This is a genomic window from Kordia aestuariivivens, from assembly GCF_014397005.1.
GTDB lineage: Bacteria > Bacteroidota > Bacteroidia > Flavobacteriales > Flavobacteriaceae > Kordia > Kordia aestuariivivens.
In genome coordinates this window covers 1-57,671 of sequence record NZ_JACGWS010000021.1, presented here as the reverse complement: position 1 = coordinate 57,671, position 57,671 = coordinate 1, and the positions used below count along the sequence as shown (strand labels likewise).

The 57,671-nt window shown below is 34.1% G+C and carries 53 protein-coding genes (1 of these 53 running past the window's edge); 35 read left to right on the top strand and 18 right to left on the bottom strand.

Features of this window, described 5'->3' with window-relative positions; translation table 11 throughout:
• Positions 1-53 carry the 5' end (the start) of an alpha-ketoglutarate-dependent dioxygenase AlkB family protein gene (locus H2O64_RS22815; RefSeq protein ID WP_187564562.1) on the bottom strand. It extends 553 nt beyond the left edge of the window, so the window shows 53 of its 606 coding nt (coding positions 1-53); it begins with the start codon at positions 51-53; its stop codon lies beyond the left edge, outside the window.
• Complete coding sequence (locus H2O64_RS22810; protein WP_187564561.1) at positions 40-1,227, bottom strand: tetratricopeptide repeat protein; 1,188 nt, start codon at positions 1,225-1,227, stop codon at positions 40-42. The genes H2O64_RS22815 and H2O64_RS22810 overlap by 14 nt, the downstream gene beginning before the upstream one ends.
• Before the next feature lie 43 nt (positions 1,228-1,270).
• On the opposite strand from H2O64_RS22810, the gene H2O64_RS22805 reads away from it, so the two are divergent.
• From H2O64_RS22805 to H2O64_RS22780, 6 genes are all read left to right on the top strand, one after another.
• Positions 1,271-1,945 carry a M15 family metallopeptidase gene (locus H2O64_RS22805; protein WP_187564560.1) on the top strand — a complete coding sequence of 225 codons (675 nt, stop codon included), beginning with the start codon at positions 1,271-1,273 and terminating at the stop codon, positions 1,943-1,945.
• A gap of 101 nt (positions 1,946-2,046) precedes the next feature.
• Entirely contained in the window at positions 2,047-2,244 is a 198-nt protein-coding gene (locus tag H2O64_RS22800) for a hypothetical protein (protein ID WP_187564559.1), read from the top strand.
• A gap of 246 nt (positions 2,245-2,490) precedes the next feature.
• Positions 2,491-2,643 (top strand): hypothetical protein, encoded by a 153-nt coding sequence (locus tag H2O64_RS22795; RefSeq protein WP_187564558.1) that lies wholly within the window; start codon positions 2,491-2,493, stop codon positions 2,641-2,643.
• A 129-nt stretch (positions 2,644-2,772) separates the two neighbouring features.
• A complete protein-coding gene (locus H2O64_RS22790) occupies positions 2,773-2,970 on the top strand; it encodes a hypothetical protein (RefSeq protein ID WP_187564557.1) in 198 nt (65 codons plus the stop codon).
• A gap of 159 nt (positions 2,971-3,129) precedes the next feature.
• Positions 3,130-3,273 carry a hypothetical protein gene (locus H2O64_RS22785; protein WP_187564556.1) on the top strand — a complete coding sequence of 48 codons (144 nt, stop codon included), beginning with the start codon at positions 3,130-3,132 and terminating at the stop codon, positions 3,271-3,273.
• Between the two features lie 76 nt (positions 3,274-3,349).
• The gene (locus H2O64_RS22780) at positions 3,350-3,493 is read left to right on the top strand and encodes a hypothetical protein (RefSeq protein ID WP_187564555.1); all 144 of its coding nucleotides are present in this window, start codon (positions 3,350-3,352) and stop codon (positions 3,491-3,493) included.
• A gap of 110 nt (positions 3,494-3,603) precedes the next feature.
• Here H2O64_RS22780 and H2O64_RS22775 read toward each other — a convergent pair whose 3' ends face one another.
• The 4 genes from H2O64_RS22775 to H2O64_RS22760 all read right to left on the bottom strand — a co-directional run bounded on the left by H2O64_RS22775 (position 3,604) and on the right by H2O64_RS22760 (position 10,901).
• Positions 3,604-4,494, bottom strand: coding sequence for an RluA family pseudouridine synthase (locus H2O64_RS22775; RefSeq protein WP_187564554.1), 891 nt, complete (start codon positions 4,492-4,494; stop codon positions 3,604-3,606).
• Positions 4,495-4,715: 221 nt separating this feature from the next.
• Complete coding sequence (locus tag H2O64_RS22770) at positions 4,716-6,368, bottom strand: serine hydrolase (protein ID WP_187564553.1); 1,653 nt, start codon at positions 6,366-6,368, stop codon at positions 4,716-4,718.
• Positions 6,369-6,479: 111 nt separating this feature from the next.
• A complete protein-coding gene (htpG, locus tag H2O64_RS22765) occupies positions 6,480-8,363 on the bottom strand; it encodes a molecular chaperone HtpG (protein WP_187564552.1) in 1,884 nt (627 codons plus the stop codon).
• A gap of 123 nt (positions 8,364-8,486) precedes the next feature.
• Positions 8,487-10,901: an alpha/beta hydrolase family protein gene (locus H2O64_RS22760; RefSeq protein WP_187564551.1), complete on the bottom strand. Its 2,415-nt coding sequence runs from the start codon at positions 10,899-10,901 to the stop codon at positions 8,487-8,489.
• A 353-nt stretch (positions 10,902-11,254) separates the two neighbouring features.
• On the opposite strand from H2O64_RS22760, the gene H2O64_RS22755 reads away from it, so the two are divergent.
• Complete coding sequence (locus tag H2O64_RS22755; RefSeq protein WP_187564550.1) at positions 11,255-12,271, top strand: 3-oxoacyl-ACP synthase III family protein; 1,017 nt, start codon at positions 11,255-11,257, stop codon at positions 12,269-12,271.
• Between the two features lie 573 nt (positions 12,272-12,844).
• Here H2O64_RS22755 and H2O64_RS22750 read toward each other — a convergent pair.
• Positions 12,845-15,313 carry an outer membrane beta-barrel protein gene (locus H2O64_RS22750; protein ID WP_187564549.1) on the bottom strand — a complete coding sequence of 823 codons (2,469 nt, stop codon included), beginning with the start codon at positions 15,311-15,313 and terminating at the stop codon, positions 12,845-12,847.
• A gap of 204 nt (positions 15,314-15,517) precedes the next feature.
• Between H2O64_RS22750 and H2O64_RS22745 the strand changes: the two genes are divergently transcribed.
• Positions 15,518-15,874, top strand: coding sequence for a CoA-binding protein (locus tag H2O64_RS22745; RefSeq protein WP_187564548.1), 357 nt, complete (start codon positions 15,518-15,520; stop codon positions 15,872-15,874).
• Here the strand turns inward: H2O64_RS22745 and H2O64_RS22740 are convergent.
• Positions 15,851-17,482, bottom strand: coding sequence for a sodium:solute symporter (locus tag H2O64_RS22740; RefSeq protein ID WP_235983009.1), 1,632 nt, complete (start codon positions 17,480-17,482; stop codon positions 15,851-15,853). The genes H2O64_RS22745 and H2O64_RS22740 overlap by 24 nt on opposite strands.
• 425 nt (positions 17,483-17,907) lie before the next feature.
• On the opposite strand from H2O64_RS22740, the gene H2O64_RS22735 reads away from it, so the two are divergent.
• The 4 genes from H2O64_RS22735 (at position 17,908) to H2O64_RS22720 (ending at position 22,227) form a co-directional block, all read left to right on the top strand.
• Positions 17,908-18,933 carry an SGNH/GDSL hydrolase family protein gene (locus tag H2O64_RS22735; protein ID WP_187564547.1) on the top strand — a complete coding sequence of 342 codons (1,026 nt, stop codon included), beginning with the start codon at positions 17,908-17,910 and terminating at the stop codon, positions 18,931-18,933.
• A 19-nt stretch (positions 18,934-18,952) separates the two neighbouring features.
• Positions 18,953-19,573, top strand: a complete 621-nt coding sequence (gene recR / locus H2O64_RS22730) for a recombination mediator RecR (protein ID WP_187564546.1) — start codon at positions 18,953-18,955, stop codon at positions 19,571-19,573.
• A 103-nt stretch (positions 19,574-19,676) separates the two neighbouring features.
• Positions 19,677-20,810 (top strand): glycosyltransferase family 2 protein, encoded by a 1,134-nt coding sequence (locus H2O64_RS22725; RefSeq protein ID WP_187564545.1) that lies wholly within the window; start codon positions 19,677-19,679, stop codon positions 20,808-20,810.
• A gap of 94 nt (positions 20,811-20,904) precedes the next feature.
• Positions 20,905-22,227 carry a dihydrolipoamide acetyltransferase family protein gene (locus H2O64_RS22720; protein WP_187564544.1) on the top strand — a complete coding sequence of 441 codons (1,323 nt, stop codon included), beginning with the start codon at positions 20,905-20,907 and terminating at the stop codon, positions 22,225-22,227.
• A gap of 309 nt (positions 22,228-22,536) precedes the next feature.
• On the opposite strand, the gene H2O64_RS22715 is transcribed toward H2O64_RS22720, so the two are convergent.
• A complete protein-coding gene (locus tag H2O64_RS22715) occupies positions 22,537-23,163 on the bottom strand; it encodes a hypothetical protein (RefSeq protein WP_187564543.1) in 627 nt (208 codons plus the stop codon).
• A gap of 107 nt (positions 23,164-23,270) precedes the next feature.
• Between H2O64_RS22715 and H2O64_RS22710 the strand changes: the two genes are divergently transcribed.
• From H2O64_RS22710 to ftsY, 9 genes are all read left to right on the top strand, one after another.
• The gene (locus H2O64_RS22710; RefSeq protein WP_187564542.1) at positions 23,271-24,044 is read left to right on the top strand and encodes a 3'-5' exonuclease; all 774 of its coding nucleotides are present in this window, start codon (positions 23,271-23,273) and stop codon (positions 24,042-24,044) included.
• A 15-nt stretch (positions 24,045-24,059) separates the two neighbouring features.
• Complete coding sequence (locus tag H2O64_RS22705; RefSeq protein ID WP_187564541.1) at positions 24,060-24,995, top strand: carboxypeptidase-like regulatory domain-containing protein; 936 nt, start codon at positions 24,060-24,062, stop codon at positions 24,993-24,995.
• A gap of 14 nt (positions 24,996-25,009) precedes the next feature.
• A complete protein-coding gene (locus tag H2O64_RS22700; RefSeq protein ID WP_187564540.1) occupies positions 25,010-25,621 on the top strand; it encodes a fumarylacetoacetate hydrolase family protein in 612 nt (203 codons plus the stop codon).
• A gap of 3 nt (positions 25,622-25,624) precedes the next feature.
• Complete coding sequence (locus H2O64_RS22695) at positions 25,625-25,963, top strand: Hpt domain-containing protein (protein WP_187564539.1); 339 nt, start codon at positions 25,625-25,627, stop codon at positions 25,961-25,963.
• 6 nt (positions 25,964-25,969) lie between these two features.
• Positions 25,970-27,226 (top strand): competence/damage-inducible protein A, encoded by a 1,257-nt coding sequence (locus tag H2O64_RS22690; RefSeq protein ID WP_187564538.1) that lies wholly within the window; start codon positions 25,970-25,972, stop codon positions 27,224-27,226.
• A gap of 70 nt (positions 27,227-27,296) precedes the next feature.
• A complete protein-coding gene (gene rpmB, locus H2O64_RS22685) occupies positions 27,297-27,533 on the top strand; it encodes a 50S ribosomal protein L28 (RefSeq protein ID WP_187564537.1) in 237 nt (78 codons plus the stop codon).
• A 31-nt stretch (positions 27,534-27,564) separates the two neighbouring features.
• Positions 27,565-27,747 carry a 50S ribosomal protein L33 gene (gene rpmG / locus H2O64_RS22680; RefSeq protein ID WP_187564536.1) on the top strand — a complete coding sequence of 61 codons (183 nt, stop codon included), beginning with the start codon at positions 27,565-27,567 and terminating at the stop codon, positions 27,745-27,747.
• Positions 27,748-27,753: 6 nt separating this feature from the next.
• Positions 27,754-27,903 carry a DUF4295 domain-containing protein gene (locus H2O64_RS22675; protein ID WP_187564535.1) on the top strand — a complete coding sequence of 50 codons (150 nt, stop codon included), beginning with the start codon at positions 27,754-27,756 and terminating at the stop codon, positions 27,901-27,903.
• Between the two features lie 231 nt (positions 27,904-28,134).
• On the top strand, positions 28,135-29,091 hold the full coding sequence (gene ftsY / locus H2O64_RS22670; RefSeq protein ID WP_187564534.1) for a signal recognition particle-docking protein FtsY: 957 nt from the start codon (positions 28,135-28,137) through the stop codon (positions 29,089-29,091).
• An 87-nt stretch (positions 29,092-29,178) separates the two neighbouring features.
• On the opposite strand, the gene H2O64_RS22665 is transcribed toward ftsY, so the two are convergent.
• Positions 29,179-30,516, bottom strand: coding sequence for a fibronectin type III domain-containing protein (locus tag H2O64_RS22665; protein WP_187564533.1), 1,338 nt, complete (start codon positions 30,514-30,516; stop codon positions 29,179-29,181).
• Positions 30,517-30,647: 131 nt separating this feature from the next.
• Between H2O64_RS22665 and H2O64_RS22660 the strand changes: the two genes are divergently transcribed.
• Positions 30,648-32,279 carry an amidase family protein gene (locus H2O64_RS22660; RefSeq protein WP_187564532.1) on the top strand — a complete coding sequence of 544 codons (1,632 nt, stop codon included), beginning with the start codon at positions 30,648-30,650 and terminating at the stop codon, positions 32,277-32,279.
• 244 nt (positions 32,280-32,523) lie between these two features.
• On the opposite strand, the gene H2O64_RS22655 is transcribed toward H2O64_RS22660, so the two are convergent.
• The 4 genes from H2O64_RS22655 to H2O64_RS22640 form a co-directional block, all read right to left on the bottom strand.
• Positions 32,524-33,162, bottom strand: coding sequence for a hypothetical protein (locus H2O64_RS22655; protein ID WP_187564531.1), 639 nt, complete (start codon positions 33,160-33,162; stop codon positions 32,524-32,526).
• A gap of 6 nt (positions 33,163-33,168) precedes the next feature.
• Positions 33,169-35,865, bottom strand: a complete 2,697-nt coding sequence (locus H2O64_RS22650) for a hypothetical protein (protein ID WP_187564530.1) — start codon at positions 35,863-35,865, stop codon at positions 33,169-33,171.
• 5 nt (positions 35,866-35,870) lie between these two features.
• Positions 35,871-37,604: a hypothetical protein gene (locus tag H2O64_RS22645; protein ID WP_187564529.1), complete on the bottom strand. Its 1,734-nt coding sequence runs from the start codon at positions 37,602-37,604 to the stop codon at positions 35,871-35,873.
• 206 nt (positions 37,605-37,810) lie between these two features.
• Positions 37,811-38,854: a serine hydrolase domain-containing protein gene (locus H2O64_RS22640; RefSeq protein WP_394368170.1), complete on the bottom strand. Its 1,044-nt coding sequence runs from the start codon at positions 38,852-38,854 to the stop codon at positions 37,811-37,813.
• Positions 38,855-38,983: 129 nt separating this feature from the next.
• Here H2O64_RS22640 and rimO point away from each other — a divergent pair, with 129 nt between their 5' ends.
• Complete coding sequence (gene rimO / locus H2O64_RS22635) at positions 38,984-40,285, top strand: 30S ribosomal protein S12 methylthiotransferase RimO (protein WP_187564527.1); 1,302 nt, start codon at positions 38,984-38,986, stop codon at positions 40,283-40,285.
• Between the two features lie 280 nt (positions 40,286-40,565).
• Here rimO and H2O64_RS22630 read toward each other — a convergent pair whose 3' ends face one another.
• The gene (locus H2O64_RS22630) at positions 40,566-43,043 is read right to left on the bottom strand and encodes a M14 metallopeptidase family protein (RefSeq protein WP_187564526.1); all 2,478 of its coding nucleotides are present in this window, start codon (positions 43,041-43,043) and stop codon (positions 40,566-40,568) included.
• Between the two features lie 130 nt (positions 43,044-43,173).
• Here H2O64_RS22630 and bshC point away from each other — a divergent pair, with 130 nt between their 5' ends.
• Positions 43,174-44,781 carry a bacillithiol biosynthesis cysteine-adding enzyme BshC gene (bshC, locus tag H2O64_RS22625; RefSeq protein WP_187564525.1) on the top strand — a complete coding sequence of 536 codons (1,608 nt, stop codon included), beginning with the start codon at positions 43,174-43,176 and terminating at the stop codon, positions 44,779-44,781.
• A 58-nt stretch (positions 44,782-44,839) separates the two neighbouring features.
• Here bshC and H2O64_RS22620 read toward each other — a convergent pair whose 3' ends face one another.
• From H2O64_RS22620 to H2O64_RS22610, 3 genes are all read right to left on the bottom strand, one after another.
• Positions 44,840-45,007: a hypothetical protein gene (locus H2O64_RS22620; RefSeq protein WP_187564524.1), complete on the bottom strand. Its 168-nt coding sequence runs from the start codon at positions 45,005-45,007 to the stop codon at positions 44,840-44,842.
• 120 nt (positions 45,008-45,127) lie between these two features.
• Positions 45,128-45,520, bottom strand: coding sequence for a hypothetical protein (locus H2O64_RS22615; protein ID WP_187564523.1), 393 nt, complete (start codon positions 45,518-45,520; stop codon positions 45,128-45,130).
• Between the two features lie 13 nt (positions 45,521-45,533).
• The gene (locus tag H2O64_RS22610; RefSeq protein WP_187564522.1) at positions 45,534-46,490 is read right to left on the bottom strand and encodes a hypothetical protein; all 957 of its coding nucleotides are present in this window, start codon (positions 46,488-46,490) and stop codon (positions 45,534-45,536) included.
• Between the two features lie 194 nt (positions 46,491-46,684).
• Between H2O64_RS22610 and guaA the strand changes: the two genes are divergently transcribed.
• The 11 genes from guaA to yidC all read left to right on the top strand — a co-directional run bounded on the left by guaA (position 46,685) and on the right by yidC (position 57,512).
• Positions 46,685-48,220 carry a glutamine-hydrolyzing GMP synthase gene (guaA, locus tag H2O64_RS22605; RefSeq protein WP_187564521.1) on the top strand — a complete coding sequence of 512 codons (1,536 nt, stop codon included), beginning with the start codon at positions 46,685-46,687 and terminating at the stop codon, positions 48,218-48,220.
• Positions 48,221-48,240: 20 nt separating this feature from the next.
• Positions 48,241-50,160 carry a LysM peptidoglycan-binding domain-containing protein gene (locus H2O64_RS22600; protein WP_187564520.1) on the top strand — a complete coding sequence of 640 codons (1,920 nt, stop codon included), beginning with the start codon at positions 48,241-48,243 and terminating at the stop codon, positions 50,158-50,160.
• A 20-nt stretch (positions 50,161-50,180) separates the two neighbouring features.
• Positions 50,181-50,582: an OsmC family protein gene (locus H2O64_RS22595; protein WP_187564519.1), complete on the top strand. Its 402-nt coding sequence runs from the start codon at positions 50,181-50,183 to the stop codon at positions 50,580-50,582.
• On the top strand, positions 50,583-51,134 hold the full coding sequence (locus H2O64_RS22590; RefSeq protein ID WP_187564518.1) for a DUF922 domain-containing protein: 552 nt from the start codon (positions 50,583-50,585) through the stop codon (positions 51,132-51,134).
• Positions 51,127-51,375, top strand: a complete 249-nt coding sequence (locus H2O64_RS22585; protein WP_187564517.1) for a DUF3820 family protein — start codon at positions 51,127-51,129, stop codon at positions 51,373-51,375. The genes H2O64_RS22590 and H2O64_RS22585 overlap by 8 nt, the downstream gene beginning before the upstream one ends.
• Before the next feature lie 126 nt (positions 51,376-51,501).
• Positions 51,502-51,696: a class I lanthipeptide gene (locus H2O64_RS22580; protein WP_187564516.1), complete on the top strand. Its 195-nt coding sequence runs from the start codon at positions 51,502-51,504 to the stop codon at positions 51,694-51,696.
• A 392-nt stretch (positions 51,697-52,088) separates the two neighbouring features.
• Entirely contained in the window at positions 52,089-52,685 is a 597-nt protein-coding gene (locus tag H2O64_RS22575; protein ID WP_187564515.1) for an N-acetylmuramoyl-L-alanine amidase, read from the top strand.
• 17 nt (positions 52,686-52,702) lie between these two features.
• Positions 52,703-53,167 carry a hypothetical protein gene (locus H2O64_RS22570; RefSeq protein ID WP_187564514.1) on the top strand — a complete coding sequence of 155 codons (465 nt, stop codon included), beginning with the start codon at positions 52,703-52,705 and terminating at the stop codon, positions 53,165-53,167.
• 19 nt (positions 53,168-53,186) lie between these two features.
• Positions 53,187-53,537 (top strand): hypothetical protein, encoded by a 351-nt coding sequence (locus H2O64_RS22565; protein ID WP_187564513.1) that lies wholly within the window; start codon positions 53,187-53,189, stop codon positions 53,535-53,537.
• A 287-nt stretch (positions 53,538-53,824) separates the two neighbouring features.
• Positions 53,825-55,459 carry a CTP synthase gene (locus tag H2O64_RS22560; protein ID WP_187564512.1) on the top strand — a complete coding sequence of 545 codons (1,635 nt, stop codon included), beginning with the start codon at positions 53,825-53,827 and terminating at the stop codon, positions 55,457-55,459.
• Between the two features lie 130 nt (positions 55,460-55,589).
• The gene (gene yidC / locus H2O64_RS22555; protein WP_187564511.1) at positions 55,590-57,512 is read left to right on the top strand and encodes a membrane protein insertase YidC; all 1,923 of its coding nucleotides are present in this window, start codon (positions 55,590-55,592) and stop codon (positions 57,510-57,512) included.
• Positions 57,513-57,671: the final 159 nt, after the last annotated feature.

Below are 57,671 nucleotides of genomic sequence, written 5' to 3'. Positions count from 1 at the left end.
GCATCAGGTAGATGTAATGGGAAACCTTGAGGTTTCTTATTATTCCGAATCATTGAAAATGGTTTTATATGCTTTAGAACTTGTAAAATCTTCAAAATCTGCTAGATTTAATTCTAATTCTTCTTCATCCAAAAATAAATTATCATTCATCGTAGCCACTAAATTCAAAGCATCATTTGTCTTTTCTTGGAGCAATAGCGTATATAATTTATAATAATAACCATCATAAAAGCTAGGCATTGTTGTCATAACACGGTCGAAAAAAGGAATTGCTTTGTCATATTCAAGGTTATAGTAATACATAATTCCTCGATATAAGTCAAAAATTGGATCTTCGCCAACATGCTGTTGAAGTATTTTAATGGTTTTGTTAAGTTGATTTAAGTCTCCTTCAAGAATACTTTTTTGAAAGTTTAAGTACGAATGAAATTTTTCATCATTGGGGTTTAATTTTTTAGCTTCAGCAATTGTACTCTTAAATTTTTCATCATCTAAATTTAATGTAGTAATTAACAAAAACTGATGATAGATGGCATCTCTATTTTTTTCGGGAATAGTTAAAAGCAATTCATATGCTTCTTGATATTGAAATGATTGTAACTGATAATTTATATTTTCATAACTATTAAGATTAGAAATTGCTTGCTTATTTTGGTTAATGGCTTTATTGTATATATCCGATATTATTTTTGACATGATAATTCCTGAAAAGAAATTATAAGAATCTTCCAAGACAAATTTACTATTTTGAATGCCAACTTTAAAGTCCATAAAATTAACAAAATCAACACGATAAATTCTAAATATGATATGTGGAATACCATTTTCTTTATAGAAGCGCGTAAACTTAAAATCTCCATCATTATCTATTTGATCGACTAAGATACTTCCTATTTTTATATAAGAACCTATGATTTTGGTTGCTTGGCGTTTATGATAGCTTTGTGTTAATTCACGATTAGAAAAATTCAAAAATGAAGCAATATTAACGCTGTTGTCAAATAATGTTGGATTATGTGTGTTTATAGATGTTTCTAACTGCTTCGCAAAATCGATGTATTCTTCATCAGTAAATTGATTGTAAAATGCAGTAACCTTTTTTGTTTTTTGTGATACTTTATATTTTTTTCCAAAATGAATTGCTAAATAAAATACAATACCAATTCCTAAAAGTGTAATGATATATTTGAAGAAGCTTTTATTGCTCAATTGATTCGGAGAATCCATACTTGATTAATGCTTATGTTTGTAGTAAATTGTAATTTTGGTTATGTCAAAGATCATAAATATACTATTAATTCTTGTATGCTTCGTAACGATTCATTCGTCATCACAACTTCCAGAAGGTTTTGTGTATGTGAAAGATCAGATTCCAAGCATTGAACTTGAAATGCGCTATTTTGGAACGAATAATTTTGTAGGTGCAAAAGTTGATGGTTACGAAGCCGAAACCTGCATTTTATCATTATCTGCAACTTTAGCTTTACAAAAAGTGCAAGCAGATTTGAAAAAAGAAAACTTAGGAATTAAAATTTTTGATGCGTACCGACCGCAACGCGCTGTTGATCATTTTCAAAGATGGGCGCGGAATTTAAAAGACACGTTGACCAAACAACAATTCTATCCAAATGTTGCTAAAAAAGATTTATTCAAGCTAGAATATATTGCAACGAAATCACGACATAGTAGCGGAAGTACTGTTGATGTTACTATTATTGATCTCAGCACAAAAAAAGAACTCGATATGGGAAGTTCGTATGATTTCTTTGGAAAAATATCGTGGGTTTCCTATCAAGATTTGACAAAAATACAATTACAAAATCGTGCACTATTACAAAGATTGATGCTAAAACACGGTTTTAGAAACTATCCACAAGAATGGTGGCATTTCACATTACGCGGTGAACCCTATAAAAATCAATACTTTGATTTTCCTGTAAAATAATGTTAGAAACTTCTAAAACTTTGTTAAGTAAGGTATTACCGTAAACAAGCAAGTCAATTATTTAGTAGTTTACTTGATTATTAACTCAAAACTCAATTAGTATGTTACAGAAAATCTTAAAGTTTGATGGTGTAAAAGTTTTAGAAAAGTCAGAACAACACGCTTTAAAAGGAGGGAAAAAGCAATGTGGTATCAATGGATATTGTGGCCCAGGAAATTGTTGTAATACAGCAGGTTGGTGTCAACGTACTGGCTCTCATGGTTCTACAGGTTATTTGTGCGATGGAGGTTTTGTGTAAAACTTCTTAAGTAATTATTCAATTAAAACCGAAATATGATGTTAGAAAAATTTCAAGAATTTGAGATTGCAAATCCAGAAATTATAACTGGAGGCGCAGGAGCTACAGAATACATTATTCTTCTTTAATTTACATTTATTACTTGTTAGATTCTGAATTGTATTTATAAAAATTTTACGGTGTTCCCGTACTATTTTCAACTTTTGAAGTGTTAATTTAATTGCTTATTAATTAAAACTTTACACGATGAAAAAAAAGAATCTTAAAAGTCTGAAACTAGTTAAAGAAAGCATTTCAAGACTAGAAGTAAAAGAAATTGATAAGTTAAAAGGCGGCTCAGGCGGTCAAGGACAAGGTGGAACTGGTTGTAACACTTGGTTTGACTGCTGGTTAGACTAAAAAAAATAGAGCGAACTTCGGTTCGCTTTTTTTATGCTTCATGCTGAAATTTCAAGTTTTTTTATTTTTTTTGGGTAATGAATCTTCACAATAAACCCTACTAGATATAACTACAAAATATATTTAGATATGAAAAAACAAAATTTAAAAAATTTAGCATTAAACAAGAAATCTATTGCAATCATTAGTGACAATGTAAAAGGTGGAGTTGGATCATTTTCAGACTTATTACGCTGTCATTTGGATCCTATTGAAACACCATTGGAGCCAATTCCATTACCGAATTCTGATTATTCAGTGTGTCTCTGCGATTCATTTCTTTGTTAATGAATCAACATTATAATCACGATACTAAAAACGAACAGTTATATCAATTCCACAGAAAGCGTTTTTTAGGAATCTTAATTGTTGACAAAAGAGCAGACGTAAGTTTGCTCTTTTTTTTTTGTATCTTTTTGGTTATTAACTTAATAAACAAATAAAATTATGATTAATAAGTTCAAAACATTCGAAATTAAAAATGTACAACAAGTTTTAGGCGGACATTCCATTACTGCTCAAGTAACTGTCAATAAAGCTAAAATGGCTGATAAAGCTATGCAGAAAATGACACAGTATATTTCTTCGTAAAAGTTAATTATGGTATTCCCGTAAATGATTGGTGTAGCGTTTTTTTACATTAGGTTATAACCTAAAAACTATACTCATGAAAAAAAGAAATTTTCAATCGTTGACAATTAACAAAAAAGTCATTTCAAACATGACATTTAATGAAATCAAAGGCGGTACACAGCAAAAAAGAAATAGCGGAGTTTCGCGATGTAATTTTTCAAATTGTGCCTGCGATTAATCTATAAGCGAACTTCGGTTCGCTTTTTTCACTTCGACTCCGCTCAGTGTACGCAAAGCTAGAAATCTAACAGTCCAACACGTCTAAGAATCTAATCAAGTCTAATAAATCTAAGTAAGTCTATATTTCAGAAACCGTCGTTTTTCACGGGCTAAAAAGCTTTGATATTTGTTTGGTGGTTCAATGGTAAATAAATATTTTTCTTTTGTTGTTGGATGCAGAAACTGAATGGAAGTTGCACACAGAAATAATCCTTTTTTATAATTTTCAGTTACTTTTCCGTGAAGTTGATCGCCAATTATTGGATGATTAATGCTTGCCAAATGAATTCGCAATTGGTGCGTTCTTCCTGTTTTTGGGAAGAGTTTTACATGTGAAAGAAATTCGTTTTGCAACGAAGGAACTGTTTGTATTGTTTCATAGTTTGTAAACGCGTCTTTTTCGGCTACAGCCGAATGAATCTCGCCTTTCTCCGAAGTTTTACCAATGACAATAGCTTGATAAATTTTAGAAATTTCCTGTCGCTCAAATTGTTGATGTAAGTGTATTTGTGCACTTTTTGTTTTGGCAACTATTAAAATTCCCGAAGTCGGATTGTCCAAACGATGCACAGGTTTTGGAAATGCTAAAGCATCCATTACTATGGAAGGTTTCAGGTTATGTGGTAAGGCGTTTTCAATGGTTTTAAAATAGTTTCCATTTGTTGGAAATCCAGCTGGTTTGTTGATAATTGCTAGCTCATCATCTTCAAAAATGACAGGAATTGCAAGCTTGAAAATTTTCTTAGGAATGATTTCTTCGGCATAAATTTCAATCACATCATTTTCTATAATATGTGTCGCAGTAGTGGCAGTTTTTCCATTAATTAAAATGAGCTTTTTTTTAATGGCTTTTTTGAGCGAACTTTTACTTTGAATACTTTTAAGCAAAGACACATCATATTCTTGAATTCGCACAGTGGAATTGAGTTTCGGGACAATATGTGTTTCGAGTAGTTTCAAGAATGATTGTTTTGGTAAAAATATAAAAACCACCTCAAAAGAAATGGTTTTCGTGTATATATCTAAAAAGTTGAAATATAAACAGTTGTCACATTGAGCGCAGTCGAAATGCTTTGATATTCAAAACTTACTTTTTCTCGACTGCGCTCGAAATGATAACAATTAGGACTTTTTAGACATTTACTTTCGTGCATATCTAAAAATCCAAGTTGTTTAAGCGTTTACTTAATTTTTAGGGCTTTAGTTTTTTGCCCACCTTGTTCTAATGTCAAACTAGAAGGTATTTTTGTAGTTGCGTCTATTTCAAAAGTGATCGTTGCGGCAATTGCTTTTAAGAAAAAGTTATCTTCCGATTCGGCAAATAGTTCAATTTTAGATTGATTCGTAGCTTGTCCAAAAATTTGATTTCCTTCTACTGTAATTTCAATATTAAAATTAGGCGCTAACTCATAAGTTCCAATATATTTTTTTAAGACTTTTTCGGAAAGTTGAATTTCTTTTTTGGCTTCGGGCATTTTTTTGTCCGTTTCAACACCTTTTGAAACGTCAATGTTATTTTTGAAAACTACTTTTTTAGGTGTTCCATCTGTGAAAACATATTGTGCAAAACTGTCTTCAAAAAAGAAGTGATTTTCCGTAATTGGGAAAATTTTAAAAGCAGTATTTCCATCCGCACGTTGGCTAGATAATTGATTGCCTTTAAGCGTTATAAATCGGACAGCACCATCTTCAAATTCATACGCGCCAACCCATTTTTGCAATTGTTTTTTGGTCAATTTTACCGTTTTTGAAATCTCTGGATATGGTTTTCCTATGGCAATTGCTGCAATTTTAAAAGCAATTTCACTTGGTGAACTACAATTACAATTTGTCAAAATAATTATGTATGCATTTTCGCTTGGCACATAAATTCCTTGTGTAGTGTAGCCAAAAATTCCGCCACCGTGTTCAATAACAGGAACATCATTGATGATATTGTGCGACCAACCATAACCGTAGTTTATTTTTTTACCATTGTTTAATGTGTAATTGGTAAACGCTTTGGCTAAACTTTCTTTAGAAATTAATGTATTACTTCTAATTGCTTTTTGCCACGTAAATAAATCATCTACGGTTGACATAATAGAACCCGCTGCATACGGAATGGTCATACTAATGTAGTTTGCATTCAAGTATTCTTCTTGTCTTTGGTATCCAGAAGCTCTATTTTTTATGATGGTATATTTACTTCCATAAGACGAATTGTCCATTTTTAACACATCAAAAATTCGTTTCTGAATGAAATCATCATACGGCATGCCACTTATTTTTTCAATGATATAGCCTAGTAATACAAATCCAGAGTTGTTGTACAAATATTGTTCGCCAGGTTTAAAATCCATTGGCTCATCTTTGAAAGCATCAATAAGTTCTTTTGGCGAAATGTCTTTTCGGGCATAATCTCTTAATGATTCTAATGAAGTGTAACTTTTAATTCCAGAAGTATGCGTGAGTAAGTGATGAATGGTAATTGTAGTTTCTTGTGTTGGATAATCAGGAATGAATTTGGTGATTTCATCATCTAGCGAAAGCTTTCCTTCTTCTAATAACATTAAAATACCAACCGCTGTAAATTGCTTTGTGATGGATCCGATTTCAAAAACATTTTCAGGAATCATGTCTGTGTTCAATTCCAAGTTTGATTTCCCGTACGCTTTTCGATATACGACGCTTCCTTCTTTAGCAATTAAAATGGTAGCTCCAGAGTCATCTGCTTTGTATTGATCGTTCATTAATTGATCGATTTTTTCTTCCATGTTTTGCGCAAATTGCACAGACGGAATTGATACAAAAAGCAGTAAAAAGAGCAGTTTTAAATTTAATAGTTTGTTCATGGTATACTTATTTTTGATTGATTGATTGTATGTATGACGATACAACTAAGATTTGGTTACAAAAAAAGCCTCTTGATTTCAAGAGGCTTTAAGATAGTGTTTTTTTTGTATTTATTTAATCATCTCATAGCTACGTTTGATGAACTGTGTCAATTCTTCTCCCGTTAATAAGTTTTGAGATAAACGTGCTAAATCTAGTGATTGCTTGATTAAGCGTTCTTGTTTTTTCTTTGTTTTTGTGTTTAGAATTTGTCCAACCAACTCATGATTTGTATTCACGATGAGGTTGTACATTTCTGGGAAATTTCCAAACATACCGCCACCGCCAGATTGTTGCATTTCTTTCATGCGACGCATAAATTCTGGTTGCGTAATCATAAATGGTGAAGCACTAGAATCCATTGCTTCCAGCTGAACTGTATATTTTTCTGCGGGAACAACTTCCGTTAAAGTCGTTTTTAAGCTTTCTTTTTCTTCATCAGAAAGTTTAGAAATTGCTTCTTCGTCTTTCTTAATGATATTGTCAATATGATCAGTATCTACACGTGCAAACGAAATATTTTCTTTCGAACTTTCAAGTTTTTGAATCAAATGTGGAACAATTGGAGAATCTAGTAATAAAACTTCATATCCTTTTTCTTTCGCAGCTTCAATATAACTGTGTTGCTGATCTTTGTTAGAAGCATACAGAATGATTGTTTTACCATCTTTATCTGTTTGTACATCTTTGATTTTTTCGTGCAATTCAGCATACGTATAATACGTTCCATCAACAGAAGGATATAATGTGAATTTTTCCGACTTTTCAAAGAATTTATCTTCTGAAAGCATTCCGTATTCAATCACAATTTTGATATCGTTCCATTTTGCTTCAAAATCTTCTCGATTGCTTTTAAACAACGAGCTTAATTTGTCTGCTACTTTACGCGTGATGTATGAAGCAATTTTCTTCACATTTCCATCTGCTTGTAAGTACGAACGCGAAACATTCAATGGAATATCTGGAGAATCGATGACACCTTTTAACATCGTTAAAAACTCTGGTACAATTCCTTCTACATTGTCAGTTACGTATACTTGGTTTTGGTATAATTGAATTCTATCCTTCTGCATATTCATATCGTTCCCAAGTTTTGGGAAGTATAAAATACCAGTTAAGTTAAACGGATAATCTACATTTAAGTGAATGTTGAATAAAGGTTCTTCAAATTGTGCTGGATATAATTCGCGGTAGAATTTTTTATAATCTTCATCTTCTAAATCTGCTGGTTGTTTTGTCCAAGCCGGCGTAGGATTGTTGATGATATTGTCAATAGTTACCGTTTCTGGTTTTGCATCTTCCGCAGCATCTTCTGGAAGTGGTAATGTTTCTTCTTTCGTTCCAAATTTGATCGGAATCGGCATAAATTTATTATACTTTACTAACAATTCATTGATTCTTGAATCTTCTAAGAATTCAGTTGAATCTTCTGCAATGTGTAAAATAATTTCAGTTCCACGTGCTGTTTTGTCGTGTGCTTCTAGTGTAAATTGTGGCGAACCATCACATGTCCAATGTGCTGCTGGTGTATCTTCATTGTAACTTTTAGAAATAATTTCAACTTTTTCTGCAACCATGAATGCAGAATAGAAACCAAGTCCAAAATGTCCGATAATTCCTGAATCTTTGGCAGAATCTTTATATTTTTCTAAAAATTCTTCTGCTCCAGAAAAAGCAACTTCATTAATATATTTTTCAATTTCGTCTGAAGACATTCCAATTCCTTGGTCAATAATGTGCAATTTCTTTCCTTCTTTATCTACTTTAATTTCAATAACCGGATTTCCATAAGCGACACCTACTTCTCCAATACTAGTTAAATGCTTTAGCTTTAGCGTTGCGTCTGTTGCGTTAGAGATAAGTTCTCTTAAAAAGATTTCGTGATCGCTGTATAAGAATTTCTTGATTAAAGGGAAAATATTCTCGACAGATACATTGATATTTCCTGTTGCCATTTGTTATCTTTTTAGTTATATGATTAAATAATTCGTATTGTTTGATGACTTTCTTTTCAAAAAAAATACCAATTTCACACAAGTGACAAGATGACATAAATACTGTCAACAGGAATTAGTTGTCTATTTTTTTCCTTTCAGATATTTTTCCAGCCATTGATCCTGTTCCCATAACAAATGTAGAATAGATTCTCGCGATCGGTATCCGTGACTTTCTTTTGGAAGCATTACCAAGCGTACTGGCGCGCCCATTCCTTTTAACGCGTTGAAATAACGTTCACTTTGTAAAGGGTAGGTTCCAGAATTATTGTCAGCTTCACCATGAATAAGCAGTAAAGGAGTTTTCATTTTGTCCGCATGCATAAAAGGTGACATGTTGTAATAAATTTCAGGAGCTTCCCAATAATTGCGCTCTTCACTTTGAAAACCATAAGGTGTTAATGTTCTATTGTATGCGCCGCTTCTCGCAATTCCTGCCGCAAATAAATCAGAGTGTGTTAGTAAATTTGCCGTCATAAATGCGCCATACGAATGTCCGCCAACGGCAACTTTTGTTCTGTCAATATATCCTAGTTTATCAACGGCGTCAATGGCAGCTTTACCATTAGCAACTAATTGTTTTATAAACGTATCATTTGGTTCTTCATCGCCTTCGCCAACGATAGGAAAAGAAGCATCATCTAACACAACATAACCTCTGGTTACCCAATAAATTGGTGAACCATAATAGAGCGAAGTAAATTCATTAGAATCTGCGGTTGTTTGTCCAGCATTATTTTTATCCTTGTATTCCACAGGATATGCCCAAAGAATCATTGGGTATTTTTTACCTTCTTCATAATTTGTAGGTAAGTATAAAGTTCCAGAAAGATCTAAGCCATCTTCACGCTTGTATTTGATGATTTCTTTTTTGACGTTTTGAATGCTTTTATAAGGATTTTCAGCATTTGTCAATGCGATAGCAGGTGTGTTCTTCTTTAAGTTTTGAATGTAATAGTTAGGATATTCGTTTTGAGATTCTAACACTATTAAAAAAGTTCCCTTCTTTAAATCTACTGCATCATAAATATTTAATGATTTATCAGTGTAATCAGACTCATAGATGCGTTTCGTTTTGAATGTTTTTAAACTAAATTCATCTACAAATGGTTTTTTGCCATCTTTGCTATATCCATCACCAATTAGGTATACATTATTCTTTTGAATATCTAATACATATTCTCCGAACTCATTCTTAGAAGTGATATAACTTCCTGGATTGCTATAAGAATCTTGGTAACTTCGATCATTAATAAGTTTAGCAGGAATTGTATTATTTGAAGGATTAAATAAATATCTTTTCGTATTTCGAGTATTCCACCAATAATCATACGCAATGGCAGTTTTATTATTTCCCCAATTAATCCCAGAAAAACGCCCCATAGTTTTTAGTAATGAAGTAGGTGTTCCCGTAAAAGGAGCTGCTAATTGAAACACTTCATCTCTGTGAGAGACCTTTTTTGCAGGATCGCCGCCATCCAACGCTTCTGACCAATATAAAGTAGCAGGTTGATCTAAACGCCATGATAAACTTCTTTTTCCTTTTCTAACCGACATAAAACCTTTTGGTAAGTCTTCAATTAACGGAACTTTTAAAGCTTCATATACTTTATTTCCTTGCAAATCATAAAGTACAGATGTGTATGGAAATCTGAAATAGGTTACTAAGTAAGAGAATGGTTTTTCAATGGTATTTAGCATGATCAATTCTCCATTTGGCGATAATGACATGCCTTTGTACATATTTTTCGATTTCCACAACGTACTTGTTCCATCTAAGGAAACTTTATGTAATTCGGAAGTTGCTAATTGCTCAAAATTAAATTCATCATTCTTATTTTTTAATAAATCTTGATAGGTTCTATTTTGCGCTTTTTTTCCTTCTTCACTCACAGATATTGTTGGTCCAGTAGGAACTGTTGTCGCTGAATTGATAAGTGGTTTTCTGTCTTTAGAAATCTTTTTGACTAGTAATGATTTACCATCTTTTAACCACATAAATGGACTTCCAATATTCGCGTTTAAGTTTGCATCCGTTAGTTTTGTTGCAGATTTTGATTCGAAATCTAAAATCCATAATTCAACTCCATTGGCAACTGTGTTTGTGAATGCTATTTTCTTTTCATCAGGCGACCATCTAAAATTGGTAAATCGTCCAGTTGATGGCAATCCTTTTACAGATTCTTCATTGCTAGTACGTCCAACTCTGATTTTAATTTTGTTATAATAATTTTGTCTGCTCCCAATATTTGTTTTTGGATTGATCCGCAAACCCGCTAAACGAAGCTCTTTTTCAGAAAGTTCAGCAATTGTTTTATAATTGCTTCGATAGCCGAAATAAAAATTTTCTCCTTTGTTATCCATTCTGACAATAGGAGCTCTTTCAGCTTCAACAAGTTTTAAAATTTCTTGTGGAGGTTTTTGATAATTGATGTTTTCTTGTCCCTGAATTACAGAGAGTTGAAGAAAAAATAAAAATAATAGAAAAGTATATTTCATGAGAATTGCCTGTATTTATAGTTATTGAAGCATAAATTTATCTAAAAAAATAAAGTTAATCATAAAATAAGTAAAGTATATTGTAAGGAATCAAAAATCATTTCGATATATTTCATAATGATTAAGGATAGAGATTACTACAATAGAGAATAATTCCTTAATCAATTGTTTATTTATTGGTTAGGTTGTTTTTAAGGCACATTTATTTCAAAATAAATGTGCTTTTTCATTGAAATATATTTTCAACTCTCAACAAGATATTAATTATTAATGCTTAATATAGTAGTTCAATTTTTAAGAATTTGTAAATTTATACCGCGATTTCGCACTGAAAAATTAAAAATCGATAATTTATGTATACATCAAGAATTATAGGATTAGGGCATTATGTGCCAGACAATGTTGTGACAAACGACGATTTATCTAAGCTAATTGAAACAAATGATGAATGGATACAGGAACGTACTGGAATACAAGAGCGAAGATATGCTATAAAAGGAACTGAAGACACAACTTCCGGAATGGGCATAAAAGCAGCGAAAGTTGCCATTGAACGCTCAGGAATTCATAAAGATGATATTGATTTTATCATTTTTGCCACTTTGAGTCCTGATTATTATTTCCCTGGTCCAGGTGTTATTGTACAAAAAGAATTAGACATTAAAACCGTTGGTGCTTTAGATGTGCGTAATCAATGTTCAGGGTTTGTGTATGCAATTTCCGTAGCCGATCAGTTTATTAAAACAGGAATGTATAAAAACATTTTGGTTATTGGTTCAGAATTACATTCGCATGGATTAGATATGACAACGCGTGGAAGAGGTGTTTCTGTAATATTTGGTGATGGAGCAGGAGCAGCGATATTATCAAGAAGTGAAGATAATAGTCGTGGAATTTTATCAACACATTTACATTCACAAGGAGAACATGCTGAAGAATTGGTGTTGACGGCTCCAGGAATGGGAACACGTTGGGTGAATGATATTTTAGAAGATCATGAAAATGGCGTAGAGGATACTTCCTATTTTCCACACATGAACGGGCAATTTGTATTTAAAAATGCAGTCGTACGTTTTAGTGAAGTGATTATGGAAGGTTTGTCGCAAAATGGTTTGAAAAAAGAAGATATTGACATGTTAATTCCGCATCAAGCGAATTTGAGAATTTCTCAATTCATACAGCGAAAGTTTGGATTAAGTGATGATCAAGTGTACAACAACATCATGCGATATGGAAATACAACTGCGGCGTCAATTCCTATTGCATTGACAGAAGCATGGGAAGAAGGAAAAGTTAAAGAAGGAGATACCGTTGTATTGGCAGCTTTCGGAAGTGGATTTACTTGGGGAAGTGTAATTATAAAATGGTAATATCATAAACGTATAAAAAATAAAATCCCAAGTTCTAACGAGCTTGGGATTTTTTCATAGATAGATAAACAAATATCTAGTATACGTTATGCAATATTTTAGGATATTTTTTGAGTGCTAAATTCGAATAATCAACCTACTAATAATACTGAATAACTTTTCTATACTACAAGTATGTTGTTTTTTTTGATATATAATTACTGCTTAGCAGAATTTTAACAAATTTTTGGTTTAACTGTGTTAGTTTACGGATTAATAACATTTTAGAAAATGTATCGATCCGAAAAAATCCTATAAAAAACAGAAAACCCTAGTTGTGCACAACTAAGGTTTTCTTTGATTAATAACTTACAATTAACACTAACCATCAATAATAATTGAAGTTATTAAGTCCTACCAAATAAATTTTAAAATAACCGATTAAATTTGTTTCTATTTCCTTTATATGTTCAATATAAAACAGAACCGTAACTAAGGCTATGCTTATATTTTCTATTTCATCTAAAGCAACTATAATTCAAATTTTATATCAACCATTTTAAAGTTTATTTGGGATTATTGTTGAATAGTGACTTATAAGAATCCGCCACTTCCAGATTTTTCATCGTTATCTCTATTTTTACGAGATTTTGCTCTGTATTTTCCACCACCAAAACGATAAGAAATACTAACATTTACTGTATTGCTTTCCCATCTAAAAGCACCTTCTTGTCGGAATGGTCTAGTACCATTAAAACCAAACTGCATGGTGTTGAAAATATCATTATAATTTACACTTAGTGTTCCGTTTCCTTCTGCAAATGAATACCGTGCACCAACATTTACAAAGTACATTGGTTCCATCTCAAACTGTAATCCTTGAACACTACCTCTATAAAATCCAAAAGCAGATAAATTTATTTTTTTAGATACTTTAAAGTTATTAAACATTCTAAAGTTCCAAGCTGCATTGTCAACTTCTACAGTTTCACGAATAATATTATCAACAGTTGCAACATCAGTTGGCGCATTTAATGATTCTGTGATCCCTTTTTGCGTTTGTGAAAAGAAGTCAAAACTTGCATTAAAACTCCACCAGCTTGTTGGTCTGAAATTACTTGAAACTTCAACTCCATAAGCAGTTGTATTGTCAAAATTATCGTTTGTTAAAATTAATCTGTTGATATCAGTACGATCTACAAAAACGGCTCTGTTGATTTCATCTTCAATAAGTCTATAAAAAACACCACCAGTAATTGTTCCTTTGTTTCCTAACTTTCGTGTGTAATTTGCTTCCATAGAGTTTGTAAACTGTGGCTCTAAGTTGATATTTCCAAAAGAAGAAATTAAAGGTGTACTCCATTCTCTAATTGGATTTACTTGCCCAATTCCTGGACGGTCTACACGTCTACTATAACTAACTTGGTATGAATTTTTTTCTGAAGGTGAATACGTAAAAAATGCAGATGGATATACTTGTATATAATCATTATCAAAAGCAATATTAGAAACATCTGTAGTCTCAATTTCTCTTGACAATGCATTGGCATCTACTTGAACACTTTCAGCTCTTACACCAACTTGATACGACCATTTTTCGAATTGTTTTCCATAGGTTGCATACGCAGAATAAATATCTCTAGTATAATCAAAATCAGTATTTGGTGTTCTACGTAAGGTACCCATTTCGTTAAGCGTAAATCCAGAAGATAGATAATCAATATTAGAATTGAATAAACGCGCTTCCATACCAAGCTCTAACTTCGCTTTATTTTTCATTGGACGTACATAATCTAAGTTAATAGTAGTACGCTCTCTATCAGTTTCAGTTTCATCTATATAATTAGGGAATGTATTTGCTCCTGAAAATTGAAAATCGATATTATCCTCAGCGTCAAAAACATTATAATCTACTTCCAATTCAATGTTGTGACCTTCGTCATCAATATTATACTTATAGTTAAAGTTATACTGAGAAGAAAGGTTGTCATTTTTCGCTAAGAAATCTTGAAAATTATTGAATTGAGGACTGTCATTGAAAAAAACATCTGTAATTCCATCCGTTCTACTATCACTAATATTTTGATTTGTAAAGAAGGAAACTGTGTTTTTCTCGTTCAAATAAACATCTACTCCAACTTTAAATAAATGTGTTTTTCTGTTGTCTAAAAAGCTAAATATTTGCTGAGAGTTTTCATCTACCCTAAAGATATTTCCTTCGTTGGCATTTTTAGAAATATTGTTTCCGTAGTTTCCAAAGATGTTGAATTTTCCATTACGATAATTCATATCAATAGAACTATTGAACTTCGCTTCACGTTCACGTGTCAAGCCAACATTTACGTTACCATTAAAACCAATATTTACATTTTTATGTAAAACAATATTGATAATTCCACTCATTCCTTCTGGATTGTACTTTGCGGAAGGATTTGTGATCAATTCAATTTTTTTGATAGAGTTTGAAGGCAATTGCTTCAATAACTGCGCAGTTGGAATGTTTGATAATTTTCCATCAACCATTACACGCACATTTTGATTTCCACGTAAACTAATAGCTCCTGTTTGTTGATCAACATTTACAGACGGTAAATTGTTCATAATATCAGCAGCAGTTGGTCCGCTAGTAACTAAGTCTTTTCCAACGGTAATTACTTTTCGATCTACTTTCTGTTCAATAGTGGTTCGTTCGGCAACAATTTCAACTTCATTTAAAGTAGTAGCACTTTCTGCTAAAGAAATAGTTCCAAGAGAAACAGTCTTAGTATCATTTGAAATGGTTACTTCTTTCGTGATAGTTTCATATCCGATAAATTGGACATCTACAATAAGAGCTCCTGCTGGAATTTTTTCAATTTTAAAATTCCCTCGATCATCTGAAATTGCTCCAGTTAAAACTTTATTGTCAGTTTTCGATTTAATTACAATTGTAGCATAAGGAATAGTTTCTTGTGTTCTTGCGTCGATAACTTTTCCTTTAATTGTTCCAATTTTGGGGACTGGGTTTTGAGCATGTAATGCAAAGCATAGCATCACCATGCAAAGTGTGATTAGTTTTTTCATTTAATAAGTTCGTTTTTTGTTTTTGATGAAACTTCAGTGTTACCCGAAGCATGTATACTTGACGATGTAAAGAATATTGTGTTACGTTATTTAACAACTTTTAACATAATTTAACAAATAATGCCGTTACGATTTTAAAAGCATTAAATTTGCAACCTCATTACCAATGAGTATACCCAAATCGTAACCTAAATACTAAACCTATTGAAAACATTAGTACTCGGCGCTTCTATGAAAGTGCATCGTTTTTCCTATAAAGCTGTACAAAAACTAGCAGCAAACAATCATGAAGTGGTTGCTTACGGATTAAAAGAAGGAGAAATTAGTGGTATTACCATTGATACAGAATTACTGCCTTACGAAGATATTCATACAATTACTTTATATCTAAACTCTTCAATACAAGTTGATTTTTATGACTACATCATTTCGTTACAACCGAAACGTGTCATATTTAATCCAGGAACCGAAAATCCTAAATTTTACAAGCTATTAGAAGAAAAAAATATTGCGCATGAAGTTGCGTGTACGTTGGTTTTATTGGCGTCTAATCAATACTAAACCGATAAAAGTTAGCAATCCGTTAATTGGTAACAATTCATATCCAAACTGATAAAAACTTTCTTTGGCTAGTTTTGCGGCTTCCGCCAGATTGGAAACGTCTTCAGTAAAATAGGTGTAATACGAACCAAAATTCGCTAAGAAATACGTTAAACAAATAGAAACAAGCGTAACAATCCATACGCGTTTGTCAATCACTTTGTACTTGGTGAAAATCCCGAATGCGAACAATCCTAACAAAGGTCCGTAGGTATAACCTGCAATCGTTAAAATACTATCGATTACGCTTTTATTGCTCAAACTATTAAAGATAATCACGACAATGATTAGCACGATCGACATCAAAATGTGTACAACTTGACGTATAAGTTTCTGTTCATTTATAGGTTTTTCTTCTAACTCTTCGTCTTTATCTCTCTTTTTAGAATTCAAAAAACCAGAAGCAGAAACTACAATCGGTTTTGCAAATTGAACGATTTTACGAGCGAATTTATTTTCTTTTCCAGACTCTTTTTCAATCCCTAAAAAATCTACAGAAAAAGAAGTTGTCAAAGAAGTCAATGCAGAATCGGCACTAGAATATGCTGCGGCAATTAATCCTAATAAGAAAACAACAGCTAGTGAAATTCCTAAACCACCTTTCAGTGCGATTTCTGGGAATAACAAATCGGTTTTTGGTTTTCCATCCATCAATGGTATTTCAATAGCATTCGCGTTAGCATACATAAATAACAATGCTCCTAACAATAGAAAGATTAAATTCACAACCACCAACACAATACTAAACGAAATCATATTCTTTTGTGCGTCGCCCAATGATTTACAAGTTAAATTCTTCTGCATCATATCTTGGTCAAGCCCTGTCATACAAACCGCAATAAACAATCCGCCAAGGAACGATTTCACAAAATAATTCTTCGCCATAAAACTATCTGTAAACCAAATTTGATTGTACTTTTTCAAATCTTCCGAGTTCCAAAATTCGCTGAAACTCATATCAAGATTCGTTAAAATCAAATATATCGCTACGCCAACGGCGATTAACATAAACAAAGTTTGTAAAGTATCTGTCCAAACAATCGTTTTAATTCCACCTCTAAACGTATACAACCAAATCAGTAAAATTGATAAACTTACCGTAACTGCAAAATGAATTCCGTAAGCATCAAACACATAGCGTTGCAATACAATGGCAACCAAGTACAATCGGAAAGAAGCACCGAGAATTCTAGAAAGTAAAAAGAAAAAAGCACCAGTTTTATAACTTACCACGCCAAATCTGTCTTCCAAATACTGATAAATCGACGTTACATTCAAGCGATAATAAATGGGCATCAATACATACGCAATGATAAAATAACCAACCAAATAGCCAAAAACGACTTGCATATAGCTAAACTGAGAAGCTTCAACCCAACCTGGAACAGAAATAAACGTAACGCCCGAAAGCGAAGCGCCAATCATTCCAAAAGCGACAATATACCAAGGCGATTTTCGCGAAGCTTTAAAAAATGTTTCATTGCTATCATCTTTCCCAGTGAAATACGAGATCAAAATCAAAACGCCAAAATAGCTGGCAATCAGAAGTAAAATATGAATCGGTTGCATAAATATAATTTGTGGATTGCAAAATACAAACTTCAATGCTTTGCGCTATTCAAAAATTCAAAAATTTAATAATTCAAGGATTTAGAGATGGAAAGATTTAAAAAATAAGCACATTGCATCAAGCGCAGTTGAGATGTTTTCAACATCAAATTACTTCAATGTTTTGTTTATACTAGTGTCAAATCGAGCGCAGTCGAGATTCAATAAGAAAATTAGCATTTTTTAGCTTCTCGACTGCGCTCGAAGTGACAAAGTGTTGATTTTATTGCATTTAGTGCTTACAATAGCGGTTTCTCATACCAAACTCACGTTAAATAGCGGATACTAAAAAACAAAAATATAAATTACTTGTGTGTAATTTGTAGATTGCAAAACACACACTTCCAAATTATAAAATATATTTTTGTGAAACATAAAAGCTTCCAATGAAAAAGAAATGGGTTTTCATAGTATATAATGTAATTATCGTCTTGATTATTTTTGGTGCGCTAGAATGTTTTTTGGAATACAAATTATCGCATCCAGAAAACTTAAATGGTCGAATGAAAATTGCCTGTCAAAAATATTACATGAATTTTGATAGAAAAATTATTCAATACGAACCAGAGATGGCAAAATATGATACAAAGTTATTTTACGTATTAAAACCGGGCGATTTTCAATTTAAAAACCGAGAATTTGATGTTGCTTTCAACGTAAACTCCCTTGGCGTTAGAGATGACGAAACATCTTTACTAAATCCCAAAATCGTAGTTTTAGGTGATTCACAAGCTATGGGTTGGGGAATTCCACAAGAAAAAACCTTCGCGGAAGTTTTAGAAAAAGAGACACAAAAAAAAGTGCTAAACACAGCAATATCATCCTATGGAACTGTGAGAGAATTCAAATTGCTACAGCAAATCAACACTGAAAATTTACAATATATAATCATTCAATACTGTGAAAATGATTACCAGGAAAATTATAAGTATTCTCAAAACAATAATATATTAAAAATTTCTTCTGAAGAAAGTTATACAAATGCAAGCAAAACTCTAAGAGAAGAACGAAGCTACCATCTATTCAAGCATGTACTAAAATTTCCAAGACTCATAGCGAGCGCAAATCCCGAATTTGATCCCATAATCAAACTTAAAGATGATGAAGTCGCTGTTTTTCTGAATGTTATCAAGCAATCAGAAGTTTTTCAAAAAGAAATCAAAATTATTGTAATCAATATCAACAGTCGCCAAACATCGAATCATTTCATAAACAATCTCAAAAAAACATTGCAAAAAAATGAATGGGAAAATATGGCAAAACAGGTGATTCCTGTAGATATATCTTCTGGACTTACCGCAGATAAATACTATGTTTTAGACGATCATATCAACACAAAAGGACATGCTTTTATTGCAAGCGAATTACAAAAGATAATAAACATGCATGAAAATGCAGAAATCGTAAAGTGAAAATTGTAAATTTGCGGCTATGGAATTCTCCTCACGACTATTAGAAAATGCAGTCAATGAAATTTCGCAACTTCCAGGTATTGGAAAGCGAACGGCATTGCGATTGGTATTGCATTTATTGCGTCAGCCAGAAAGTCAAACCATGCATTTAGCCAGTGCGTTGCAAGATTTACGTACGGAAATCAAGCATTGCAAAAGCTGTCACAACATTTCGGATGTAGAAATTTGTGATATCTGTGTAAATCTAAATCGTCAGCAAGACATTATCTGTGTTGTGGAAGACATTCGCGATGTGATGGCAATAGAAAGTACGTCGCAATACAAAGGTTTATACCATGTATTAGGTGGAAAAATTTCTCCGTTGGACGGAATTGGTCCGCACAATTTGACAATTGGTAGCTTAGTAGAAAAAGTGCAAGCAGGAAAAGTCAAAGAAATCATTTTCGCGTTAAGCTCAACAATGGAAGGCGACACAACGAACTTTTACATTTACAAGCAAATCGAAAAATACGAAGTAAAAACATCTACCATTGCCCGTGGAATTTCGGTGGGTGACGAGCTAGAATATGCTGATGAGGTGACGCTTGGGAGAAGTATACTAAACAGAGTTCCATTTGAAAATTCACTAAAGAGTTCATAAAAATACAACTGCATGAAACATTCATAACTAAATTTTCTTTCCGTAGCGGAATGATTAAATGAATGTAACATCTGACCGATAAAAAACAATTAATTATAAACAGATGAAACTCTCTGTTATCATTCTCAACTACAATGTGCGCTACTTTTTAGAAGCGTGTTTGCGCAGTGTGCAATCCGCTGTCGCGGGAATGGACGCGGAAATAATTGTGGTTGACAACAATTCGCCAGACGATAGTTGCGAGATGATGCGAACGACTTTTCCAGCCATTCAACTCATTGCAAATACAGAAAATGTAGGTTTTGCTAAAGCGAACAATCAAGGTGTGAAAGTTGCCAAAGGCGAATACATTTGTATCTTAAATCCGGATACGATTGTGGCAGAAGATACCTTTACACAACTGCTCGAATTCACAAAAAATAAAGAAAATTTAGGAAGTATTGGTTGTAAACTCATTGATGGAAGCGGAACGTTTTTGCCCGAAAGCAAACGAAACATTCCAACGCCGATGGTTTCCGTGAAGAAAATTTTAGGTAAAAAAAACTCAGGGTACTATTCAAATCTCGATGAAAATGAAATTGGAAAGGTTGATATTTTAGTGGGCGCGTTTATGTTTATGAAAAAAAGTGTGTATGAAGCTGTCGCTGGATTTGACGAAGATTATTTCATGTATGGCGAAGACATTGACTTATCGTATAAAATTCTAAAAGCAGGATTTCAAAACTACTATTACGGCAAAACGACGGTCATTCATTACAAAGGAGAAAGTACATTAAAAGACAAAACATACGCAAAGCGTTTTTACGGCGCGATGCAATTATTCTATAAAAAGCATTTCAAAAGAAATTTGATCTATGACATTGCAGTGACGCTTGGCGCAAAACTAATTCCGATGATTTCAAAATCAGACAAGCAAGTTCAAAAAAACATTCAAAAGTGTGTTTTTGTAACGAATGATGCAACGCGTTTTGAGCAGCTTCAAACTATTCACAATGGAAAAAACTGTGTCCAAACTGAAAATCTAGATCACTTTTTTAATCAAATAGAAAACAAAAAACAAACAGAAATCATTTTTGACACTCATTTTGTTGAAACAAAAACGATTATTCAAATCTTTGAAAAACAGCTTGGATATTACAAAATACTACCAAAAAACAGTACTTTTATCATTGGAAGTGATTCGTCTAAAAATAGAGGAGAAGTGTTGATGCTGAACAAGTCAAAGAATGGTACTTAAGCAAGTTGAAGTAAATTGAAAATAATTCAATAAAAAATCATATTATTTAGTATTTTCGCAAAATAAAATAAAATAACATCTTTAGATTAAGGATATGGCAAAATTTGAACTAAAACTTCCACAAATGGGAGAAAGTGTTGCAGAAGCAACAATTATATCATGGCTCAAAGAAGTTGGCGAAACTATCGAAGCTGATGAAGCAGTGTTGGAAATCGCAACGGACAAGGTAGACTCTGAATTACCAAGTGAAGTTGATGGTGTTTTAGTTGAAATACTATTCAATGTTGATGATGTTGTAAAAGTTGGGCAAACGCTTGCTATCATTGAAACTGAAGGCGAAGGAAGTGCAGAAGCAACACCAGCGCCAGCAGTAAAAGTAGCAGAAGCGACAGCAGTTGCAGCAGTTGCCGATACGGTAACAGCAGCAAAAGAAACCGTAAGTAATGACTTTTCAACTTCTGAAAAATTCTATTCTCCATTAGTAAAAAACATTGCCAAAGAAGAAGGAATCTCAGTTGAAGAGTTAGACACTATTCCAGGAACAGGAAAAGACGAAAGAGTTACGAAAAATGACATTCTTGCCTACATAAAAAATAAAGGAACACAACAACCACAAGTTGCTGCACCAAAAGCAGCAGTTCAAGAAGCGGCGAAAGTTGTGAAAGAAACTCCAAAAGCAGCACCAGCAACTCCAGTTTCCACCAATGGTGGCGATGAAATCATAGAAATGACACGTATGGGGAAACTCATTGCGCATCACATGGTGGCTTCGGTACAAACATCAGCACACGTACAAAGTTTTATAGAAGTTGATGTTACAAAGATTTGGAATTGGCGTAAGAAAATGAAAGATAGCTTCGAAAAACGCGAAGGTGAAAAACTTACATTTACACCAATCTTTATGGAAGCGGTTGCAAAAGCGTTGAAAGATTTCCCAATGATGAACATTGCTGTTGATGGTGACAACATCATCAAAAGGAAAAACATCAACTTAGGAATGGCAGCAGCGTTGGCGGATGGAAACTTAATTGTTCCGGTGATTAAAAATGCAGATCAACTGAACTTGGTTGGTATGGCAAAAGCAGTAAACGACTTAGCGGACAGAGCAAGAAATAACAAACTAAAACCAGACGATATTCAAGGTGGAACCTATACAGTAACAAATGTAGGAACCTTTGGAAGTATCATGGGAACACCAATTATCAATCAGCCACAAGTTGGAATCTTAGCTTTAGGAGCCATTCGCAAAGTGCCTGCGGTGATTGAAACGCCAGAAGGTGATTTCATCGGAATCCGTTACAAAATGTTCTTATCACACTCGTACGATCACAGAGTTGTCAATGGCGCACTTGGTGGACAATTTGTAAAACGAGTTGCTGACTACTTAGAAGCTTGGGATAGCAATAGAGATATTTAAGAAAAATACAATATATAATGTTTCAAATGAGAGCTTTCGGAAGAAGGCTCTTTTTTTTGTTTATGATGAGTAGTTTATAAGTTTAAAGGTTTATGAGTTTATATGTGTTGTATTTCGACTTTGTTTGGTGAAAAATATCGAATCAACAAAAACAAGCGAAGCGATCCAAAGGCGCGTCTGCGCAATCTAAAAGCGAAGCAATCCAAAAGTGCATCAGCACGATCCAAGAGATTCCCGCCTACGCGGGAACAAGTCTAAAAGCGAAGCGCTCTAACATCTAACAGCGAAGCGGTCTAAAAGCAAAGCGCTCTACTTTTTCAAAGACTCCACAAAAGAAATCAAATCTAAACCTTCATGAAGTTCGCCTTTTACAATCGCAATTGGAATGGAAGAAATGATTACATCTTGGCGTTTCATTTTGGAAATAGTATTCCAGAAAAACTGCTTATAACGTTCGTTTTCAGAAATATTAAATGCTTTATGCGGAATTCGGTTTGCTTTGAGCATTCCAATTAATTTTTCGCATTTTGTGCATTTATCTTTCGTGAAAATGATGGTTTCGCCTTTATCAATTAAAGTATCGAGTGTTTTCCAGTTTTTTACACTGGTTTCTAGGCTTAGCTCTTGTAATTTATCGTCATGCGAAGAAAAATAAGTGTATTCTGGCGTCGCGTTTTTTAGTGGAATTAATGTGATCAATAAAACTTTGGTATTCGCAGGAACTTTCTTAATTACAGGGCGATAACTGCTTTTCCGAAAGCCTTTTCCATCTACCTTAAAAAACACTTCTTTTAAAATTTCTGTGTGATTAATGGCATAAAATAGGATCTTTTTCTTGCCTTTAACCTCTACAATCTCAATAGCTTCTGTTTGTGCATTCGTAGAAAAAATCCAAAAAAAACAGCATAAAAAAGAAGTTAAAATAGACTTCAACATGGTCATTTTTCTATTATTGTTAATAATACATCAAAATCAATTATTATACCACAAAATAATTTTATTTACCCTGTAATAATGGTAAATTTACTCTTTTAAATAAAACAATGGAATTAAAACTAAAAAATCCTATCTGCTTCTTTGATTTGGAAACAACTGGAATTGATGTAGCTAAGGATAGAATTGTAGAAATTGCGATACTCAAAGTATATCCTAACGGAAATAAAGAGAGCAAAACGTGGTTGGTAAACCCTGAAATGCCAATTCCTCCGCATGTTTCTGAAATTCACGGAATTACCGATGATAAAGTTGCAAACGAACCAACATTCAAGGAACTTTCCAAGGAGATTTATAATATGGTGAAAGATAGTGATTTGGCAGGCTACAATTCTGACCGATTTGACATTCCATTATTAGCAGAAGAATTGCTGCGTGCAGACATTGACTTTGACATGAAAAATAGAGTTTCTGTCGATGTACAAACAATTTTCCACAAAATGGAACAACGTACATTATCAGCAGCGTACAAATTTTACTGTGGAAAAGAACTCGAAGGTGCACACGGAGCTGAAGTAGATACAAATGCAACGTATGAAGTCTTAAAATCGCAATTAGATCGCTACGAAGAATTAGAAAATGACATGCGAAAGCTAAGTGAATTTACGACTCGTAAAAAAATGGCAGATTTTGCAGGATTCATCATATTTGATAAAGATGATGAAGAAATCTTTTCGTTTGGAAAACACAAAGGCAAAAAAGTACTATCCGTTTTAGATGAAGAACCAGGTTATTTTGGTTGGATTTTAAACGCAAACTTTCCGCGCTACACGAAAAAAGTACTCACAGCAATCAAACTAAGAAAACTAAACACAAAATTTTAATCACTAAAAATGATTATGAGAAACGCTACCATTGTACTCATTACATTTTTAAATTTATGCTTTGTACAAGCACAAAAAAACATCTCGGGAACGATTGTAAATAAAGATACAAACGAACCGATTGCGTATGCGCATTTAATTATTCCATCTGAAAAAAGAGGAACAACAGCGGACAGCAACGGTAAATTTGAATTTACAGTTCCAGAGGAATGGTTAGGGAAAATACTCAAAATAACCTGTGTTGGTTTTGAAGATAAAAAAATTGAAATCCGACGCGGAAAAGGCGTTGTGATTTACATGCAACCATCTATTGAGTTTTTGAATACAGTACATGTATCGAACTCAGAAAAAAAAGAATTAATACGCATCAATTCGTTTCGCGGAAAGCGGAGTATTGGTTTAGGAAATTTTAGCGGAGGCGCATATCCGTCAATGTTTGCACGTTACTATCCGTTCAATGAAACATTAGGAGTTGAAAACTATCTCAAAGAAGTTTCTGTATTTTTCTATAAAGAAGGAAGGCACAACGCGAAATTTCGATTGCGAGTAGTTTCTTCCACAGAAGACAAAATGCCCAAAGATGATTTGGTAGATCCTTTTATTGTTGAGGTAAGTTACAAGCAAGCAAAGACAAAAGTAAAAATGCCCGCTAATGGAATTGAAGTTCCACGCGAAGGTTTTTTTATCGTAGTAGAACATTTATTCATTGAAGAAAATGCTTTTGAAGAAATTATTCATCTCAAAGTAAACGATACAATGAAAGTTAAAAATATCAAACAAAAACGATACGCACCAATCTTTAAAGGAATTGTTGAAGAAGAAGGCGAATCGTTTTCTTATTATATGACTGTTGATGGCTGGCGAAAAGTGCGAAAACTAAAAATGCCGCTAACAGATTTTAAAGAAAGTGAAGTTGTCGCGCCAGCTTTCAAATTAAAACTAACAAATTAAGTAGAAGACAGACTATGAAAATTATTTGCATCGGACGAAACTACACAGAACATATTGCAGAGCTTGAAAACGAAAAACCAACGGATCCAGTAATTTTTATGAAATCGGATACGTCGATTCTTTTAAAGAAGCAACCGTTTTTTATTCCCGATTTTTCAAAAGAAATCCATCATGAGGTGGAAGTCTTGGTAAAAATTAATAAATTGGGAAAATATATTGATCAGAAGTTTGCGCACAAATATTATAATGAAATTAGTGTAGGGATTGATTTCACAGCGCGCGATTTACAATCGAAATTAAAAGAAAAAGGATTGCCGTGGGAAAAAGCAAAAGCTTTTGACGGTTCGGCAGTCGTTGGAAAATGGATTTCAAAAGATCAATTTGCCGATTTGAACGATATCAACTTTAAATTAGAAAAAAATAAAGAAATCGTTCAACAAGGAAATACCAAACAAATGCTTTGGAAAATTGATGAGTTGATTGCGTATGTGTCACAGTATTTCACCTTAAAAATAGGAGACATTATATTTACGGGTACGCCTGCAGGTGTTAGCAAAGTGCATACTGACGATCGATTGACAGGATATTTAGAAGGACAAGAATTATTTTCAATACTAGTAAAATAAAAAATGGGTTATAATTTAGAAAAAATAAATGCAATATCTGATGGAGATACCGACTTCATTGAAGCTGTAGTAGTGGCTTTTATAGAAGAAATTCCAGAAGATCTTGTAAAATTTGAACACGAAGTAAAATCAGAGAATTACAAAGAAATATATCAGGTGAGTCATAAAATAAAGCCTAATTTAGACTTATTGGGCATGCAAGAATCGTATGATATCAATCTTCAAATATTGAGTTGGTCAAAAGCAGAAACGAATATATCAGATATTGCGACGGCTTTTGACAGCATACTTGCAAAAATCAATTCAAACATTAATGAATTGAAAAAAGAATTCAACTTATAATAAAGCATGATTGCAGAAATAATTACCATTGGCGATGAAATTCTCATCGGACAAATAGTAGATACAAATTCAGTATTTATCTCAAAAGCACTCAATGAAATAGGTGTTTCTGTACATCAAATTACGTCAATCCAAGATGATAAGCAACACATTTTAGAAGCCCTAGAAGCTGCCAAAGCAAAAGCAGATGTTGTATTGATCACAGGCGGATTGGGTCCAACAAAAGACGATATTACCAAACATACCTTGTGTGAGTATTTTCAGGATGAATTAATTAAAAATGATGCGGTATTAGCGCATATTGAAGAATTATTCGCCAAATACATTACATCTTCCATCATCTCGAATATGAATCGCGATCAGGCATTAGTGCCTTCCAAAGCGCAAATTTTGATGAATCAATACGGAACTGCGCCAGGAATGTGGTTAGAGAAAGACAATACGGTTTTTGTTTCCATGCCAGGCGTTCCTTATGAAATGCGTGGATTAATGACCAATCAGATCATTCCAAAACTGCAAGAAGAATTTGAAAGGCCATTTATATATCACAAAACTATTTTAACCTATGGAATGGGCGAAAGTAGTATTGCAATGAAAATTGAAGATTGGGAAAATAATCTTCCAGAAAATGTAAAACTTGCCTATCTGCCCAATTTTGGTAAAGTGCGTTTGCGCCTTACTGGAAAAGGAAAAGACAAAGCGCAAATTATAAATGCTGTTGATGAATACGCGCAAAAGCTCTACCCAATCATTGGAGATATCATTCAAGGAATTGAAGGTAAAAGTAGCATCATTACACAAATAGGAGAATTATTAGTTGCCAAAGGTCAAAAGTTGGCTGCTGCCGAAAGTTGTACTGGCGGACGCGTTGCCGCGCAAATAACGCAAGAGTCTGGCGTTTCAGCTTTCTTTAATGGAAGTGCAGTAACGTATGCGGTACAATCTAAAATTGATCTCTTAGGTGTTCCAGAAGCGTTAATAAAACAACACTCGGTCGTAAGTGCTGAAGTAGTAGAAGCGATGGCAAAAGGCGCGCAAAAAATCTATCATGCAGATTATGCAATTGCAACCACAGGAAATGCCGGACCCAGCAAAGGAAACTCAGATGCAGAAGTTGGCACCGTATTTATTGGAATAGCGACTCCTAGTGGAATCATTTCGCAAGAATTTAATTTTGGACAGCCGAGGGAAAAGGTAGTAAACAAGGCAGTTACGAAAGCTTTTCAAATGTTGCTTGAAGAAATATTAAAAAACAGTAAATAAATATTTGCTGAGAAAATAAAAAAACGTAAATTTGCACCTCGTTTTTGAATAACTTAAAAGTTTAGTACAGATGTCTAGAATTTGTGAATTAACAGGTAAGAAAGCAATGGTAGGGAATAACGTTTCCCACGCAATGAATAAGACAAAGCGCAAATTTAATGCGAATCTTACAAAAAAGCGTTTTTACATACCTGAAGAAGATAAGTGGGTAACTCTAAAAGTTTCTACTTCAGCACTAAAAACAATTAATAAAAAAGGAATCTCTGCAGTGCTTAAAGAAGCAAGAGCAAATGGTTTCATTAAGTAATATACAGTCATAAAGTATAAATACCAAAGTAATGGCGAAGAAAGGAAATAGAGTTCAAGTGATATTAGAATGTACAGAACATAAAGCTTCAGGGAAACCAGGAACTTCACGTTATATCACAACAAAGAATAAGAAAAACACTCCGGACAGATTAGAGATTAAGAAATTCAATCCAATCTTAAAGAAAATGACTGTTCACAAAGAAATAAAATAATAAGTCATGGCAAAGAAATCAGTAGCATCCTTACAAACAGGATCAAAGAGACTAACAAAAGCAATTAAAATGGTAAAATCTCCAAAATCTGGAGCATACACTTTTGTTGAATCAATCATGACACCAGAAAAGGTAAACGATTGGTTAAAAAACTAAGTATACGTTTTACACGATACTAAAAAAGCTACTTTCGAAAGAGAGTAGCTTTTTGTTTTTATACATGAACCAAAAAGGTGACAGTTTTTCATGTTTGTAAATCAGGCAAGGTAATTGACTTGTCAAGTGTATAAAATAGTAATGCAAAACATACAGTAATTTTAAGTATCTTGTTTTGCAGTTTGTACAATCAATAAGATTGTAATCGCATTAAAAATAGTACGACAAATTATGAGTTTTTTTAAGAGAATATTTTCATCAGAAAAAAAAGAAACACTCGATAAAGGTTTAGAGAAATCCAAATCAAGTTTTCTATCTAAACTAACGAAGGCAGTTGCCGGAAAAAGCAAGGTTGATGATGAGGTTTTAGATAATTTAGAAGAAGTTTTAGTTAGCAGTGATGTTGGCGTTGATACAACCTTGAAAATTATTGATAGAATAGAAGCAAGAGTTGCCAAAGACAAATACTTAGGAACAGACGAACTCAACAAAATTCTTCGAGAAGAAATTGCAGGATTATTATCCGAAACAAATTCTGGTGAAGAAACAGAATATACCATTCCAACGGACAAAAAACCGTATGTATTAATGGTAGTTGGTGTAAATGGTGTTGGAAAAACAACTACGATCGGAAAACTTGCATACCAATTTAACAGGCAAGGACTCAAAGTGGTTTTAGGAGCTGCGGATACCTTCAGAGCTGCAGCCATTGATCAATTACAAGTTTGGGCAGATAGAGTCGATGTTCCGTTAGTAAAGCAAAGTATGGGAAGTGATCCAGCTTCTGTTGCGTTTGACACCCTAAAATCAGGAGTTGCGCAAGATGCCGATGTTATCATTATTGATACTGCAGGAAGATTGCACAACAAAGTAAACTTGATGAAGGAATTGACGAAAGTCAAAAAAGTAATGCAAAAAGTAATTGACGACGCACCACACGATGTATTATTAGTTTTAGATGGATCTACTGGGCAAAACGCTTTTGAGCAAGCAAAACAGTTTACAGCGGCAACGGAAGTAACTTCATTAGCGGTTACAAAATTAGATGGAACTGCAAAAGGCGGTGTTGTGATCGGAATCTCTGATCAATTCAAAATTCCTGTAAAATACATTGGAGTAGGAGAAGGAATCGAAGATTTACAAGTATTCAATAAATACGAGTTTGTAGATTCATTCTTTTCAAAGTAAAAAGTATCTAGTACTAGAAAATATACCCAATAAAAAAGCCTGCAATTTTAAAATTGCAGGCTTTTTCTATATCTATTAATCTGTTGATTATATTTTCGTCAATCTAATAAGAACCTCTGTTAAAGGTACATTTACACACGTCTCACTTGCTGTATCTTCAACAAATCGGATATCAATAGTATCATCGTCTACCATATTATATGAAGTTGGTGTCGCTGCGCCTAATCCTAATAAGACATTTGCGCCACCACAATTGAAGTTTGTATCTTGATCATTCGCAACACTAACAGTTCCATCACAATTCAATGTAAAATTGAAAGTCATAGTTGGTTGTGTTCCTGGAATATCTAAGTTTGCTAAATACTTTACAATAATACTTCTTTCCGTATCAGAAACACTTACGATTTCAACTGTTGCAGGATCACCGAAAATTGGTTCATCGGTATTTCCTATTTCTTCATACGTATACATTCCTGTGTATCCTAGTTGTAGTGTGCTTATATTACCTGCGCTTACCCAAGCACTTGATGTTGTAGCGCTACAAGCAGTTCTTACGACGAATGAATATGCTGTAATCGGGCATAAACCAGTAACGGTAAACGTAGAGTTATTCGTAGTTGCGGCAGTCGCTGTATTTGGATCAAATCCTGCTGCAGGTCCGTAACGAACTTCCCAAGAAGTTTCTCCATTAGAGTCCCAATCTAAAATCATTGAGTTTTGAGTTGGTGTTGTCGTTAAATTTAATGGCGGTAAACAGGTTGCAAATCGGAAAGGTCCACTAAACGCACTCGAACTTCCTGCTTGGCCACCGTCAGTAAAAGAATTACAGTTGGCGCGTACATAAAATTCGTAATCGTTATTTGGTTGTAAATTCATCACTGAATGCTCTGTACTATTTCCAGTAGCAAACAATTCAGCTTCTTCTAAGTTAAATCCTTGAAGTCCGTATTTAATTTCCCATGAAACTTCGCTTCCACCTGGAGTCCAAGTGAACGTAGCTGAAGTTTTTGTTAAATTTGCGATGCCTAAATTTGTGGGTGCTGGACATGAAGTGCGAAACAATAAAGGTCCAAACCAGTCATTATTCGCTAAATTACAATCAGACTTTACATAAAACTCATAAGAAGTCTCAGAAGATAATCCGCTAATCGTAGCATTAGTTTGTGTTGTCGTAATTATGGTTCCTGTTTCTGGATCAAATCCAGGTGATCCGTATGTTACTACCCAAGATACACTCGTAACAGGTAAACATTCTCCAGCATCATTCACGCTTCCACACCAATTAAGTCGTGCAGAATTATCGGTGATATCTGAAGCAAAAGAAGCGGCAACAGGTTGGCATGGTTGTATAATTTCTGGAATTTGCACATCATCTGAACAAGAGAATACAATTCCTATTAGTAGAAGTAAAACTACTTTTTTCATAAAATTTTTTTTTCGTTCATCACAAATATATAAAAACAATGATGAGTTTATCATTTAGAAGCTAAAAAAACAACATTCCAATAGTTAAACTTTTTGATTGTATATTTATACCACCTAAATAACGAATCAAAATGAAGAAAATTATATTTTTAGCAATTGTATTTCTTTTAAATGCTTGTGGACCAAAAGAACAAGCAAAAAAACAAGATGATATTTCAGCAATAAGTGCAAAAGAGTTTACCACTTTTAAAGTGTTAGATTCAGAAAATATTGAAAATCAGACAATTTGGAGTTCTTTAGATCAAGAGATGAACGATTTCTCAGAAGCTGAATACGAAAAACTAAAACCGCACATATTAGAAAAAAACATATTAGAATTACATAAAAATAGAACGCAAGGCATATTTACGTATGAAACACTCGTAAAATTTTACCTGTATCGCATCAAAAAATACGATCGTGATAATGAATTGTCATTAAATTCTGTGATTAGTATAAATCCAAATATAATCGCGGAAGCAAAACAAAAAGATCAAGAATTTTTTAATAAAAGACTAAAGCCGCTCATTTTTGGAATGCCAATTCTATTAAAAGACAATGTAAATACTACTGGAATGCCAACAACAGCTGGAGCAGTTGCTTTAAAAAATAACTATACAGAAGATGCTTTTATTGTAAAACAATTAAAAGGACAAGGCGCATTAATTTTAGGAAAAGCAAACTTAAGTGAATGGGCGTATTTTTTCTGTGGCGATTGCCCAAGTGGGTATAGTGCTATTGGCGGGCAAACCTTAAATCCTTATGGGAGAAAAATCATTGATACAGGTGGGTCAAGTGCAGGAAGCGGTGTTTCGGTAGCTACAAACTTTGCCGTAGCAGCTGTCGGAACTGAAACAGCAGGTTCTATATTATCGCCATCAAGTCAAAACTCAGTAGTTGGACTCAAGCCAACCATCGGATTGTTAAGTCGTTCAGGAATTGTGCCAATTTCAAGTACATTAGATACGCCAGGTCCCATGACAAAAAGCGTTATTGATAATGCTATTTTGTTAGGTGCTTTATACGGACATGATCCTGCTGATAGTAAAAGTAGATCGTTCAAATGGTCTGGAAATTATTATATAAGCGGAATCAAAAACGGAAATCCATCTATAAAAGGCAAGCGTTTTGGTGCTATTAAACGCTTACTGAAAGATACTTTATACATCAATGCTATCAATGTATTAAAACAACAAGGCGCCATTATTGTAGAAATTGACGAAGAAGAAATAGGGTTGCCAAAATTTATCAATCTATTGAATTTAGACATGCAAAAAGACTTGCCTGAGTATTTTAAAAACTATGCAAACAAAGAATTGTCATATACTTCGGTACAAGATGTGATAGATTTCAATAAAAAAGATTCAGCCAAAACAATGCCGTACGGACAAAAATTATTTTACGGAATTGTAGACGATAAGGCAAATAAAAAAGAATTTTTAGACATGAAAAAAGTGCTGCACGATAACGGAAAATCATATTTTGACATTCCAATGAAAGCACACAATTTAGATGCAGTTTTATCTGTCAACAATTATCATGCGGCGTTTGCAGCTGTTGCGGAATATCCTGCGTTGACAGTTCCGATGGGCTATACGGGCAAAGGTGAACCAAAAGGAATTACCTTCATCGGTAAACCGTTTACAGAGAAAAGTATGCTAGAATGGGCGTACATATATGAACAAGCTTCAAAAATGCGAAAAGCACCGAAAAACTATAACTAATATAAAAAGTTGGGCGTTCCCATCACAAAAAAGCACACTTCGCATTGAATGCTTAGTGTGCTTTTTTGTGATCGTCGGGCTATCCGCTATATCTTTTTTTAAAATCGTCTTTGCGAGAATTTTTAGAAAAATTTATGATAATCTGTGTCTTGATCCAACAGATTATTTCGTCGATTCCTCCTCATAATGACGCAAATTAAAGTCAAAAAAAGGATGCCGCTTCTATCCCTAACGCGAAATACAATTAACTTTCCAATTGTAATTGTTCATCAGTATCATCTTCTCCCGAAAATAGTTCTATTGCATCGCCAGCCAATGCGGTAATTAATCCGCCAGTGCGAACAAAAACAACCAATACATAAAACGGATGTTTGTTAATTGGTGCATATCCTAATGCAGCTGGTAAATAATGAATGGCCAATCCTATGAAAGACATTTTTAAAAGTTTTTTAGGCATCACAGCCATTGCAATAATTATACCTATAGCTCCTAATGAACAAACGGCAGGTTTTATATATTTAAGCGCGAGGTTACCAACCTTTGAAACACTTGCTGTATCAATGGCAAGCATTGCTAGTAAAAGCGTAACTAAAATTACATCTAAAACTAATAGTGGAACAAAAACCCACTTTAATAATGGATGAATGTCAACTTGTCTGCCATATAGTAAGCCAACTGACCAAACTGTACCTATTAAGCCAAGTCCGGAAACTACTTTGGAAACCGTACCAACAAATCCTAAATCGGCTTCGGAAGCGTCTGCAATTTCTTCTACAGGGTAAAATAAAAGCTCTAAACTGCCTAAAGCAATGCCACTAATAGCAAATACTTTATCAATATCGTCAAGTGTATTATCTAAGGGATTATTTATTTCTTGTGTCATGATGGTTTAGTTTAAATTAAGTTGAAAAATAGTACTACCTCTTTTTACAAATTCTTCTTTGGTCGTTCCTTCGCCAAAAGGTGCTTTTCCAAAACCAATTTTATAAAGAACCGTCGTCGGAATTGCCACAAATAAACACATGACATCTAAAAATGTCAATTCATCGCTTTTGGTAATTGATTTGTAAAGTTCTGTAATTAAAGGAATTTCCCATGCCTTGTTGAGTCCTACAAGTGCAACATTTATTAAAGCTTCAAGTGATATGAAAATTAAATCCATCAATTGTTTTACCAAAAATAAACTCAATCCGGCTAGTTTTTGTAACAACAGTTTTAGGAAATCTATAAATTGCATTTCTCCTTTAATCATTTTTTTGAAGCCGTCAAAAATAATGTCCATCTGCAGTTTAAAACCTTCCCCTGATTTTACTAAAATTTCTTTTAAATCTTTCATGAATTTTTCAAACACACTGGAAAATTCAGTCGGAATTCGCTCTTTAAGTGGTTTCTGTGAACTATCGTGTAAATAGTCTTTTTTAGAATTTAACCAATTTGATCGTGGATCTGCTTCACTTTTTTCAGAAGGTTCCGAAGGATCTACTTTGGATAATGTATCAGGAATATCAACCAATTCAGGAGAAAATTTTCCAATTTGTTCATCGAGTGTTTTATCGACAAAGTCTTTTATATTTCCAATTTCGTCTTTTAAGCAAAGAATCGCTTCGTTGGTAAAATCTTTAAAAGCTTTTTTTGTTTCTACAATAGCATCCCAATCAAATAAAAATGCTAAAAGATCAAATAAATCTTTAAAGAACACTTTAATCGCATCAAATATCTTCTGAATAAAACTTCCAACTTCTCGAATCGTTGTGACAATCCAATTGAAAACTTGTTCTCCAATTTTAATCACGAATTGGATACCCGTTTTTACTTTCTCTACGATAAATTCAACGGCTTGTTTTGCACCATCCCAAACAGAATGTAAAAAGTCGCCCAGCGTTAATCCTTCATTTAATAATGAATAATTTTTTGGAATGCCGCGTCTTTGTATTTCGCCGTTCGTATTTCCAATCGAAAATGAAGTTCGTTGCAATGGCGCGTTGGAATCGTTTTCCATCGTTTTGGCAAGTGACAACATTTGCTTGATTCCTTCTTCGGCACTTTCTAATACTTTCGGGTCAGTTCCTTCGGCAACTAAACGCTTTCCGTTTTGATCTGTAATTTCACCCAAACCATTTGCTTTCGTTAGTTTTTCTTCTAAGCGTTCTAAAACTTTTCCTTTAAGATTGATTGCCTGTGTTTCTTTTAGGAAATCGGCATTGATGTAAATTTTGGAAGTTGCAATATCTTTTACAGGACAAATCACGGTAAATTCTGCTAATACATTTAACGGAATATCTACTTCATGATCGGGACCGATATGATAACTTTTACTATTGACATATACAAAAAGATTGCTGTCAGCGCTGAGCCGAACATTTAATCCTTGAAAGGTTTTCATCGCTTTACTGTTGAAGCGAATATGTGCTGAGTAAGATTCTACTTCTTTTAAACCATCAATTGCTTGAACCGTCAATGTATGTGTGTTCCAAAGTGTAGTTACTTTATCTTGCCAAAGTCGTGTTAACTCGCTACCATGTTTCGTGCTAATTGCAAAGAGTTGGTTGCGAATTCCGTTGCCTTTTACACAACTAAATTGATCAGCATCTTTCACCATGACAATCGGTTGCGTCCATTTATCATCAATAAAAGTTTGTGTTTTTTGATCAAAGAAGTGATTCGTTTGATAGTGCAATCCATTTTCGTTAAGTGACCAAACACTGTGTTCATCTTCGTTACGCGCAGCAGCAATCTTTTTGATGTTTCCAAGCTTTCCTGGTAATGTATTTACTTCAAAATCATTACTTTCAATGGCGGTTATATATTGATGGATTTGTGTTCCTGCGGCATACACAATATCATTGGCATCATCAGATTCTACTAAGGTAAAGCAGTTGATAAATTCGTCACTCTCAAAGCGAATTTTAGTCGTTTTATCATATTTAGCATCTGGAAATGATTGAAATATAAACGAACGTTCTTTTCCAATATCATACAGTAAAAATACACCAGCGTTGTATTGAAAATTTCCCAATTCAAACTGTGTTATTTTCATTCCGTTTTCAGGAAGTGTATAGGGTTTTGGATCTAAATCATCTAGTTCAGCCACATAATAGTTAGCGTCTTTATTTTTTGTTTCTGTTGCAAAAAGTACATGCTCTACGCCAATAGACACTTTGTTAATGATTTCAGAAGCATTACTCGCTTCTATACTTGACCAAGAAATACTTTTGTCAAGTGTGGCAAATTGTGTAGAATCTAATGGAATTTCGTCTGAAATCCACACTTTATTATCTTCCACTTTTGCGAGTTGAAAATAATCTTCATCTACATTATATTCTAATTCAAAGGAAGCAACTTTTCCTTCAGAAAACATCATTTTTACCCAACCAGAAGCGGAACCTTCTGAGCGTAAAATACCTTGCAAACGACCTTCTTTATCTAAACAAAATATGAAAGGTTGTTCTGGCGCGACCATTAATGAACAAATAGATTCTCCTGCATCAATTGCAGATTCAGGAAAATAATTAGACATCAATTCGCTATAAAAAGCGACAGTTACGTTGTCGTCTTTTGTAATTTGAAATTGTGGATCTACTTTCATGTTATTTAATTTTGTTTTTCAATGGTTGGTGCATACGTAATGTCATACGCAACAATATCTTTTTTATCTTCAATGCGTAAGTTTTTAAAAGTATAGACTTTTCCAAGTGGGAGAATTATTTTATTGGTCTGATTTAATACGTCTATATCATTTAGTTGTTCAATCAATTTAGTCGAAGAAACAGAGCCTGCACCACCTAAATCTACTGCAATTTGATTGACAACTGCATCAACAATTGCAAACACCCAAGTAATAACTAATGAAATAACTTTTAGAATAATGGCGAAAACGTCTCCACTAAAAAAGTTAGGATCACTATCGTAAGCAACTTTTGGTTTTGTAAAGTTGTGATCTAAATCAAAACGACCTGTTTTTTTTGTAGTTATTGTAAAATCTAAATAGCCAGAAGCTCCTTTATCCTTTACATTGTCTTTCGTGTATTCTCCGCTTGTGGATAATGAGAGATACTTTACTTCATGTTCACCAAAAAGCTTCATAATGACATGGACTTCCACTTTGATGTCAATTCTATAACGAACCGCTATTCCTTGATTTCCGTCATTTTGAACATATTCACGTGTTACAGTATACGTTGTATCAATTTTATCATCTATATGTTTATCATTTTTTGTTAAGACCATCACATTGTTCTCAAAACCATGACTGAGTTTCACTCCTTTTAAGTTTTCAAAGGTAGTTTGTACATACGCATCAAGCGATTTTACATAGATGTTAAAATGATTTTTTTGAAGTCCAAAAACGCCATCGGTAGTACTAGTCAAATCTTTTCCGAGTTCAATGAGGCTCGCAGGTAAAATTCCAGCAGTTGTATTTGTAGGCGGTTTGGTATCATTCAACATCATTAAAAAGTTAAGCGAACTAAATTGCCCTGGCTTTTTATTGTGATTGCTGTGTGAAGTTGAATAACCTAATGATGTAGGTTGAAACATTGCTTTTTCAGTAGCTTTTATTTTTTTACGTTGAATGGAATATCCTAACACATACGGATGTTCATCATCATGTAAAATAATATTGAAATAGTTTTCAATAGCAACCTGAAAAGCCAAGCTTGCTTCTTGCGGGAAAGTGCTTTTATTTTTGTCGAATGTCGAAATATTAGCATCTTGAAAATTTAAGAATAGACTTTCTATGGTAAAATCTTGTGCCGTTAATCCACTATCTCGGATTACGTTTTCAACCTGATCGCCAGCGTCCATAATCATTTGGTCTTTCGTAACTTTTAATTGTCCAATAGGAACGGTAAACGCATAGACCAATCCTTTTAAATTGAAACTTTCTACCGCACTTGTTTCTTCAGCTCTGTGATATAACTTTCCGCTTTTAAAGCTAATTTGAAGGATTAGATTTTTAGGATCTTTTTGTATGATGCTAATTGTTGGAGCAACTAAGTTTGCGTCCCAACCAAAATCAAAATTTATATTTTCACTTTCCACAAGTGCTACCAAACGACCAATTTCTGACCATTTATTATTTTTACGTGCTTCTGTGATTTGTTTTTGAAGATCAATCCAACGTTTTAGTTTTTTCTTAAAATCGGCATTGCTGTCAGTGATATGAAAATCTTTATTTTTATCTCCAACTTTCGTTTTTCCTGAAAGAATTCCCCATTTTTTATGGATGATGTTTCTTTTGTGTAATTCTTGGAATTGGTAATTGATGGTGTTTTCAGACAAGGCAAGTACCATGTCATAACCAGCGAGTGTTTCTTTTCCTTTCATGTGGCTATTAAATTTGATTAAAAATTAAGATCAATTTAAAAGATAGCGTATTGAAATGGAGGGAATTGCGCTAAGCCTTAAATTGATGCTATGCAATTTAAAACGCAAAATATTACTATATAAACGTAAAACTACGTGATTTTAAAAACGAGAAAAAGTAAGAGTTTTTTTGTTATTTCTTAGGTAGAACCAGTTGTTTTTTGTGTTTAATCAATCAACAAATTAATTTTCCCCCAAAGTACATTATCAAAGTCAGAAAGTGCAAAATTGTCGCCATCAGCAGCATTTCCCATTCGAATGATCACCAAATCTCTGCTTGGAACTATATAGATTTTTTGATCATTTTTTCCCAAAGCGCAATACATATCTTGTGGTGCATTCGGAACCAATTCACCAGAAAACTCCAGTTGTGTTTGTGGCAAACGATACGTAGATTTTCCATTAAGCCACCATAAATAACCATACGCTTCATTAATATTTTGAGTAGTTGAGGTTGCTTCATTCAGAAAAGGTTCAGGAATAATCTGAGTTGTTTCCCATGTTCCATTAGCTGCGATTAAAAGTCCAAAGCGCGCCATGCTTCTGGTTGTGCTCCAAAATACATTAGGATTTCCAGTTTGAATCCACGCGCCTGTCATGCCAATTCGGTTTTTTAATTTTGAATTAAAATAATCATCCCAAGTTTGATTGCTCGCGGAAGCAATGACATCTTGTATTTTTAAAAATACACCATGATATGCCCAACGTGTTCCAGCATCTGCAAAGTATTGTAACTCACTTGGTGTAATTCCATCACCTAAAGTATCATCCAAACCAGAAGTCATAGACAATAAGTCTTTACACGTAATTAAATTTTCTTTCTCTAAGGATGCACTTGTCCAGCCAGTTCCAATATAATCGGAAACTTTACTGTTAAGGTTGATGAGGTTTTCATCTTGCGCAATTCCAGCGACAGCTGTAGTCAAGGTTTTTCCTGCGCTTGCCCAATACCAAGGAGACGTTGCTGTGTGACCGTTCATGTAATTTTCAACAACTATTTTTCCTTTATGTAAGATGATAAAACTTTTGGTGTTTTTTTCTTCCAGATAATCCAATAATGGTTGCAATTGATCAGCATTCCAATTCAACTCGGAAATAGTTGTAGTTTCCCAAGTATCTGAATTTATCGGCGGGAAATACAAAGGATCTTCAACAATTATAGGTGTTTCTTCTGGCGGAAGTTCGTCAATAGCTTCGCTTGCACAATTCATGAAAAGTGATAAAAAAACAAGAGAAAGAATATATAAAAGTCGATTCATCTGTGAGATTTTCATATTAAGACGCTCAAATATACCAAAGGTTTAAATTACATCGTATCTTTGCCAACTGAATTTTTTGATATGAGAACGAAGACTTTAAAGAAAAACAAGATCAATGTCGTAACACTTGGATGTTCTAAGAATGTATATGACTCTGAAGTGTTGATGGGACAATTGAAAGCCAATGGCAAAGAAGTTGTACATGAAGAAGAAGGAAATATTGTGGTGATTAACACGTGCGGATTCATTAATAATGCAAAAGAAGAAAGTGTTAATACCATTTTAGATTACGTTCAGAAAAAAGAAGAAGGAGTTGTAGATAAAGTCTTTGTAACAGGTTGTTTGAGTGAGCGTTATAAGCCCGATTTAGAAGCCGAAATTCCAGATGTTGACCAATATTTTGGAACGTCAGATTTACCACGTTTATTAAAAGCATTAGGTGCAGATTACAAACATGAATTGATTGGTGAGCGAATTACAACCACACCAAAAAACTATGCATATCTTAAAATTGCAGAAGGTTGCGATCGTCCGTGTTCATTTTGTGCAATTCCAATCATGCGTGGAAAGCACAAATCGAAACCAATTGAACATTTGGTAACGGAAACGGAAAAATTAGCGGCAAAAGGAGTGAAAGAATTAATTTTGATCGCACAAGATTTAACCTATTACGGATTAGATATCTACAAAAAACGAAACCTTGCTGAATTATTAAAAGAGTTGGTGAAAGTAGAAGGAATCGAATGGATTCGGTTACATTATGCCTTTCCAGCAGGATTTCCAATGGACGTTTTAGATGTGATGAATCAGGAACCGAAGATTTGTAACTATTTAGACATTCCATTACAACACATCGCAGATGACATCTTGAAGTCAATGCGTCGTGGAACGAATCAAGCAAAAACTACCAAGCTATTAAAAGAATTCAGAGCGGCAGTTCCTGAAATGACCATCAGAACCACATTAATCGTTGGATATCCAGGCGAAACTGAAGAGCACTTTCAAACACTAAAAAAATGGGTGGAAGAAATGCGTTTTGAGCGTTTGGGATGTTTTACCTATTCTCACGAAGAAAACACACATGCGTACAAGTTAGAAGATAATGTGCCAGAAGATGTGAAAAAACAACGTGCTAACAAAATCATGGAAATTCAATCTCAAATCTCTTGGGAATTAAATCAACAAAAAATTGGAGAAACGTTCAAATGTATCATTGACAGAAAAGAAGGAAACTATTTTGTCGGTCGTACCGAATTTGACTCTCCAGATGTTGATAACGAAGTGTTGATTGATGCAGCAAAATTCTACGTAAAACAAGGCGAATTCGTAAACGTAAAAATTACAGAAGCAGCAGACTTTGATTTGTATGCGGAACCAGTTTAGAAATGATGAATGTTAAATTCTAAATTTTAAATGTAAAAGTGTTTGAAACGTCATTACGAACGATAGTGAAGTAATCTGTTAATGGAAAAGCAGATTGCCACAAGTTTTTTTCAAAACTTTCGTAATGACTAGATGAAAATTATTTTCAAAAAACAAATCAACAAAAAGCACAAAGAGTAAACCCAAAAGCGCGTCAGCGCAAGTCTAACAGCGCTTTAGTGCGTTCCAACAGCGAAGCGAGTCCAACAGCGAAGCGAGTCCAACAGCGAAGCGATCTAATTTAAAGTTCAAAACTATTATTATTCACCAAGAAAATAGCATTCACAAAAAACAACTTTCCATTCTCCCAAAAAGCTCTAAACATCGGATTGTCTACCATATAAATCATACTTCCGTTGCCTAATCTGTGTTCTCCGAAAACCAATGTGTTTTTAATATTTTTTGCTGCTTTATGTCCTGCAAAACCAGAAACGGCTTTGGTATCTTCTAAATAGGAAACCGTGAAGCCTTTATCTAAATATTTAAAGGCGTTGCTTCCTAATTTTAACGTGAAATACGATTCGTCATATCCAAAAGCTAGTGGATGTGTGTTGTCTACTTTAGTTTTAAAAATGGCGCCCGTAATATAATTTGAAACACGCTCGCGTTCACTTTTTGCATACGAAACGACTTTGTTTTTATCTTTTTCTTCATCACTCTTTTCTTTTTTAGCCAATCCAAAACCATCTTTTCCTGCAAATGTATTCAGTGAACTTCCAATAGCGATTACTTTTCCACCGCGAGAAACCCAGTTTTTCAAGACTTTCAATCCATCTTTATCAAACAGCGATTGATAATTTCCGTTTGGTAACACTAAAACATTGAACGAGTTCAGTGTATTTGCTGAAAAATTTTCTGAATTAATATTCGTTACCGGAAACTTTAATTCTTGCTCAAAGAAATACCAAAGTTCTCCAAAACCGAGTGAACTTGTTGCATTTCCAGACATGACAGCTACTTTCGGTATTTTAATTTCTTTCACATCAGGTGAACCTAAATCAACGCCACTTGTTGAAAATCCAGAAGCAAGATTTGTTAGGCTAATCTTCATTTTATTCGCCAAAGAATTTACTTTTTGCGTAAATTTCTCTACATCTTTATTATCGCTTCGCGTGATAATTAACGAACCGCGATCATACGTATTTCCACCAGAAACAAATGATTTCTCTGTAAAACGCACTCGAATTCCTTGCTGTAATAATGCACTCAAAAAAGAAGCATCTTTTACCGTATTCCAGCGTGCAACATACGCAGTTGCGTTTTCGTTAGAAGTATTTTGAATAAAAGTTTTATTTGGCGCATCTGGTTTTACGATCGTTTTAGTAGCAACCGTTTTCAAACCGTACGCATACGGAATACTCCAAGCCGTAATATCGTATGTCAATGAATCACTCAACTTCGCATTTGATTCAAACAATACTTTTACCATTTTTGCTTTTGGTTGATTTGTGCTGACTACAAGTCCGTGAGTAACGTTCGTTGATTTTTGCGAGCCACTTTCGTAATCCAAACCTTTTACAGTAATATCTGAAATAAAACCATATTTAATTTCGTGTCTGTCTAACAATTCCGCTAACTTATCAACTCGATCTTGATTTCCTTCTAACACATAACTTTTATAGGTGAAATCGTTCTTGCTAAAATATTTTTTAAACTCTGAATTCAACTTATCAGCGTTCTTTGAAGAAATTTCAACCGTAGACAATCCAGTAGTGTGATGATGCGCAATTCTATCTTTTAAGCTTAGTAAATCGCCTTCGTCATTCAAAATTCCCAAACCAGCTCTTCCGTGTCCGGCTTGCTCGTAGGTCATTCCAATAGCACCATTAAACGTTGGATACGTATCTCCGTAACTTGGATAAAACAAATCAAAACGTTCTCTGGTAAAATACAACCAACCTTCTTTATCAAAATATCCAGCATGATTTTTTCCAATTTGTGTTTGAAAATCACGTTGCCAATCAGTAATAACTTCATGAAACGGTTCTGCGGCAGGCGCAAAATAATACGGTTCATTAATGCCTTGTTCGTGAAAATCGACATGAATATGTGGCAACCATGTATTATATATTTTCAAACGTTGACGCGTTTCTACTTGCGTTGCCCAAGCCCAATCTCTGTTTAAATCAAACAAATAATGATTTGGTCTTCCGCCTGGCCAAGGTTCTTTATGTTCTTTTGCTTTCTGGTTTGAATTGTATGGAAAACTAGCCACTTGGTTGTACCAATTTACATATCTGTCGCGTCCATCAGGATTAATACACGGATCTATAATCGCAACTGTATTTTGCAGCCAAGCTTTCTTTTGTGTAATCAATTCGTAGGTAGTTTGCATGGAAGCTTCCGTACTTGACGATTCGTTTCCGTGCACATTATAACTCAACCAAACAATGGCTTTATTTGCTGTAGTTGAAGCTGTTCCAATACCAGCATTCGCTAGATGATTCTTTCGGATGTTTTCTAAATTTTCTAAATTTTCAGGAGTTGAAACGTAGGCAACTTGTAACAAACGTTGCTCGTTTGTTTTACCATATTCTTGAAGTTGAACCATATCAGAAGCTTCCGCTAGATACTGATAATAATCAACCACTTGGTAATGATTGGTAAAGCGCGTTCCCAATTCGTATCCTAAAAACTCGGATGGCGATTGAATGGTTTGCGCAAAAGCTGAAATAGAAAATAGAAAAAATGAAAGTAAAGTAAAAAGATGTCGTCTCATTATGAATGATAAGTTAGATAGACATCAAAGCTAACTAAATAAATTTGAAAAAGAATATCTTAACGAAACTTTGAGAAAATCACATTTCAAATAATGGTATCTTAGCAACCTTAAATTCTCACGACCAACTATGCCAACAGAATGTATTCCCTATAGTGAAACTGGATATTTTTCCCCGTTAATGTGTGATTACTTAGCTGAAAAATCAACGCTAACACCATTTTACAATCGCTTTCCTAAACTAGAAAACTTTGAAGCGCAAATTCAAGAAAAGCAACAATCTAGCTTGACAGATGTTTCACAAAGAACCGTTTTAGTAAAAGCTTTACAGGAACAATACAGCAACGTAAATGCTTCTGAAGCAACACTCGAAAACATTCAAAAATTAGCATCAGAAAATTCGTTTACCATCACAACTGGGCATCAATTAAACCTATTTACTGGACCATTATACTTTCTCTACAAAATAATTTCGACCATAAATCTTGCTACAACATTAAAAGAGAAACATCCAAACTATGAATTTGTCCCAATCTATTGGATGGCTTCCGAAGATCATGATTTTGATGAAATATGTTACTTCAATTACAAAGGCAAAAAAGTACGTTGGAATCGTGAAGCAAGTGGCGCAGTTGGTGAACTTTCAACAGAAGGTTTACAAGACGTTTTTGAAGTATTCTCAAAGGAATTAGGAAACAGCAACAACGCAAAACAATTGCAATCGTTATTCAAAGAAGGTTATCTAAAACACGATAATCTTACAGCTGCAACACGCTACATTGCCAACGAATTATTCAAAATATATGGTTTGGTTATTGTGGATGGAAACGACAAAGCATTAAAACAATTATTTATTCCGTTTGTAGAAAACGAATTATTTCAACAAACGGCGCATAAAAAAGTATTAGAAACGGCTCACAAACTAACGGAAGTCAACGATTCATATAAAATTCAAGTCAATCCGAGAGAAATCAATCTATTCTATATTACAGAAGGAATTCGCGAGCGGATCATTGAAAAAAATGGTGTTTTTACCGTAAATAACACTTCCGTGAGATGGAACTCGGAGCAAATACAACAAGAAGTCCACGAATTTCCAGCCCGTTTCTCACCAAATGCATTATTGCGCCCATTATATCAAGAAATCATTCTGCCAAACCTATGTTACATTGGCGGAGGTGGAGAATTGGCGTATTGGCTCGAATTGAAATCCTACTTTGAAGCGGTAAACGTGACCTTTCCAATGATATTACTGCGGAATTCTGTTGTGGTAAAAACCGAAAAGCAATCGGAAAAGATGGTAAAGTTAAACATCACCAACCGTGATTTATTCCTAAAACGGGATGCTTTTGTCAACAAAAAAGTAAAAGAACTCAGCGATATTGAAATTGATTTCACTTCGCAAAAAGAACATTTACAACAACAATTCAAAGACTTATACAAAATTGCAGAACAAACAGATCAATCGTTTATTGGCGCAGTTGCAGCACAAGAAAAAAAGCAACTCAAAGGTTTGCAACATTTGGAAAAGCGTTTGTTAAAAGCACAAAAAAGAGGATTAAAAGATAAAGTTTCCAGAAGTACAGACTTACAAGAAATTTTATTTCCAGGAAACTCATTGCAGGAAAGAAGACAAAATTTCTCCGAATTATACTTAGAACACGGCGAAAACTTAATTCCCACTTTAGTGGAACATTTACAACCGTTATCGGGAGAATTTTTGGTGTTAGAATTATGAAAAAAGACCGAAATTATTCCGGTCTTTTATGTAAGATTTAAATACTAACTTTTACTATTTATCTTGCACACTCGCAGGATATAAAAATACTATACTTTATTAAGCGACACGCGGAATGATCGCATGTTAAGTACGTGGTGTCGTTTCCACCAGTAACTTCAGTACTGTTCATTTTAGAAATTGCTTTCTTGTTTAATTTTAATACTTTTTGGTTCTTTTTTTTCATAATTATAATTTTATATGGTTTATATATTATAAAAGTTAAGAAAAAGATTATGGCTAATAAAAGAAAATAACTCGGAATTTATGAATTGTAAGAATGAAATAGCAAGTGCATAGTTGTGTGTTAGGTGTTTTTATAGTTCTTATTAAATCGTAAATAATACAGCGATTGTATAACGCGCAGCAATCGAAAATGCGCAAACAATAATCCAGCTAGTTTTCCTAAAATTGCCATACCAACAATTGTAATAAGAATTATCTTGATGGAAATTGGGAGTTCAAATAGTAACGTATATACAATATATACAAGCGTGCATAAAATTCCGATACCGACAAAGTAACTTCCTGTGGTACAGCCGCAACTAAAATATTCTTTCTTTACTAATTCTTCCCATGTTTCATTTTGCGCATCATTCAAATACGGTAATTTCAGTTCAATATTTTTAAAACGTTTTACAATAAATTTCAATTCATGAAGTTGCTCAATGGAATTGATAGAAATTTCTTTTTTCATCATTCAATAATTAAGATTATATATACACGCAATGTCTGCTAGAACGAATTACGGAGACTTGCCAATTTGTTAAAATTTGTGGAGAAGATTTTACTATTGAATGCATAACATTATTTGGATCAGCAGGATGACGTATTAAAAAACACGCATGTGCTATTTCATGTAAAGTCAAATTATCTCTCGAAGGAGCTTCTACCACGACATAGTTTGTTGTTGGTCCCATGCTACAACCTACTTTAGAATTTGGTGTAACATCATCAACTACAAAAACAATAATTTCTGCTCCATAACCGCTAAGACGTCGCCAACTGTCTTCAAATTTGCATAAAGCAGTAGCAAGTTCAAAAAATGATCCATGCAACAACCAATCGCTAAAAAAACCTTCTGTATTGCAAGCATAAGTCAACGGATTAAAAGGTGCATCAATCGCAGAATCGTAAGCGCCAGTATAAATTAGATTAATATTACACAAACGATCCATATGATCTATAGCAGCAGTAATTTGTGGTTGCAAAGCGGCTTCAGTTGTAATAGGAGTGCCTTTGTGTGTTGGAATTATAATTCCGAAATACATTTTTTTACGTGGTTGAAATCCTGCCAAACTTGCTATAAAATCAATCAGTCCAACAAATCGCCATAAACCTTCAGTTGCCCAATTCAAAATAGTTCGAACAATTCCGCCTATGATAGGAATGCTCATCACTAATAGAATTAGAAACGCTTGGATGTCCCATAAAAGAAAAAACAAATCACATACGATCCTAATGGCCCATTTTAAGACAGTGACGAGTACAAAGCGTACTACTTTAACAAGGATGACCACAATCCAACAAAAAACTTTATTAAGGCAAAGTGTCCACCAGTTACAAGGCTCATTACGGCATTTTTCTTCTTGTGTTTCTTCCCAATCTATAATTGGTTTTTCTATTTTTTCTTCAATCTTTACCTGAACCTCCCTACAAACTCTTCCCATAGTTTTTATTTTTTGTCAAAATTAGAGGCACCTAAGAAAAAGGGTAAGAGTGTAATACCTTTCTTTTATGTAGGAAAAACACTATTTATTGGTAAAATAGCAAAGAAAAGGTATCAACAATTAGCTGTGAATATTGTGTTGAAAAATCTTCAATTGAAGTGTTTAAATCTAAAATCTAAATACTACTTTTGCGTATGCAACACGACAAGGTATTAATAGTAGACTTCGGATCGCAATACACACAACTAATTGCGCGTAGAGTTCGAGAACTGAACATCTATTCCGAAATTCATCCATTCAATAAAATTCCAACAAACGTAGACGATTACAAAGCAGTCATTCTTTCGGGAAGCCCAATGTCTGTAAGGTCTGAGAATGCTTTTCATCCAGATTTAACAGCCATTCGTGGCAAAAAGCCATTGCTTGGTGTTTGTTACGGCGCACAATACTTAGCACACTTTTCTGGTGGTGAAGTTGCCGAGTCGAACACACGCGAATACGGACGTGCCAATTTGAATTTCATACAAGAAAATGAACCTTTCTTAGAAGGTGTTTCAGAAGGAAGTCAAGTTTGGATGAGTCACAGTGATACTATTAAAAGCTTACCAACCAACGGAAAACTCTTAGCAAGCACACACGATGTTAAAAATGCAGCGTACAAAATAGAAGGAGAAAGCACGTATGCGATTCAATTTCATCCAGAAGTATATCATTCCAAAGATGGAAAACAAATACTAGAGAATTTCTTAGTTCGCATTGCAAGCGTAAATCCAGATTGGACACCAAATGCGTTTGTAAGTGAAACGGTTGATGAACTCAAAAGTAAACTAGGAAATGACAAAGTTGTTTTAGGCTTATCTGGCGGTGTAGATTCAAGTGTTGCAGCGATGTTGTTGCACAAAGCTATCGGCGAAAACTTATACTGCATCTTCGTGAATAACGGATTATTGCGTAAAAACGAATTTACAAGCGTCCTTGAACAATACGAAGGTATGGGACTCAACGTAAAAGGAGTTGATGCTTCGGCACGTTTTTTGGATGCGCTAGCTGGACTGAGTGATCCGGAAGAAAAACGGAAAGCTATTGGTCGTGTATTTATTGAAGTGTTTGATGACGAAGCGCACCAAATTCAAGATGTAACTTGGTTAGCACAAGGAACCATTTATCCTGATGTTATTGAAAGTGTAAGTGCCACAGGCGGACCAAGTGCAACCATAAAAAGTCATCATAATGTGGGCGGTTTGCCCGATTTCATGAAATTGAAAATTGTAGAGCCGTTAAAAGCATTGTTCAAGGATGAAGTGCGTAGAGTTGGTGCTTCTATGGAAATGGACAAACAATTATTAGGTCGTCATCCATTTCCAGGACCTGGATTGGCAATCAGAATATTAGGAGATATTACTGCTGAAAAAGTTCGTATATTACAAGAAGTTGATGCAGTTTTTATTGACGGATTGCGTTCATGGAATTTATATGATAAAGTATGGCAAGCTGGCGCAATATTACTGCCAGTAAACTCAGTAGGAGTGATGGGAGACGAACGAACGTACGAAAAAGTAGTTGCGTTGCGCGCTGTAGAAAGTACGGATGGAATGACAGCAGATTGGGTAGACCTACCATATAAATTTTTACAAAAAGTATCCAACGATATAATAAATAAAGTAAAAGGCGTTAATAGAGTAGTATATGACATTAGCTCAAAACCGCCAGCAACCATTGAATGGGAATAATTAATAAAATAGTGTAGAGAATGAAAAAGTTGTTAGGATTTTTTTTAGTGATATTATTAACGAGTTGTGTCGCAACAGCACAACAATACAAAAGTCATACTGTAGCTAGAGGTGAAACTGTAAAAAGTATTGCCAAACAATATAATATAAGTGTTGATGATATTATCAGATTAAATCCAGAAGCAAGACGTGGCGTTCGCCGAAATAATGTCTTGGTCATTCCTTCAAAATCGGTTAAAGTTTCCAAAGATGTTGAGGTAACGTTTACCAATCATAAAGTAAGAAGAAAAGAAACCTTATATAGCATTGCTAAAAAGTATGGTGTTACGGTTGATGATATTAAAAAGTTCAACGAAAAAGTTGCAAAAGAAGGTTTGAAAAAAGGCGATCGTATTGCAATTCCTAAGTTCAAAACGAAAGTAGCTGATGTTGTAGACACAACCACGAAAGACGTAGAAGAAACAAAAAATGAAGAAGCTACTTTTGAAACCTACATCGTAAAAGCAAAAGAAACAAAATGGGGAATTGCGCATAGTTACGGACTCACCATTGAAGAATTGGAAGATTTGAATCCAGAAATTAAAGACGGATTAAAAATTGGACAAGAAATAAAATTACCAATTCGCACAGAAAAACCACAAGTTGCGACTACTGAAAAATATGTGTTTTACGATGTAAAGCCAAAACAAACTATCTATACGCTAACGCGGAAATTAGGTGTTTCGGAAGACGAACTCATCTTGTTAAATCCAGCATTAAAAGATGGTTTAAAAGCCGGAATGGTTTTAAAATTACCAGTAGCAAAAACAGAAAGTTTAGAAGTTGTAGATGCAGTAATTGTAGATAAATTCAATTTCTTGGAAAATGCAAGCACAGAAAATGTATCAAACATTGTGATTATGTTGCCGTTCAAGTTGAACGAAATGAACATGGACTCTGTAAGTCAAACCAAAGCAAAACTCAGAAAAGATCGTTTATTAGGCTACGCAACCGAATTCTACACAGGTTCACTAATGGCGTTAGATTCTATGAAGCAATTAGGTTTTTCTGTCAATGTGAAAGTGCTAGACAATCAAGGGAATACATCGGGAACACGAAAAGTTATGACAAACAATAGTTTCTCAGATGTACACGCGGTTATTGGTCCCATTATAGATTCAAACATAGAAATTGTGGCTTCGGCATTAAAATCAGACGGAATTCCTGTAATTTCTCCATTAACAAGCAAAGAAGTAAAACATAGAAATGTATATCAAACCATTCCTGGGCAAGAATTGCTAGAAGCAAAAATGTTAGATTTCATCAAGAGAAATGGTCAAGATAAAAATGTGATCATCATCGCGGATAAAAACAATGCGACTATCAAGACAAAATTACAATCTATATTGCCTAATAATGTTGTGTTCAATCCGGAAGCAGGAAACTACATCAAGCCAACAGCAATCTTACCATTGTTAAAAGAAGATCAAGAAAACTGGGTGATTTTAGAAACAAATGATTTGTCATTAATAGCAAATGTTACTTCTGTATTAAACTCGTATACGACAAGTGAAAAGCGAAAAATTGTTTTGTTAACAACCGATAGAGATGATAATTACAACAACAATGACAATATTTACAACAGTCATTTAGCAAACTTAAACTTTCATTATCCATCCATAGAAAAGCCTTCATCGCTCAACAATCTATTTGTAAAAAACTATAAACGTGAGTATGGCATTTCTCCAAGTAAAACTGCCACGCGCGGATTTGACATTACGTTTGATATTTTACTGCGCTTAGCGTACGATCAAAACTTGGCAAAAAGTGTGCGTAAAGGTTCGGAAGCGAGTTATGTTGAAAATAAATTTGATTACACTAAAAAAATATTAGGCGGATTTTTCAACAAAGGAATTTATATTGTAAAATATGATGGACTGGAAATAAAAGAAGTCAAATAATATATAAAACCTACACAGTAATGACTTCAAAAGTAACGTACAAAGGAAATCTCAGAACGGTTTCAGAACACATAAAATCTGGAAATGAATTCATTACAGATGCACCAACAGACAATAATGGCAAAGGAGAAGCGTTCTCTCCTACGGATACTGTTGCAACAGGACTCGCAAGTTGTATGCTGACAGTGATGGGAATCAAAGCGGAACAATTAGGCGTAGACATGGAAGGGACTACGGCAGAAGTTATAAAAACTATGGCTTCAAATCCTAGAAGAATTTCTAAAATAGAAGTCAAATTAGAACTTCCTTTTGAAGCTGATCACAAAACTAAAAAAATACTAGAAAACACAGCAAATACCTGTCCTGTACATTACAGTCTTCATCCAGATATTGAAAAAAATGTTGAATTTCATTGGAAATAAATGTATAAACTTTTAGGCATACTTTGTATTTTTTTATTCGTTCAAGACGAAGAAACCATTACATGGACAGAAAACCAAAAACTACATTGGGGAAACTTTGAAGGCGAGCCTGAATATAATACGGAAGCAGTAGCCATTACAGCTTCAGGAATTACGTATGGTTTCAGTTCTAAAACCTATTCTAACAGTGATAAAATTGACTATACAACGAAGGTGATAGCGCAATTCTATCCAGAAAAATCGTGGTATCTCAAAGAACGTGTAACAGATACCGTTTTAGGACATGAACAATTGCATTTTGACATTACAGAACTACACGCGCGGAAACTTCGGAAGCGTATAAAGAATACAAAATTTACCAAGAACATTCAAAAAGAACTCTCCAAAATCTATGATGAGGTCAGTGATGAATTACGCGAAATGCAAAATCAGTATGATGAAGGTTCGGACTATTCAAGGGATTACGAAGGACAAGTACAATGGCAAAAACGGATCGCAATAGAACTTCAAAAACTAAAAGCATACCGAAAACATACCAAAGAAAATGACTGATTTTCCCAGTAAAGAAGCACAACAAAAACTTCTCATCGAATTGGCGCATGCAAAAATGCCTTTCGGAAAATACAAAGGAAAATATTTAGTCAATCTCCCTGAATTCTATCTACTCTGGTACCGTCAAAAAGGATTTCCCAAAGGAAAACTAGGGCAGCAATTAGAACAAATACTCGATATCAAAATCAACGGTTTAGAACAAATTATCTACAATATTCAACGACAATTTGAAAAACGATAATTGTCAATCTACATTCCTATAAATTAATAAGATGTATTGCTGATGTTTTATAAAGCGTCATTGGTAACTGTTTTTTCTTCTCTTTTTCCTCTTTATGTTTGTTGCATAAACATTAAAATATTTATTATGAAGAAAAAAAAAAGCATTCAAAAACTAAGCGTTCACAAAGAAACAATTAGCACACTAAACATGATTGTTGCTGGTGATGGAGGAATAACAAGAACTTCAATGACTGGCACGCCAGTGACAAAAAATAATACTTGTAGTTGCCCTAGTACTGTTGTTATATTATGTAGTAGTTATGACGATTACAAATGCTAGATTGAAAAACTTTCAATAGCTAGCTTTTTGAGTTTATTATAATAAAACCACTGTTTCAAAAAAGAAATTGTGGTTTTGTTATATATAAAGTATTTGAAAAACTGGTTAATGTGAGCTTTTTGTTTAAAACGTCCTTACAAACGGTAACTACAGAAATAGGGGAAAAATACCCTTTTTTAAATAAACAAATAATCCATATCTTTAGTACTTCCCCTTTTTGAATGCTATCAATTAAAATAAAACTATTTTTTTTATAACATTCTAGAAGGGTTTTTTGTTTTAGTGAAACTCAATTTAGAGAAGCTTGTGAAAACGTACTCAAAATTGTAAGTTGAGCTAACTGCACTGAAAAGTGGAGTTTCAGATTTATTTATTTTTTTTAATTTTCAATTATGATAGTATTACTAGACAACGGTCACGGAGGTTTAATCAACGGAACTTACCAAACACCCGGAAAGCGTTCGCCAATTTGGAATGATGGTACGCAATTATTTGAAGGCGAATTTAACAGAGCTATAGTAAACGGAATTATTGAAGATTTAACAAGACTTCGCATTCCGTATGTAAACATTGCTCCTGAATACAGAGATGTAACCTTAGAAACACGCATGAACAGAGCAAACAAATACAACTCAAGAAAAAGTTTCTATCTCAGTGTGCATTCTAACGCAGGTGGCGGACATGGAAGTGAAGTATTCACCTCAAGAGGAAATACCAAAAGTGATAAAATAGCAACCGTTTTTGGAGAAGAATTCAAAAGAGAATTTCCAAACCGTAGATTGCGAACAGATTTCTCTGATGGCGATTTAGACAAAGAAAGAAACTTCTATGTGCTTAAAAATACTAGAATGCCTGCAATCCTTACGGAAAACTTCTTTATGGACAATGAAGAAGAATGCAAGTCATTACTAATGACGCGAGAAGGACGTGCAAAAATCATTAAATATCACGTAGAAACTATCAAAAGAGTACAACAAGAATTATTTTAAACATAACTAACATACCCATGAAAACACGTTATTACACAGTGTATTTAAGTGCATTAGCACTTTTATTAGTGACATCTTGCGCTTCACTACGAACAGCAGTTTTTGATCAATATTCATATCAAAAAGGAACAGAAATTAAAGTGGATGCCGCGAATTTGATGGACAAAGCTAATACGCAGTACGATTCGCAAACAGCTGCCATTGTAAACTTGCAAACCGAATTGGATAAAATGGTAGAGTACGAAAAAAACAAGCCAGACAATCAAATCAGTTATGCCATGTGGAAAATGATTGCAGATCCAAATAAAAAATTCATTGCTGGATTTTTAAAGCTTTGGAAAGACAAAGGAACTGTCAATACAGTTTTTATAGATGAAGCAAAAGGGCAAGTAACAGAAGCCTTGGATTTAATTCTTCAATACGAAGGAAAAAAAGATCCAGCTGCAGAAAACAAGCTCAAAGCAATACTCGGTATACAATAACTACTAAAAATAAACACAAATGGATGTTAACAACATACTCAAAGAAATAAAAACGAACCTATTTGATTTAGTAGGTGGAAAATTTGAAGACTTAAAAGGAGAAGCTAAAAAAGATATACAAGATTTTTTAGACGCTTCTAAAGCAAAACTAGAACGTTGGACACTTTTTCTTGCGGACGGAAGTATTTCGGCAGAAGAATACAAATGGTTGGTAGAAAGTCAAAAAGATTTAGTCGTCCTTAAAGGATTATACACTGCGGGCGTTTCTAAAATAAAACTCGGTCATTTAAAAAACAGCATTCTTACAAGTGTCATAAATACAGCAATTGGTATCGTAACAAATACCAATGATACAACAGCAGACGCATAAGATTCAAACGCTGAATAGTTAGGATTGATTTGATGATTTAAAGATGAATGCTCAGAGAAGAATGATACAACAAAGAGTTTCTTTATCAACTAAAAGCACTAAAATTAGAATCATATCAAATCTTTCAAAGAGAAATAAAACATAGCGTACTGATAATCAGTTTTATCAGAAAAAAATACAAAGGTTGAATACACTTGAAAAATAGTTATTCAACCTTTATTAATTATAAATTCTTCTTTGTACTTTTGCCGCCGAATACACAACAACAACACAACACACTATTACTAATGACAAACACCAAATACATATTTGTTACGGGCGGTGTTACTTCTTCTTTGGGAAAAGGAATAATTGCGGCTTCACTTGCCAAATTATTACAATCAAGAGGTTACAGAACTACCATTCAAAAACTAGATCCATACATCAATGTTGATCCTGGAACTTTGAATCCGTATGAGCATGGAGAATGTTACGTAACGGACGATGGCGCAGAAACTGACTTAGATTTAGGGCACTACGAACGTTTCTTAAATGTTCCTACTTCGCAAGCAAATAATGTAACTACAGGACGTATTTATCAAAGTGTAATAGACAAAGAACGCAGAGGAGAATTCCTAGGCAAAACGGTTCAAGTAGTACCACACATTACCAATGAAATCAAAGAACGAATTCAAATTCTAGGAAACTCTGGAAACTATGATATCGTCATTACTGAGATTGGTGGAACTGTCGGAGATATAGAATCATTACCATACATTGAAGCAGTGCGTCAATTACTTTGGGAATTAGGAGAACACAACGGAATTGTAATTCACTTAACCTTAGTTCCGTATTTATCTGCCGCAGGCGAATTAAAAACAAAGCCTACACAACACTCTGTAAAAACCTTGATGGAAAGCGGAATCAAGGCAGATGTATTAGTCTGTAGAACTGAACATGAACTTTCAGAAGAATTACGTCACAAATTAGCATTATTCTGTAATGTAAAACGTGAAGCTGTCATTCAATCCATTGATGCAAAAACAATCTATGATGTACCTAACTTAATGCTTGAAGAAGGATTAGATACGGTTGTTTTAAAGAAACTTGCATTAGTAGATGAAGGAATGCCCGATTTAACACGTTGGAACAAATTCCTAACGAAGTTTAGAAACCCTAAACATACGGTTACGATCGGATTGATTGGGAAATATGTAGAATTGCAAGATTCGTATAAATCTATCCTAGAATCATTCATTCATGCGGGAGCAGAAAACGAAATCAAAGTAATTGTTGAGTCGATTCATTCTGAACACATCACAGAAAAAACAATTGCTGAAAAGTTTAAAAACTTAGACGGAATATTAGTCGCACCCGGATTTGGCGATCGTGGAATAGAAGGAAAAATAAAAGCGGTTCAATACGCACGTGAAAACAATGTTCCTTTCTTGGGAATCTGTTTAGGAATGCAAATGGCAGTCATTGAATTTGCAAGAAACGTACTTGGTTTAGAAAGTGCGAACTCTACGGAAATGAATCCAAACACAGCAAGTCCAGTAATTAACTTAATGGAGGCCCAAAAAAATATAGAAAACAAAGGCGGAACAATGCGTTTAGGTGCGTGGGAATGCGAACTCTTACCAGGAAGCAAAGTACATGACATTTACGGAAAATCTATGATACTAGAACGTCACCGTCACAGATACGAATTTAACAACGAATACAAAGAAAAAATAGAAGCAGCTGGATTAGTAGCTACGGGACTCAACCCAAAAACTGGATTAGTAGAAATTATTGAATTGCCATCACATCCTTGGTTTGTAGGTGTTCAATACCATCCAGAATACAAAAGTACAGTAGCCAATCCGCATCCGTTATTTGTCGCTTTTGTAAAAGCTGCATTAACAAATTTAGAAAACAAACAAAATGCCACTTTGACATAAAAACGCAAATTGGTTGCTTTTTTGAGTAACAAAAACACACAAAAGGTGTCTACCATGTAGATGCCTTTTTATGAGCTTATAAGAAGTTAATAATAAGGTCAAAAATGAGATTGCATAAATAAACGATTAGATGGAAGAAAACAAGTTTGATTACAAACAATTTATAGGATTTGGACTAATAGCTTTAATTGGTGTTTATTGGTTAAACACTATGAAACCTACCGAAGAAGAAGCGGCAGCTGCTGAAGCGGAAAAAGCAAAAACAGAACAAGTTACTACGCAAACGGCTGATACTACAAAAACAGCAGTCGTAGCCGAAACTACATTAGACCTTACAGATTCGTTACAATTAGCAAAATATAAAAATGCTTCAGGTGCATTTGGTTACAATGCGGAAAACGTGCCAATGGACGGAGTAACAACGCTTGAAAACCAATTGCTATCTTTAAAAATTAGCAACAAAGGAGGACAAATCGTTGAAGTTCATGTAAAAGGGCAAAAGGTAAAAGGGAAATTTGAAAAACTAACAACCTATGATTCGCTGCCTGTATATCTAATCAAAGACGGAAACTCATCTTTCGGATTAAACTTAACAACTTCGGAAAATCGTGTGATCAATACAATCGATCGCGGATTTGAACCAACCTATACTGAAACTGATAGTACCAAAGTACTTTCGATGAAACTGAAAGTTGCTGCAGACAAATACTTAGAATACCGTTACGAGTTGAAAGACGATTACATGATCGATTTCACGGTGCGTTCGCAAGGATTAAACGGAATGATCAATGCAAGTCAACCGATCAACATGGAATGGAAACTGAAAAGTTTCAGACATGCAAAAAGTATGACGTATGAAAATAGGTATACTGACTTACACTATGAATATGAAGACGGAAAAGATAGCTACTTAGGACAAGCTACAGACGAAGAAAAACTAAGCGACGTTACGTGGTTAGGTTACAAACAACACTTTTTCTCTTCTATCTTACTAACAGATGTAGCTTTCAAAACGGCAACACTATCTACGGAAAACATTGTAGATCCTGAAATGGCGGAAAAAGATGTAAAATTCTTAAAACAATTTGGTGCGTCTATTCCATTAGAATTAAGTGGAGGCGAACTAAACTATACAATGGATATGTATCACGGTCCTACAGACTACGATACGCTCTCTCACTATGAAAGAAACCTAGACGAAATAGTACCATTAGGTTGGGGGATTTTTGGTTGGATCAACCGTTTCTTCTTAATTCCATTATTTGGCTTCTTGGGTTCGTTCTTACCAGCTGGAATTGCAATTATTGTCATGACCATCTTAGTGCGTTTATTACTATCACCAGTAACGTACAAGTCGTATGTATCACAGGCGAAAATGAAAGTAATTCGCCCAGAGATTGCTGAAATCAACGAAAAATTTAAGGATGATGCAATGAAAAAGCAGCAAGCAACCATGAAATTATATGGTAAAGCTGGCGTCAGTCCCATGGCAGGTTGTATTCCCGCATTGATGCAAATTCCTGTATTCTACGCGTTATTCATGTTTTTCCCATCGGCATTTGAACTAAGACAAAAAAGTTTCTTGTGGGCAGAAGACTTATCATCGTATGATACCATCTACCAATTCCCAGATGGATTCAGTATTCCATTATATGGAGATCACATCAGTTTATTTCCAATCTTAGCATCTATTGCGATCTTTTTCTACATGAAAATGACCACAGGACAACAGATGAGTTCTATGCAGCAACCTTCACAAGAAGGAATGCCAGACATGAGCAAAATGATGAAGTACATGATGTATTTCTCTCCATTAATGATGTTATTCTTCTTCAACAACTACGCAAGTGGATTGAGTTTATACTACTTCGTATCGAATTTAATTACGATCGGAATTATGTTAGTGATCAAAAAATACATCATTGACGAAGATAAAATTCACGCGAAAATAGAAGAGAACAAGAAAAAGCCTAAAAAGCAAAACAGGTTCCAAAAGAAAATGCAAGACATGATGGAACAAGCCGAAGCACAGAAAAAAGCAAAAGGCAAATAATATGTACAAGTAATACAAGCAAGTTTTACAAGTTAAAAAGAGGTCGTCTAAAAAGTAATTTTTAGGCGATTTTCTTTTTGGTCTAATTTTGTTTTGATCTCAAGCTTTGATTAATTGAGATTAAAAACGGTCACAATAAAAAAGCGAAGTTAGTTTACA

Excerpts from the sequence above, each read along its gene's own strand:
- H2O64_RS22810 (WP_187564561.1), bottom strand. The coding sequence starts at position 1,227 with ATGGATTCTCCGAATCAATTGAGCAATAAAAGCTTCTTCAAATATATC.
- H2O64_RS22805 (WP_187564560.1), top strand. The coding sequence starts at position 1,271 with ATGTCAAAGATCATAAATATACTATTAATTCTTGTATGCTTCGTAACG.
- H2O64_RS22800 (WP_187564559.1), top strand. The coding sequence starts at position 2,047 with ATGTTACAGAAAATCTTAAAGTTTGATGGTGTAAAAGTTTTAGAAAAG.
- H2O64_RS22795 (WP_187564558.1), top strand. The coding sequence starts at position 2,491 with ATGAAAAAAAAGAATCTTAAAAGTCTGAAACTAGTTAAAGAAAGCATT.
- H2O64_RS22790 (WP_187564557.1), top strand. The coding sequence starts at position 2,773 with ATGAAAAAACAAAATTTAAAAAATTTAGCATTAAACAAGAAATCTATT.
- H2O64_RS22785 (WP_187564556.1), top strand. The coding sequence starts at position 3,130 with ATGATTAATAAGTTCAAAACATTCGAAATTAAAAATGTACAACAAGTT.
- H2O64_RS22780 (WP_187564555.1), top strand. The coding sequence starts at position 3,350 with ATGAAAAAAAGAAATTTTCAATCGTTGACAATTAACAAAAAAGTCATT.
- H2O64_RS22770 (WP_187564553.1), bottom strand. The coding sequence starts at position 6,368 with ATGAACAAACTATTAAATTTAAAACTGCTCTTTTTACTGCTTTTTGTA.
- htpG (WP_187564552.1), bottom strand. The coding sequence starts at position 8,363 with ATGGCAACAGGAAATATCAATGTATCTGTCGAGAATATTTTCCCTTTA.
- H2O64_RS22760 (WP_187564551.1), bottom strand. The coding sequence starts at position 10,901 with ATGAAATATACTTTTCTATTATTTTTATTTTTTCTTCAACTCTCTGTA.
- H2O64_RS22755 (WP_187564550.1), top strand. The coding sequence starts at position 11,255 with ATGTATACATCAAGAATTATAGGATTAGGGCATTATGTGCCAGACAAT.
- H2O64_RS22750 (WP_187564549.1), bottom strand. The coding sequence starts at position 15,313 with ATGAAAAAACTAATCACACTTTGCATGGTGATGCTATGCTTTGCATTA.
- H2O64_RS22740 (WP_235983009.1), bottom strand. The coding sequence starts at position 17,482 with ATGCAACCGATTCATATTTTACTTCTGATTGCCAGCTATTTTGGCGTT.
- H2O64_RS22735 (WP_187564547.1), top strand. The coding sequence starts at position 17,908 with ATGAAAAAGAAATGGGTTTTCATAGTATATAATGTAATTATCGTCTTG.
- recR (WP_187564546.1), top strand. The coding sequence starts at position 18,953 with ATGGAATTCTCCTCACGACTATTAGAAAATGCAGTCAATGAAATTTCG.
- H2O64_RS22725 (WP_187564545.1), top strand. The coding sequence starts at position 19,677 with ATGAAACTCTCTGTTATCATTCTCAACTACAATGTGCGCTACTTTTTA.
- H2O64_RS22720 (WP_187564544.1), top strand. The coding sequence starts at position 20,905 with ATGGCAAAATTTGAACTAAAACTTCCACAAATGGGAGAAAGTGTTGCA.
- H2O64_RS22715 (WP_187564543.1), bottom strand. The coding sequence starts at position 23,163 with ATGTTGAAGTCTATTTTAACTTCTTTTTTATGCTGTTTTTTTTGGATT.
- H2O64_RS22710 (WP_187564542.1), top strand. The coding sequence starts at position 23,271 with ATGGAATTAAAACTAAAAAATCCTATCTGCTTCTTTGATTTGGAAACA.
- H2O64_RS22705 (WP_187564541.1), top strand. The coding sequence starts at position 24,060 with ATGAGAAACGCTACCATTGTACTCATTACATTTTTAAATTTATGCTTT.
- H2O64_RS22700 (WP_187564540.1), top strand. The coding sequence starts at position 25,010 with ATGAAAATTATTTGCATCGGACGAAACTACACAGAACATATTGCAGAG.
- H2O64_RS22695 (WP_187564539.1), top strand. The coding sequence starts at position 25,625 with ATGGGTTATAATTTAGAAAAAATAAATGCAATATCTGATGGAGATACC.
- H2O64_RS22690 (WP_187564538.1), top strand. The coding sequence starts at position 25,970 with ATGATTGCAGAAATAATTACCATTGGCGATGAAATTCTCATCGGACAA.
- rpmB (WP_187564537.1), top strand. The coding sequence starts at position 27,297 with ATGTCTAGAATTTGTGAATTAACAGGTAAGAAAGCAATGGTAGGGAAT.
- rpmG (WP_187564536.1), top strand. The coding sequence starts at position 27,565 with ATGGCGAAGAAAGGAAATAGAGTTCAAGTGATATTAGAATGTACAGAA.
- H2O64_RS22675 (WP_187564535.1), top strand. The coding sequence starts at position 27,754 with ATGGCAAAGAAATCAGTAGCATCCTTACAAACAGGATCAAAGAGACTA.
- ftsY (WP_187564534.1), top strand. The coding sequence starts at position 28,135 with ATGAGTTTTTTTAAGAGAATATTTTCATCAGAAAAAAAAGAAACACTC.
- H2O64_RS22665 (WP_187564533.1), bottom strand. The coding sequence starts at position 30,516 with ATGAAAAAAGTAGTTTTACTTCTACTAATAGGAATTGTATTCTCTTGT.
- H2O64_RS22660 (WP_187564532.1), top strand. The coding sequence starts at position 30,648 with ATGAAGAAAATTATATTTTTAGCAATTGTATTTCTTTTAAATGCTTGT.
- H2O64_RS22655 (WP_187564531.1), bottom strand. The coding sequence starts at position 33,162 with ATGACACAAGAAATAAATAATCCCTTAGATAATACACTTGACGATATT.
- H2O64_RS22650 (WP_187564530.1), bottom strand. The coding sequence starts at position 35,865 with ATGAAAGTAGATCCACAATTTCAAATTACAAAAGACGACAACGTAACT.
- H2O64_RS22645 (WP_187564529.1), bottom strand. The coding sequence starts at position 37,604 with ATGAAAGGAAAAGAAACACTCGCTGGTTATGACATGGTACTTGCCTTG.
- H2O64_RS22640 (WP_394368170.1), bottom strand. The coding sequence starts at position 38,854 with ATGAATTGTGCAAGCGAAGCTATTGACGAACTTCCGCCAGAAGAAACA.
- rimO (WP_187564527.1), top strand. The coding sequence starts at position 38,984 with ATGAGAACGAAGACTTTAAAGAAAAACAAGATCAATGTCGTAACACTT.
- H2O64_RS22630 (WP_187564526.1), bottom strand. The coding sequence starts at position 43,043 with ATGAGACGACATCTTTTTACTTTACTTTCATTTTTTCTATTTTCTATT.
- bshC (WP_187564525.1), top strand. The coding sequence starts at position 43,174 with ATGCCAACAGAATGTATTCCCTATAGTGAAACTGGATATTTTTCCCCG.
- H2O64_RS22620 (WP_187564524.1), bottom strand. The coding sequence starts at position 45,007 with ATGAAAAAAAAGAACCAAAAAGTATTAAAATTAAACAAGAAAGCAATT.
- H2O64_RS22615 (WP_187564523.1), bottom strand. The coding sequence starts at position 45,520 with ATGATGAAAAAAGAAATTTCTATCAATTCCATTGAGCAACTTCATGAA.
- H2O64_RS22610 (WP_187564522.1), bottom strand. The coding sequence starts at position 46,490 with ATGGGAAGAGTTTGTAGGGAGGTTCAGGTAAAGATTGAAGAAAAAATA.
- guaA (WP_187564521.1), top strand. The coding sequence starts at position 46,685 with ATGCAACACGACAAGGTATTAATAGTAGACTTCGGATCGCAATACACA.
- H2O64_RS22600 (WP_187564520.1), top strand. The coding sequence starts at position 48,241 with ATGAAAAAGTTGTTAGGATTTTTTTTAGTGATATTATTAACGAGTTGT.
- H2O64_RS22595 (WP_187564519.1), top strand. The coding sequence starts at position 50,181 with ATGACTTCAAAAGTAACGTACAAAGGAAATCTCAGAACGGTTTCAGAA.
- H2O64_RS22590 (WP_187564518.1), top strand. The coding sequence starts at position 50,583 with ATGTATAAACTTTTAGGCATACTTTGTATTTTTTTATTCGTTCAAGAC.
- H2O64_RS22585 (WP_187564517.1), top strand. The coding sequence starts at position 51,127 with ATGACTGATTTTCCCAGTAAAGAAGCACAACAAAAACTTCTCATCGAA.
- H2O64_RS22580 (WP_187564516.1), top strand. The coding sequence starts at position 51,502 with ATGAAGAAAAAAAAAAGCATTCAAAAACTAAGCGTTCACAAAGAAACA.
- H2O64_RS22575 (WP_187564515.1), top strand. The coding sequence starts at position 52,089 with ATGATAGTATTACTAGACAACGGTCACGGAGGTTTAATCAACGGAACT.
- H2O64_RS22570 (WP_187564514.1), top strand. The coding sequence starts at position 52,703 with ATGAAAACACGTTATTACACAGTGTATTTAAGTGCATTAGCACTTTTA.
- H2O64_RS22565 (WP_187564513.1), top strand. The coding sequence starts at position 53,187 with ATGGATGTTAACAACATACTCAAAGAAATAAAAACGAACCTATTTGAT.
- H2O64_RS22560 (WP_187564512.1), top strand. The coding sequence starts at position 53,825 with ATGACAAACACCAAATACATATTTGTTACGGGCGGTGTTACTTCTTCT.
- yidC (WP_187564511.1), top strand. The coding sequence starts at position 55,590 with ATGGAAGAAAACAAGTTTGATTACAAACAATTTATAGGATTTGGACTA.